Here is a 47,307-nt window from a genome sequence, read left to right on the forward strand (position 1 = left end):
CCGTCAGGTTGGTCTTGAACAACCCGACCCTAGCGGAAAACACTGATGGCCGCCCGCAAAGCCGATCACCCGCTACAGCGCAACGAGAAGCGCGCAGGCACTCGGCTTTGCTATCTCCCGCCAGTTACACCATCTCCTGGGGCACGATCGCTTCACGCCCGTCCAATTCCCGTGCATCCATGACGAGGTAATGGTTGATCCGCGTCCATAAGCCCATTGCTCGCCATTCATAGAAATAACCCTGCACGGTCGTGAAGGGCGGGAAATCCTTTGGCAGCATCCGCCATTGGCAGCCCGCCGAGGCAAGGTAGAGGATCGCGTTCACAACCTCGCGCAAGTTCGTCGTGCGCGGGCGGCCCAGACGTCGTGCTTCAGGCATGAACGGCGCGATCATTCCCCATTCCCGATCCGTCAGGTCGCTTGCATAGCGGGATGATTTACGAACATATTGCCGCCGAGTGGTTTCGGTCCAGGCCATCGTGAACTCCTTCGAATCTTGAACAAATCCGACGGAATCACATCCTACTGAAATCACTCAACTCTTTTTCGGTCAGGCTCTTAGGTCTGATCTTGAACCATTTGCGCCACCGCCGCCTACCTCAGAGCTCTCAATTCTTGGCGAGGACAGACCCCTCCTTCGGCGGACGCTCCCGACTGGCAGCGGTCGCCCACCCACTTTGGTCAAACTTATAGGACCTCAAAAAAGGTTCCTCCTCATGCCATGCGCGAGCGCTGCCCCCCATACCGAGCCTGCGACCCCCGCTATAAGATTAGGTTCCGCTACTTGCGTCCGCATGACGAACTCACGCAAACCAATCGTGACGCCCGCCAGCAAAATACTTCCCACGATCGCAACACCTGTCTTTTGAGACATCATTTTGGCGATGAGGGCGCTTATTGTGGCAAACACTACAAAGCGAACAGCGATCGCCTGAGATCGGCAGGGTCTTTTCACCCGAGACAGCGCAACGGCGTTCATAGTTATCGGTGATCGTCAGGCGAAACGCGCCCTGCCCTAATCTCGGCTTGATCAGCGTCGGATTGCCGAAGCGCTCAGCCATGATCGGCTCTGTATTGCGAATCTCAGGAACCGAGTTCAATCGATCTGTGACTGCGGACCATAGATATTGCCCATCCCCTTCCTTCGCGTTGAATCCCTTACCGGTCACGATGTTTGGCGACCAGCTCTCCGGAACAGGCAGCCAGAGCTCTTTCGGCCAAAAGAACGGCTGGGTCAGTATCCGACAACCGATGACGGGATCCTGTCGATCGTCCAGGGCAATCGGATCGCGGCGATAGCTCGCAATTCGCGCCCGCATTTCAGAGCGACTGGAAACGGCATTCTAAAGGCCAAAGGCTTCCCAGGCCAGAGACAGCGGCGCGATTGACGCGTGACCGAAGATGCCGCCGCCAACGATGAAGTTGTTTGGCGAATGCAGCTTGAAGAGGAATAGTTCGCCGGGCTGAAGCGCCCGAAACTGCGTCGTCCCGCTGGGTTGCCAGAAATTCACTTCGTCATGTGGAACAGAGGCGCTCAACTGATCGAACCAGACCTTGTCCGTAACGCCGACGAAGAGACGGACCATGGTCTAGCCTCTCAGCTCGGCTGTGTTTTGAAGCGCCGACGTTCTGGCAATCCACGTTGTCAGTGCCGCAGCCCGAGAGCCAACTACTGCGGACCATAGCTTACAGATCGTCGTCGTCTTGTTCCTTTTCACTTCGGCGTTCCTCACGCGTCCACCGTGCCTCATGTCGTGAGCACCCGCCTGAGATCAGACAACAGCTTTTCGCGCCGGCCCTCCGAAAGTTTGGCCAAGTTGTCGACCTTCCAGCGCACCGCCGGCAAGTCCGCGGCTCCAGGCACGCCTAGCAAGTCCCAGTCTGGCTCGCCGGCCTTGAAGGAGAGAAGAAAGCGCCGGTGCTCGGCAGGCATCTTGCCAACGACCTCGGCGATTAGAGCTTCACGAGCATCGTACAGCGCCTCCAGGGTCACGGGCTCTTCCGTCATGCCGGCAAACCCCGCATCAAACTCGTGGCGCAAGTCCTTGCGCGTCGGCGCCAAGACCTCGCCCATCGGCCTGTTGTGGCTCAGGATGTAGACTATGAAGGCACGCCGCAGCTCATCGGATATTCCCTCATTCGCGAGCAGATCCCTGACATCGAACAAGTCTCGCGGATGCTGCCGATCCAAAGCGGCGACGATCTTGCCGGCGTAGAGGTCCGGGAAGGACACAACGGGCACCTCGGCATATCCGAAGAGCTCTTCGACCCGGTCGCAAACCGCCCGTGTCTCGGGAGAATAGACGCAGCCACGAATGACAGGCGTCACCTCGATCTTGATCTGCACACCGTCGGAGGTAACCAGCACCTTTGTTGCAGCGCCTTCGCTGTGCAGCGGCACGGCCTGGGTGCGGCTGCGCGGTACATTCTCGGCTATTCGGGCAGCAATCCGTCGTATGGCGGCATCGATATTGGCGAGAGAAGTCGCGCGATCTTCGACCGGCAGATAAGTCAGATCGATATCGACCGACAGACGTGGAAGGTCTCGAACGAAAAGATTGATGGCCGTGCCACCCTTCAATGCAAAGACGTTCTCCTCTGCAACGAGCGGGAGAACTCGAACGAGGAGGCTGACTTGCGCGCGATAGGCTTCAGACGCCGGCATCGAGTGTCTCCGGCACAGTGATCTGATACTTGCTGTCCAGCCGACCGCCGACCACGATCTGGCGCTTGCCACGACCGAGGTCGATACGTTTGAGATCGAGCCGGCCGAACCATGGATGAGCGTGCCGCTCGGCGAACCAGAGGAACAGCCGCTTCACCTTCACGCTGCGGCACGCTTCCAGCACGGCCTGAACCCGCTTCGGGCTTAGAGTGCGAACCGACTCCATTAGGACGTCCGCTTGATGGAAGGTCTCCCGGGATGGGAGCAGGTCGAGAAGCTCGCAAAATGCTCGCTCCGGCGCGGAGACATCAAGCTCCCACCCCCAGTGTCCCCATGCCAGGCGCATCCTTCCAGGTGCCTCGGCATCAAAGAGCCTGTCTGCCTTATGTTCGACGAACTGAGCGTCGGTCGGTATCCGCTCTACCCAGCCAGGCAGACTGCCATAGGCATACAGATGGATTTCTGGCTTGCCCGAAAAGCGGAGGTAGTGCGTCAGGCCTTGTAGCTCGAGGGCACTGCGGCCACCGACGTGCACGGATTTATCCAGAAGTCGTTGGAGCGAGATGATCACGCGCTGCCAGGCTATCGCCTGATCAGCGTTACCGGTTGGCCGCTGATAGACGCCACGAACGACACCTTCGAGCCAGCCCTGCGCCACATACTTTTCGCGCCACTGCCGACGGTAGCCGTGCTTTTCCAGCCAAGCGGTGTCAACCACCAGCCCCTCAGGGAGCAGGCGATGAAGTTGGTTTATCTTTTCGTTCTTTTGACCTACCATTAGTGGGCTAAAATAGCACGAGTCCAAACCGCGAGACAAGTTCGAGAATTCGTATTTTCGACCCATCAATGGTAGGCATAAACGCGCAATATTCAAACCACCAAGACACAACGAACCTGGAGGAGGAAATGGCCAACCTGCCGAAATTCACGCTTACGCATAACGAGAAGAAAGATCGCTGGGATTTGACCAAAGATGGCGCGAGTCGTCCTGCGGCGAGTTTCGACACCAAATCTGATGCGACCAAAGGCGGCGCCCTCGAGAAGGCTGTCGGCAAGGATGGAGGATCGATCAAGATCCAGAAGGTCGACGGTCAATTTCAAGAAGAGCGGACTTATCCGCGTGCTGCCGATCCCAAGAAATCGCCGGGCTAATTCGTATCCACCTCTCGGCACTTCAACGAAAGCAACCCGCATGCCTCGCACGATCGACGAAGTCATGGCCGATCTTCCACCGGCCCAGCAGGAAGAAATCGAGAGGCGATATCACGCGTTGCGTCGAACTCTGCCGTTCCCGCAGCGCGACAAAGCGCCAGACGACCCGCCTGCGGCCAAAAGCATCGGACCTCGCCTGCCGCGCCATCAATAACCTATCGAGACTTCCTCACTCTCGCCAGCCTACCACCGCGAGGGCGTGAAGCCGTGATCGTCATCGTCACCAAATAGGCGCTCCGCCTCGAAGCGATCCTCGATCGCCCGCGGAGACAAGCGAGCCTCGCGCCGCGTCAAGTGCTCTGTGGTCCAAGCCAGAAACGCCGACAATCTGGGGCTCGGTTCGGCCGAAACCTCTTCGGTGAGCATGGCGATGAGACGACGTAGTCGGTCCAGTTCATCAAGTTCGGAGAGAAGCGCGCTCAGTCCGGTGGTGCGGCGATCCTGAATGTGTTTGACGCGCGCAGCTAGTTCGCGGCGACGACGCTCCTCCTCAATCCTCCGCTGCTCTACCTCCCGCCTGAGCCGTTCTTCAGTTTTCGCCGCAGCAAGCACTGCAAGGCCTACAGCGATGTCGCTGGCCATATTCTCCAGCCGCTGAACCTTGGCGTCGCGGAAACTGCGGCGCGGCGCGCCCCCCCCCGGAAAACATACACCTGCTCGAACTCAAACGAGAGCTGGCCGGTCGGATGATGGTCCCATTCCGGAAAGCGAGGCCTGTCGGAGAATAGGTCATCCCAAGAGTTACGCCGTGCCGCACGATCCCTTTTTCGTTCCCAAGCCTCCTCCTTGGCTCGCTCAGCATCCGTCAGAACATGCTTTTCTCGCCTGATCGATTCTGCGATTGAGAAGCCGACAGTCTCAGTTTTGGATTTGAACTTCGCCAAGCCCTCGCCTGCGACGAGCTCAAAGCCCTGGAGTGATGCTGCCCGGATAATCCGCGGCAGCGCGATCGCAAGGCGGTCGATCGACAACGATGCCACCTCACACTTGATGAGCCCAGGCCCGTCAGCAACAACGATACCGATATCGGATGGCTTCGCTTTTCTGAGGCCCGCGAGCGTCCGCTCGATGATCGGGTGCGGCGGGGTTGCCTGGCTATCATCACCTTCAGACGCAAGGATACGCGCCTGTTCGCGCACGCCCGCAAGTGCGGCGGCTTCGCGGCTCAGATCCGCATTGGCAATTGTAATCCCATGGGCACTCCCTGCCTTGGCTTTCGGCAGCGGCGTTTGCTTGACCTTCTTCCCCGCAGCCTTCTTTGCCCACCAGCCAAGAGGTGGATTAGGGATGATCGAAGAGGATCGGGCCGTCATTCATTAAAATCGGCAAAGCGATCCTCTATCCAACTGAGGAGCTGGAGCGCTGGGATCGCTCAAACCTGGTTTCCTGTAGACGCATGTCAATTGCACCCTTCGATAAAACGGAGGATTGAAGTGGACTGAATGAGCAGGGTTGACCTTGAATTGACGGTAGATGCCGCCTGCATGGTATCCGTCAAAGGTCGGGTCAGCCCTGGTTCTGATCTACGCTCGCCTAAAGGCGGAGCTTGACCGTGCGGAATTCGTGCAACAGCATGCGAATCTGGGCTCCTGAAGTATTGCCCGGATTGTACCGGGATTACCACGATTTGGCGCCCGTTACAGATACCAGATACCGGCACCATCTCATCTCGATGATATGGCAACATACTGTAAAACAAGACTTTTTCTGATTGAATAGGTTGATCCACAACCAGCCAGCGCAGGAGTCGACGGGGCCTCCTTCGACTCAGATCGTCGTGCGAATATGCCGTTCGCGTCCATAGAGCGACACGAGGATGACAATGATGAGGCCAAGGGCTGCCTGAACCGCGGCGGGCTGGAAGCCCATGCCGATCAGCAGCGTGTTGATCTCGGTTAGAACAAGCACGCCGGCAATTGTGCCGAGATAACTGCCGCGGCCGCCGACAAGCGCAGCACCGCCGACGACAACAGCAGCAATGGTCTGGAAGAGATAGGGCTGGCCGACATCACCATAGGCAGAGCCGGTAAAGCCGAGCAGAAGCACGCCGGCGACCGCCGCAAAGAAGGCGCTGATCGCAAAAGTGATCACCCACATCCTGACTGGATCGATGAGCGCGAGGGGCGCTGCTCCCGGATTGCTGCCGAGCGCATAGAGCCGACGCCCATAAGGCGATCTCGATAGCACCAGAATGATCACAGCGGCGAGCGCGACAAGCGCCGGGATGAGCCATGGGAAGGGCAGAGGCCCGACGGAGCCGCCGATGGAGACAAAATCGGACACGGCCTGCGGTGCGGAGCCCGAGGGGAAGCCAGCCGTCCAGAGGAGGACCGCGCCCTGCACGATCATCCCGGATCCAAGCGTTACGATGAGCGGATGAATCTCCAGCTTGCGCGAGACGTAGCCGTTGAACGCACCAATCAGCAACGCGATGACCGCCACCAGCAGGCAAACCAGGGCGAAATTCCACTGCTCGCCATAGAGCTGCGCTGCCACGACATTGGCAAAGCCGATGACGAAGGGAATGGAAAGATCGATGCCACCGAGGATGACGACCAGCGTCTGCCCCACGCAGGCGACCGCCAACAGCGAAGCGATGACCAGCATCGCCCGGATCGCGAAGGACGAGGAATAGCCGGGAATGAGGATCGTGCCGACGAGGTGCAGGAGTGCCGCGATGACGAAGGCACCGAAGATGCGTCCGCCGGTGCTGGCGAGGAAACTTTTGAAACGGATCATCACGCCCTCCCCTTAACCGCGCGTTCCTGCACCGCCGTCAGGATGACGGCTGCGACCAGAATGGCGCCGTAGGCAATCTGCAGGACATAGGTCGAGACGTTGAAGGAGGTCAGCACGCTCTGCAGCAGGAAAATATCGATCGCGCCGATCGCCGCACCGATCAGCCCGCCGCGGCCGCCCGCAAGGCTGACGCCGCCAAGCGCGACCGCCGCAATGGCAATCAACGTATAGGTCTGGCCGATATTGGGATCGGCCGAGCCGATGAGCGCCGTCAGCATCAGCCCTGCGACACCGGCAAAGACACCTGTTATCACATAGGCGATGAAACGAACGCGCGTGACATCGACGCCGGCGGTATAGGCGGCGCGGTCGTCGCTGCCGATCGCCATCAGGAGATCGTAATAGGGAAGACGACGGATCAGCCACCAGGCTATGGCAATGACGGCCAGCGGCAAGATCGAATAAGTGCCGGCCATGGCCTTCAGCCAGTCGGGCGCAGGGCCAACCGGAGCGGGAAGGATCGTCAGCGTAACACCTGACAGCACCAGATAGGTGCCGAGCGTCGCGACGATCGGCTGGATGCGGATGACTGTTGTCATGAAGCCGTTGATTGCCCCGATTAGAGCCCCGACGAGAAGCGCTGCCGGAACGAGGACGAAGGGCGAGGAAATGCCGGCGGAGAGAAACAACGCCTCAATGACGATGGCGTTGACGAAGCCCATCAGCGGACCGACCGATATGTCGATGCCGCCGCGACCGCCAAGAATGACCGGCGCGGAGGCGAGCGCTGCCCCGATCAGAGGGGCTGCGAGGCCGATCAGGGTTCCCCAGGCAGACGGCGCGAAGCGCGCCGGATTGAGAAAGAGGTTGATGACCAGAAGCACCACGAGCAGGACAACGGCAAAGCCGGCGCTGCGCAGGATGGCTGACGTTTTAGAAGGTGATGCCATCGTCATGCGGCCCGCCTGAACATGGCTGAAATGACATTGTCCGTGGTCATGGCCTCTCCCGTCATTTCCGCCGTCACTTCGTTTTCGCGGAAGACCAGAACGCGTCCGCAGAGAACCAGGATTTCCTCGATCTCGCTCGACAGGATGACCAGCGCCATTCCCTCCCGCGCCAGTTCGCGGAAGACATCATAAAGAACATGACGCGTCGCGACATCGACGCCGCGTGTCGGGTCGTTGAGCAGGAGGACGTCAGGCTCCAGCGCCAAGGCACGGGCCAAGAGCACCTTTTGCTGGTTGCCGCCCGAAAGCGTGGTGATCGCCGCATCCGGCCTGGGCGCAGAAATGGACAGCTTTTCGCGATAGACATCGTATCGGCGGCGCCGGCTCTTCATGCTGATCAACCCAAGCAAGGAATCGCGGCCGACAGTCGAGATGGCGAAATTGTCGAGCACCGACTGGGTTGGGAAGATCCCCGTCGCGCGTCGGTCGCGCGGCAGGTAGGCGACACCGTTTGCCACTGCCTTGCGAAAGCCGTTGATCTTCGTCTGCCGGCCGGCCTTGTCGAGCATAACCTCACCGGAGACGGGCTCGCGAAGGCCGGCAAGCACTTCAAGGAAGCGCTCCTGCCCATGACCGTCAAGACCGGCCAGCCCGACGATTTCGCCCGGACGGATCATTTGCGAGATCGGCGCAGCCCCCTGCCCGATCACAATGCCTCTGGTTTCGAGCGTCATGGCGTCAGGCATGGAAAAGCTCCGCTGCGGTCTGGGGCGCCATGGCCTTCAGCAGTTCGGCAGGTGTCGAGACGCCGCAATCTTCGGTCTTCACCACCCTGCCGCCGCGCAGGATCGAAATCCGATCGGAAAGGGACATGACCTCATCCATGCGGTGCGTGATGAAAAGCAGCAAAGCGCCCTCGCCGGCCAGCTGACGCATGAGCCGGAAGACGGATTCACGATCCGCATAGTCGAGCGCCGCCGTCACCTCGTCGAGGATGAGAACGCGCGGCCTGCGCACCACGGCGCGGGCAAGCACGATGAGCTGCTGCGCAGCAAGCGGCAGCGAGCCTGCGGGCGCATCGAGCGGAACGTCGGTTATCGCGAAACGACCGAGCGCGGCGGCGGCGGTTTCGCGGCGCTTGTCGCGCCGGATACGGCGCTTGAAAGGACTGTCGAGACCGAGAAGAATATTGTCCGTCACCGTTCGATCGGGCGCAATCAGCACCTCCTGGAACACGGTCGCGAAGCCGACGGCCTGGAAATCGGCCGGCGCCTTGCCACTCAAGGGTTTGCCATCGAGGCGCATGGTGCCGCCATCCGGCTCGACGATGCCCGACAGCAGCTTCACCATCGTGCTTTTTCCCGAGCCGTTTTCGCCGAGGATCGTATGCACCGTCCCCTGGCGAAAAGCGATCGTGGCGTCCGAAAGGGCCACCGTCTCGCCATAGCGCTTGGAGACGTTTTCAATATCCAGCATGTCTCACTCATGAATAAAGGGGATCGCAACCCATCGGCTGCGATCCGGCTTCGTCACTTTATCAGATCACCTGCTACCACATCACTTGGCGCAAGCGTCCGGCGTCTTCGAGTAATCCCAGCCGATGGTCGGCTTGGCGCCCGTGAAATAGGCGTCCAGCAGATCTTCCGGCATCGGATCGGTCGGCGGAACCGGGAAGACAGAGACGGCATCCGGCGTCATGCAGTCCTTGTACCACTTGCCGAGATCGGCTTCATGCACCGCCGGGATCGGGATCATCAGCGTGTTCAGCTTCGGCTTCTGGCCATCGAGCATGCGCGCCGCGACACGGAAGAGCGTCTGGGCGGTCCAGTGCGGCAGCAGCGCATGGCCTTCGAAGCGGTACTTGTCCGGATTGGCCTTCCAGTAGCCGAGCGCATCGCCGGTCAAGGAACCCGTGATCAGCGGTGCCGGGCGACCTGCCTGGGCGAAGGCTTCGGCAATCACGCGGCTTTCGCTGCCCGTCGACCAAACGGCATCGATCTGGGCCGGGTTGGTCGCGATCGCCTGCAGGACGACGGTCTTCGTCACATTGGCCGTCCAGTTGCCGTTGACGCTGCGCGAGACCTTCAGGCCCTTGTCCTCTTTCAGCGCCTTGTCGGCACCCTGGCGCTCCTGGGCGACGATCGGATGGCCGGCAATGCCTTCGACCATCAACACATTGCCGCCTGACGGCAGCGACTTGTTGATGGCGGACATCATGTCGTAGCCCCAGCGGGCATAGTTGCTGTCGACATTGATGGCATCAGGGCTGGTGACCGAGCCTGCGGCCGTGATGAAGGGAATGCCGGCCTTGGCAGCAGCGGCGACAGCATCGTCCAGCGCCGTGGCGGAACCCGGGATCGAGGTGATGATCGAGCACTTCTTGTCGATGAAGGCGCGGATCTGGTTGATCTGCTGGCTCACATCGTTGTTGCTGTCGGAGACTTCGAAGCTGGATACGGTACCGTCGGCGATCAGGCCATCGACGAGGCGCTTCAGCTCCTTGGTGACTGTCACGCGCCAGGGATTGCCCTGGTAGGATTCCGAGTGGCACCATTTCCAGGGCTTCGGTGGCGGGGTCCAGTTGTCCCAGGCCGAGGGCAGGATCTTCTGAGGCGCGCCGTCGTATTGTGCCTTGAGCGGATCCGGCAGGGCGCCGACGACGGAAGCCACATCTGCAGCATGGGCGTGCGCTATCATCGCCAGCACCGCCGTTGCGGCCATCACGCCGCTCATCATTCTCTTCATATCCACTCTCCTCCATATGTTGGCCCGCCTCGCGCGGGCATCTCGGTGCCTGACAAGCGTCGACGAAGTCGACCCCCTGCCATTCCCGATTTCCTCCTACCTCATCTTCTTATGTGAAGAGTATTTTCACATATGGATTATTTTGACAAGTGGGAGCCGAAAGCTGTGGCTTCCTTCATAGGCCGTGATTATATCGCGAAACGTCGTATTTTCGCCGAGGTTCAGGCAGTGCATACGATTTGAATAGCGATTTTTGGAGGAGTGTAATGGGCCTGAAATATCTGGTTTTTGTCGGAACTCTCAACCGTGCGGCGCCATATTTCCAGGGTGCCAACGGCGACGGTCTTTCGGTCTACAGCTTTGACGAGGACACGCTTGCCCTCGAGAGGCTGGCCAATGTTCCCGATATCGAGAATCCGACCTTCCTCTCCGTCGATGCGAGCGGCAATTACGTCTATGCAAATTCCGAAGTCTTCGGCTGGAAGGAAGGTCTCGTAAGCGCCTTCCGTTTCGACCGCGAAGCCGGCACGCTCGACTACATCAATATGCAGCCGTCGCTTGGCAGCATCACCGCCCAGAATGCCGTTACGCGCGACAATCGCAAGCTGCTTGTCGTCAACTACGGCATGGGTTCGGGCGGCCCCGATCAGGCGGCCATCGTCTACGGGCTAAGAGGTGACGGCGGGCTGACGCCACCGATATCGAGCGTTGCCCGCGAGGGAACCGGACCGAATACCGACCGGCAGGAACGAAGCCACGCACACAGCATCACCGAGATTGCCGGCAATATCGTCATCCTCGCCGATCTCGGAACGGACAGCCTCGCCTCCTACCGACTGTCGGCCGACGGCACGCTGGAAGAGCTCGCGGACACCAAGACCGCGCCCGGTGCCGGACCGCGTCATGTGGCCTTGCATCCAAACGGGCAACTCCTCTTTGTCATGAACGAACTGGATTCAACGATTGCCAGTTTCACAATCGATGCGAAGAGTGGCGTGCTGACCGCAGCCGATGCCCAGCCGGCCGTTCCCGAAGAGGCAAGATCGAAAAATCACTGTGCCGATATCCAGATCTCGCCGGACGGGCGTTTTCTCTATGGCTCCAACCGCGGTCACGACAGCATCGTGGTTTTCGAAACAGATCCGGAGAACGGCAAGCTTTCTCACGTCGGTTTCTTTCCCTGTGGCGGCGCGACACCACGCAATCTGGCCCTGACGCCCTCCGGCCGCCATCTGTTCTGCGCGAACCAGAATGCCGACCGGATTTCGATTTTCGAGCGGGATGTCCAGACCGGTGCGCTTGCCGATACCGGCCAGGCAATCGAAGTCGGAACGCCGATGTGCGTGCGCATCGTGCGCTGACCACTGACCGAGCAGCCGGCTCTGCGCTACGACGCGCGAACGGGAAGGATCAGGCTTTGACCATCCCGTTCGCCATCAGCCAGGTGACGGCCTCCTGGACCGCCTGCAGCGAAGTATAGCGCGGCGCATAGCCGAGGAGACGCTGCGCCTTGGCGATCGAGCAGTTCGGGCTGCGGGCGATATGCTCCCATGTCGCCTTTGCGTCCTCCGGCGACTGGCTTTCAGCCCATTTCTCGTAAGGCAGAAATTCAAGGTTTGGCTCCCGCCCGAACCAGCGCGACATCGCCTCGGCATATCCTCTCAAGGTCAGGGCTCCGCTGGAAACCGCATGAAAACTCTCGCCGATCGACGCGCTCCAGTTGGCGATCGCACCCATGAACATGGCCGCGACATCGTCGGCATGAACGTGATGCACTGTCTCGAGACCGAAATTGGGGAGAGCGAGCAGGTCTCCCCGCGCCAGGGTCGAAAACACCGAGTTGTTGAAATTGCCGGCGGGATTGAGAGGCGCCCAGCCGGGACCGACGATATGGCCGGGATGAATGAGGGTCGCCGGAAAGCCCTTGTGTCGCGCCTGTTCAAGGAGATAGGTCTCGATCGCTGCCTTTTGCGTTCCGTACTCACCGAATGGGCGCTTGGGCGCGTCCTCCGGCGTCGGCACGACGGTCGAATGACCATGGGTCCAGATGGTGCCGGTGTGCAGGAAATGGCCGACATGCCCCGACAGGGCTTCCACGAGATTCCGAGCGCTTTCCAGCTTGAAGCAGATCATGTCGACGACGATCTCGGGCTTGAGGGCGCGGATGGCGGGGCCAAACTCGCCAGATTTCTCCATTGTCTCGCGGTCCATCTGCCGCTGCTCGACGGCGGACCAACCCTGATGCGGCAGGTAGGGTTTTGCTTGGCCGCGGCTGACCGTGACGACATCATGTCCCGCCTCGACGAGCCTCGGAACCAGATAGGTGCCCACGTGCCCGGTCGCTCCGATCACCACCACTTTTGCCATGCCATCTCCTCCTCGATATCAGCATAGGTCTTCCAGATAGGCCCAAGCTAGCGCGGGATAGTTTCGCTGCCAGCGCGACCTATTGTTCCAGGGAGGCGTCCCAACGCATATTTTGGGCCCTCAACAACCCAAGAGCGAAAAAACGGCCCATATCCCTGTGGTATTTTTATTCGCGCGAAAACGTGCGATGACGCCATAAAAACACGCAAAAGTAGATGACGGCATGGTTAAACGATTTATTCTGCTGAGGTCGATGGGACTATATTCCCTCCCGCCTCCGACTTTCGTCGGAACCTAAATCACCACAGAAGGTTTTAATAGACTGGCGACCATCTGCAAAAGACTTTCGTCAGTTGGTTGAATTCACAGCCCTCTTAAAATATATTGGTTTTAAGGGCCTAACTTGAGGAGCACGGACTCCGATGAGTTTTTCGCAGCGTAGGGCCGCGCGAGGTAATGTCATGTACGCACCACGCGTTTTTGCAAGCATGATTGGCGCCCTTCTCGCCTTTGCCGTCGCGACCTATTTTCTGACACAATCGCTCCCAAGAACGCTTATTGAGACGATTATCTGCGCCATTTTGCTGCAGGTAGGCTATTTTCTGGGAGTTCTCTATCTCTCCTGGAAAGAAACCAAGGCGCGCAGGGCGCGGCTTGGTGACGGCAAGACGATGGGCGTCGGCCATACCGACGACACGTCCGTGGGCTTGCCGACTTCCAATATGAACCGTTCAGAGCCGCTTAATCGCTGATCCAGCTGCAAGCGGCGGTCTCTTCGGATTTCATTGTCCTCGTAACATCTTGTGAGCCGGTCTGAGGTTGTCCTGTGAGGCATCCTGTCCTAAGTCGTTGACCTGAACGATGGAGGTTGACGTGACAGAGACGGCAGCAAACAACGTATGCGTCATCATCGCGGCCAAGAACGCGGCGGATACGATCGAACTCGCAATTGCCTCCGCATTGCGGGAAACAGAAGTCGCCGAAGTGGTTGTCATCGATGACGGCTCATCGGACAGGACCGCGCAGGCGGCGCGAGACGCCGATGATGGAACGGGTCGGCTTGTCGTCGTTGAATTCGAAAAGAATCGCGGACCTGCCGGCGCGCGCAATCATGCGATCGAGATTTCCAGGTCTCCGCTCATCGCCATTCTTGATGCCGACGACTTCTTCTTTCCCGGTCGCTTCAAGCCGATGCTTCAGGCAGATGATTGGGATTTTGTCGCCGACAATATCGCCTTCGTTGAGGCCGAGACCGTGCCGAGCGCCCACACCAAGCTCGACCATTTCCATCCGCAGCCGCTTTTCCTTGATCTCGTCGCCTTCGTGGAGGGCAACATCACGCGCAAAGGTGTGCGGCGCGGCGAGATCGGCTTCCTGAAGCCGATCATGCGCCGATCCTTCCTCGATGCGCATGGCCTTCGCTACAACGAGAGCCTGAGGCTGGGCGAGGATTACGATCTCTACGTCCGGGCGCTCGCGAGAGGCGCGCGCTACAAGATCATACATAGCTGCGGTTATGGCGCCGTCGTGCGCGGAAACTCGCTGAGCGGCAGCCACAGGACCGAGGATCTGCGCCGGCTTTACGAAGCCGACCGCGCCATCCTTTCAAGCTCACCATTATCGCCGGAAGCCGCCGAAGCGATCCGTCGGCATGAGCGGCACATCCGGGGCCGCTACGAGCTGCGGCACTTCCTCGACCTCAAATCGAAATCCGGGCCGGGCGCGGCACTCGCCTATTCGCTGGCAAATCTCGGCGCCGTGCCGGCGATTGCCGGCGGCATCTTCCAGGACAAGACCGAACGCTTCCGCAAGAACGGAGTGCCCGTGGCGACAGCAGGCCCCAAGGGGCTTCGCTATCTCCTACAGGCACCCGCCGAAGGCTGAGAGCCAGAGCGGGATGCCGAAAAGTGTGTGCGGCTTTCGGTTCACATCCCGCTCTAACTTAGAGACGGTTACGGCGCGTCAGAAATAGTCGCGCCGAACCGTTCCGATGACATCGAGAAGCATCTGCTTGCGGCTTGCCAGCACCGAGTCGGCGCTGAGCTGCGGCTTTGCCTTGCTCGCCTGCCAGAGAGCGAGCGCTGAAGGAGCAGCAAGCGCCTGCTTCGCCATAGACCTCAACGAAGTCTGCTTCGGCTCGGCCACAAGCACGGTCTCGTCGAAGTGACGCTTGTTCGGATCGTCTACAGGCGGATCCGTATGGTCGAAATCCATGCCCCAGAAGCGCGCGCCCTTGATGATCGCTTCCGCACGGGTGGAGACCGGAACGTGTTTCGGCGCATAGGTGACGCCGACGGTCCGCGCCCAGTCGTTCCATTTGAAGCTGTTGATCGAACGCGAAGTGCTGACCGCAATCCACGGCACGCGAAATGCATCGGCAAGGATGGCGCCGTGCATCGATTCAGCGACGATCAGTTCCGATTGCGCTATCTCACGGATGACCGCCTTCGCTTCGCCGCGCGGATCGAGATAGGAAAGGCCGACAGTCTTGCAGATCTCCGGCCAGAGGCCGGCGACAGCAGATTCCCAATGGGGAATGAATGTGCGCCGGCCGTTCTTCGACAGGTTCTGGAATTCCGGCATGTCAGTGACCATCACTGCCGGATCGATGATGCCCTTTTCCGCGGGCAGACCGACCTTCTCCGCCGTGAGCGGCCCGCGCACGCAGCGTATGTCCCATTCGGCCGCGTTGCTCATATCGGGAAGCGCGCCGTAGCCGAAGCCGCTGCCGATCACGAGTTTGTGGATGCCTTCGGGAAGAAGCGCCTTGTTGAGAACAGTGCCGACGCCGACAAGCATGGTGTCGTGACGCACGTCGCGAAGGCCGGGGAGCAGAAAGTCCCAGAGCCAGAGATTGAGATCGTCACCGAAATTACCGTGATCGGATTCCCAGTAGAATGGCTTCATTCATGTCTCCATTGATTTTAAGGGAGGCAAGACGCGGCTTTTGCCGCGTCGGGATTGTGTTTGACCTTCGCCTGCATGCTGCAGGTGCGAAGGCTACCGGGAGAGTTTGCCCACAGCAAGTTGTACGGCGCTCTGCAGGATGCCTGGATCGCGCCATGCCCATTTTGCCAGCAGGCCAAACTGCGGCAGCCTGCGGTGTTTCACCTGCCGCATCTGGCTCCAGAGAGCCTGCCTGCGGGCGGTATCCTTGTAGGAGCGGATCGATGCCACATCGCCGGGCCGCCGGGAGAAGCGCGTCTCAAGTGTATCGAGTGCTATCCAAGTATTGAACTGCTGGCGCACGAATTGCGGAGAATCGTTATCGATGCTGTGAAAGATGTTGATCCCTTCGCCGCGCAGGGCTCCTGCCTCATCGCAAAGAAGGACGCGCTTGGCCGCCATCATGCAATCGCAGAAGAATAGCACATCTTCCGCCGCCAACCGCAATTCGGCCTCGAACCTGATCTTCTCGAAGAGCGGCCTGCCGATCACCATGCAGGAGAGGTGCAGGAAGCTCCAGTTCTTCAGCATGACGCTGGCGATGTTTGGGATCTCCATCAACAGCGGCGCCTGCGACAGGCGGACGACCTCCTCGGACTTGGCAAGCTCGGCCATGCTGAAGTGATAGTAGAATTCCTCGCCGCCATGGATCGATGCCCAATAGCAGTCGCCGTCGAAGCTTGTCAGGCTATCCAGAGCGTTCTGTAGATGCTGCGGCGTCCAGACGTCATCGGAATCGAGGAGCGCGACATACCGCGTATCCGCCGGCACATTGTCGAGCCCGGTATTGCGTGCGCCGCCCGGACCGGCGTTCTTCTGCTTGATGACGGTGATGCGCGCCCGCTCCTCGTTTGTCAGTGCAGCAAGATCCTGGTCGGGAGGTAAGGGAGATTCGTCATCGACGATGATAACGTCGAAATCCTGGAAGGTTTGGCTGGATACGGATGTCAGTGCCCGCTGCAGTATGCCAGCCTGCTTTTGGTAGAAGGGGATGATAATTGTAAACGTCGCCATTTTTTCGCCCCTGCGTGTTTCAAGAAAGAGTTTGCAGTCTCCTAGATGAGGTCGCGGCCGTGCGCTTTCGGCAGTCTCAGTTGCTGGTCCTTTTCTGAGTTGAAGATGGACGACCCGATGCCGTCCCTCACCTAGCGTGAAATCGATTCCGAACAATGCCGGTTGGGAGATTTATCCTTGACCGGCACATTCGGGCTGAAATTTGTCATCGGATCGATTTTAGCCGCCGGATCGCCTGAGCGAAATCCCCGAGCCGGAAGCAACGTCATCGACACAACCAATCTGCCCAGGATGACACCCCGCTAATTCTTCCATGGGTTGCGTTTCTGCCACAATCTGTCCACTTTTGAGCATGCCGACTGCCGCGTCGCGCAAAAAATCTTCATCATCCCAAAAAAACTTGCGCACCTCAAAAGCTTCCGTAAGGACAGTTCATGATTATATTCGATTATGCTTGAACGCATTGCCGCATAAGCATTTTCTCATACTTTCGGGCTATCGACCGTCCGCATTTTGCAATTCCAATAATGATGCATATAGGCGTTCCGAATCGGGATTCGCACCATTTTTTGCTGCAGTGCCATATTTTCTTCCGCCAAAACGCCCTAGCTTAAGCGTGCGGGCTCAAGTCTGCTCTGGTTGAAACGGCTACTAAGGGAGGCGTAGCCCAATAGGGGTGACTGACATCGTGAACGTTGATGAAGACGTTTCGCCAAATTTATTTTTGACGCGTTTAGCGCCGGTCGATGGCACGGCGCCTATCAATTCTTCTTTCGTGCGGGCGGCAAGCTCGCGCGCCAAAGTAGTGCAACCAGAAGACGTCCCCCAGCTTCCAGTGTCGCCGATGGCGGCCATCGTTTCTCCCTTCAGCAAAGGTGACACATGACGACGACCCTCGCCCATGCGCTTAAACTTTGCCTAAGTTCGCTCGCCCTTTCGGGCGCCGTCCTGGCCCCCCTTGCCGCCACTGCGCAGGAAGATCAGGCCAATGGAACGTCATTCGTCGAGAACTTCGACAGGATCAACAACGGCTTCTGGTACGTCTCTGATGGCTGGAACAATGGTCCGCACCAGAACTGCACCTGGTCCAAGAAGCAGGTGGATGTGAAGGATGGAATCCTGGAGCTGCATTTCGCCGAAGGCAAGACCGGAGAGCGCAACTATGCCTGCGGCGAGATCCAGACGACCAAGCGTTACGGCTACGGCACCTATGAGGCGCGGATCAAGACCGCGACTGGTTCCGGCCTGAATTCCGCTTTCTTCAGCTATATCGGCCCAACCGACAAGAAGCCCCACGACGAGATCGATTTCGAAACGCTGGGCAAGAACCCGAACCAGGTGCAGGTCAACCAGTATATCGGCGGCAAGGGCGGCAACGAAAAGCTGGTTCCCGTTGCCGGCGGTGCGAACCAGGGCTTCAACGACTATGCCTTCGTATGGGAGAAGGACCGGCTGCGCTACTACCTGAACGGCAAGCTCGTACAGGAAGTCACGGACCCGTCGAAGATCCCAAGCCACGCACAAAAGATTTTCCTGAGCCTCTGGGGCACGGACACGCTGAGCGACTGGATGGGCAAGTTCGCCTACACAGAACCGACCATGATGCAAATCGATCGCATCGCCTTCACCGCGATGGGCGACAAATGCCAGTTCGCTGAATCCATAGCCTGCGCTTTAAATTGACGCCTTGCTTCGAACGCGGGGGAATCCCGCGGTCAAATGGAATTTGTTGACGCAATTTCATCGAGTTCACGCCCAGGCCCCGGCCTGTACGAAAACGGAAGCTTTGATGCTGCATGTACTTTATTTCGTCCACGATCTAGCCGACCCGGCAGTGCGCCGCCGGGTTCTGACGTTGCAAATGGGTGGTGCACGAGTGACGCTTGCCGGCTTTCGTCGTGATCAGAACGAGCTCGCTGCCGTCCAGGGCATCATGCCGATCGAGCTTGGCCGCACGCATGACGGCCGTTTCGGCCAGAGAATGAGCGCAATCGCGAAGTCGCTTTTTCGGCTGGGCGCAACGCTTGCATCCGTCGATCGGCCCGACGTCATCATCGCCCGCAATCTCGAAATGCTGGCGGTCGCAAACCGTGCGGCCTCACAATTCGGCGGCAATATCCCGATTGCCTACGAATGCCTCGACATTCACCGTCTGCTGCTGCGCAAGGATGCGGCCGGTAAGACAATTCGGGCAGTGGAACGATATCTCGGCGCCAATGCGCGTCTGCTTCTGACAAGCTCGCCTGCTTTCGTCGAGCATTACTTCCGTCGCCTGTCCGGCCTCGAACTGCCGATCATGCTGCTTGAAAACAAGGTCCTGGCACTTGGCGAAGACAGCGAAGGCGACATGCCTCGGAGCCGAGCGCCAGAAGCTGGCAAGCCCTGGAAAATCGGCTGGTTCGGCGCCCTGCGCTGCCGCAAATCGCTGGCACTCCTTTCGGAATTTTCGCGGCGGATGGAAGGGCGCTTCGAAATCGTCCTGCGCGGACGTCCGGCGCGCTCGGAATTCGACGATTTCGATGGCTTTGTCTCCAACGAACCACACATGACCTTCCACGGTCCCTACAGGAATCCCGAGGAACTCGCGCAGATCTACAACGAGGTCCAGTTTTCCTGGGCGATCGATTTCTTCGAGGAAGGCCAGAATTCGAACTGGCTGTTGCCGAACCGGCTCTACGAAGGTTGTCTTTACGGCGCCGTGCCGATCGCCATGAGCGGCACCGAAACCGCGCGCTTCCTCGCCACCCGCAAGATCGGCCTGCCGCTCAAGACGGCGACCGCAGACCATCTTGCCGAGGTCATGGGTGGCATGACCGAACAAGATTATCTCGACCTGTTTGCAGCCGTTGCAGCCCAGGATCGCAGCAACTGGATTACCGACCGTTCGGAATGCCTGGCGCTGGTGCAGCGCCTGAGTTCACTCACCCCAGCAACCCGGCCCTCAATCCTCCCCGAGGCCGTCTCCCAACCGCATGGCAACAAAGGCGGACTGCTATGAAGACCGATGCTCGTTCAGACGTGCGCAGCTTGATCATCATTCCATGCCTCAACGAGGCAAAGCATATCGAGCCGCTGATTGCGAAGCTTGAACAGGCCCTTCGCGACCTCGACGCGCAGATCGTCGTCGTCGATGGCGGAAGCACCGATGGGATGCGTGAGATCGTGCGGGAAATCGCTGCTGCCGATCCGCGGGTCATGCTGCTCGACAATCCGAAGCGGCTGCAGAGTGCCGCCGTCAATCTTGCGGTCAAGGAACTCGGCCAGGGCTACGACTATCTCATCCGTATCGACGCGCATGGCGACTATCCGCTGGATTACTGCCAGAACCTGGTTGAGGAAGCCCTCGAAACCGAGGCGGATTCCGTGGTCGTCGCCATGCATACGATGGGTTTCAGCCTGTTCCAGAAGGCGACCGCGGTCGCGCAGAACTCCAAGTTGGGGAATGGCGGCTCGAAACACCGGGAGGGCGCCAAGGGGCATTGGGCCAATCATGGCCACCATGCCCTGATGCGCGTCTCCGCCTTCGAAGCTGTGGGCGGCTATGACGAGACCTTCAGCCATAACGAAGACGCCGAGCTCGACTATCGCCTGAAGAAGGCCGGCTACGGCATCTGGCTGACCGACAAGACGGCGATGACCTATTATCCCCGTTCAAGCGTCAGCACGCTCTTCAAGCAGTATGTCGGATATGGCCGCGGCCGCGCGCGCAACATCCTCAAGCATCGCAGCATGCCGAGCATCCGCCAGATGCTGCCGCTTGCCGTCGTTCCGCTCTTCGTCGGTGCGTTTCTGGCGATCCTCAACTGGATTGCCGTGATCCCCGTCGGGCTCTGGGCATTTGCCTGCGTCGGCTACGGCTTCTGGATCGCGCTTGGACAGAGAAATCCTTACGGCCCGCTCGCCGCCGTGTCTGCGATGGTCATGCATTTTGCGTGGTCGGCAGGTTTCTGGCTTGAACTCCTGAACTTCCGCAACAGAAGGATCGCCTCGTGACGCAGTCGGCACAGACATCCGGCCGAAAGCCGATCAAGGTCGATATTGCCGTCTGCACCTATCGGCGCAGCGAGCTGGACCAGACCCTGCTATCGCTGGCGATGCTTTCGATCCCCATGGGCGTTGCCATCAGGATCATCGTGGCCGACAACGACGTGACGCCCAGCGCGCGCGAACGCGTGGAGGCAATGCGTTCGGCGATCCCGTTCGAGATCGTCTATGTCCATTGCCCGGCCTCGAACATTTCGATCGCCCGCAATGCCTGCCTCGACAATGCCAGCGGCCACTTCGTCGCCTTCATCGATGACGATGAGACCGCGTCCGAGGACTGGCTTGCAGAACTGCTTGCCACCGCCGATGAAACAGGCGCCGACGCCGTGCTTGGCCCGGTGCGTGCAGTTTACCCGAATACGGCGCCTGGCTGGATGCGGAGCGGAGATTTTCATTCCACCAGACCCGTGTGGGTCGGCGGGCGCATCGTCACCGGCTATACCTGCAATGTGCTCCTGCGACGCAATGCACTGTCGCTGCTCGGACGTAGGTTCAATCTGGCCCTTGGCCGCAGTGGCGGCGAAGACACCGAATTCTTCACGCACATGGAACAGGCCGGCGGACGTATCGCCTTTGCCCGTGATGCCTGGGTTCTGGAGCCGGTGCCGGAAAAGCGCGCGCAATTGGGCTGGCTTGCCAAGCGCCGTTTCCGCTTCGGGCAGACGCATGGCAGGCTTCTTCAGGAACAGTCGTCGGCGCGAATGAAAAAGGTCGCGGTGGCTGCCTCCAAGGCCGCCTATTGTTTCGCCGCTGCCGGCGCCTGCGCCTTCATGCCCATCCAGCGTTACCGCTATGGCCTGCGCGGCATCATGCATGCCGGTGTGGTCAGCGGGCTGATGGGCGTACGCGAGATCGAACAATACGGCACGCTGGAGACGACGGCGCAATGAGCGAATTCATACCCGACGTCAGCTTTATCATCGCTGCCTACAATGCCGAGGACACGCTGGAACGCGCCATCGACAGCGCGCTCGGCCAGGGCGGCGTCAGCATGGAAGTCATCGTCGTCGACGATTGCTCGACGGACGGAACGCGCTCGCTCGCTGAGAACCATGGCGATCCGCGCGTGCGAGTGGTCGCCCTTCCCCGGAACGGCGGACCGAGTGCCGCCCGTAACGCGGGTCTCGACGTGGCGACCGGGCGGTGGGTTGCCGTGCTTGATTCCGATGACGCCATGCGGCCGGATCGACTGGCCCGCATGATCGCCAGAGCAGAAAAAGCGGAAGCGAAGATAGCGGTCGACAACCTCGACGTCGTCCGCGAGAACGCCGATGAATACTATACGATGTTTCCGGACGACAAGCTGGCCCGCCTGCCGGAAATGTCGCTCGCGGACTTCATCACCTCTAACGTGATCTTCCGTTCCGAGCATAATTTCGGATACATGAAGCCGATCTTCGAGCGCGCCTTCATCGAGAGCCATGGGCTACGTTTCGACGAAAATCTGAAGATCGGTGAGGATTACATCTTTCTCGCCTCGGCATTGGCCGATGGCGGCCGGTGCGTCGTCGAGCCGATGGCCGGCTACATCTATTACATCCGCAAGGGCTCGATCTCCCGCGTGCTGGAAATCCACCATGTCGACGCGATGATCGAGGCCGATAAGCGTTTTCTTGGCTCGCACACACTGGATGCAGAGGCTCTGGCCGCACAGCGGCGGCGCGCCCGAAGCCTTCGGGAGGCAAGGTCGTTTCTCAATCTTGTCCAGAGCATCAAGAGCAAATCCCCTGTCGGCGTGCTCAAGAACGCCTTCAGCAATCCCCGCGCGGTCAGGCATCTGAGCATGCCGATCGTCGCGCGCCTGAAACGTTTTGCGGCGTTTTTCCGGCGCAGAAACGAAGCCGCTGCCGCTTCCTCGGCAGCACTCCCCAGCATGGGCAAAGGCCCTCACTCTAACAAAGGATAGAGCCATGGACCGTACCAACAAAGTCAGAAAAGCCGTCATCCCGGTCGCAGGCAACGGAACGCGTTTCCTGCCCGCCACAAAGGCGATGCCGAAGGAAATGCTGACGATCGTCGACCGCCCGGTCGTGCAATATGCTGTCGATGAGGCCATCGAGGCCGGCATCGAGCACATCGTCTTCGTGACGAGCCGCAACAAGTCGGCCATCGAAGACCATTTCGACGACACTCCGGAACTGATCTCCAATCTTCACCGCGCCGGCAAGACCGTGCAGGTTTCCGAGCTGGAGCGTATTCTGCCGACGGCCGGCTCCATCAGCTTCACCCGCCAGCAATCGCCGCTTGGTCTCGGCCATGCCGTCTGGTGCGCGCGCGACCTGATCGGCAACGAGCCGTTCGCCCTGCTCCTGCCCGACATGGTCTGCTACGGCGCACGCGGCTGCATGACCGGCCTGATGGATCTGTACAGTGAAGTCGGCGGCAACATTGTTGCGGTCGAGGAATGCGACCCCGAAGAAACGTCGAAATACGGCATCGTTGGCAAGGGCGCACCCGTTTCCCATGGCTTTGCCGTCACCCAGATGGTCGAAAAGCCGCAGCCGTCGCAGGCACCGTCGAATTTCTACCTCAATGGGCGCTATATTCTGCAGCCCGAGATCTTCGACATCCTGGCAAACCAGGAGCGCGGCGCCGGCAACGAGATCCAGTTGACCGACGGCATGTTGCGCCTGTCGCAGGCCCAAGCTTTCCACGCGCAGGCCTATGAAGGCAGGACGTTCGATTGCGGCTCGAAGCAGGGCTTCATCGAAGCCAATGTCGCCTTCGCCTTGGCAAGGGCAGATATCGGCGACCTCGTCTACGACTCGATCAAGCACATGGTGTTGACACACGAGCCCCAAGTCAGGGCCGCGTAAAGCCATTCATGCCGAGGTCGGGCGATCGCAGCGATTGCCCGGCCTCGGGATCTGATTCCGAAGATCAACCAAGACTTCTCCGGACAAGGCGGCAGTCATGAACCAGAAAAATTTCACCTTTCACACCGCCCTCCCAAAGGCGGAAGGATCGGATGCTTTCATCGACCTCGACAAGTTGATGGCGGTGCTGATCCGGCGCGCCCGGACAATCATCGCCGGTGTTGTCATCTTCGTGGTCCTTGCTGCCGTCTACCTGCTGTTCGCCACGTCGGTTTACACATCGGCAACGCAAATCCTGCTCGACGAAAATATGTCGAAATACGCGGAGGATCAGCCATCGCCGGCCGCCAGCGCCCAGCAGGCGGACATGGAAATATCGAGCGCGGTCGAAATCCTGAAGTCCAACGAAATGGCGCTTCGCGTGACCGATACCATCGGCCTTAGCGACAACGATACCATCCTCAACCCGCCAGCCTCGCCGATGGCGCTGTTCAAATCGGGCATAAAGCTGATGACAAGTGCCTTCACTGCGGGTGGTCCGCCGGTATCGGAGGCTGATGCCCGTGAAGGTCGTCGCCAGAAGGCGGCCTCGGTTCTGCAGGACAATCTCGCGGTAGAGCGTGTTGCCCGAAGCTCGGTCATCTCAGTCTCCTTCCGTTCGACCGATCCGCAGCTTGCTGCGAAAATCACGCGTGCCTATTCCGACGCCTATCTGACGGACCAGCTGAACGCCAATTTCGATGCGACGGAACGTGCTTCCGTCTGGCTGCAGGAGCGACTGAACGATCTGCGCCAGCGCTCGCAGCAGGCCTCTCTCGAGGTTGAAAAATACAAGGCTGACAACGGCCTGACGTCAACCGGCGGCGAGCTGATGTCCGAACAGCAGCTTGCCGATCTCAACAAGCAGCTGATCATCGCCCAAGCGGATACGGCCAGTGCCTCGGCCCGCTACAACCAGTTCAAGAGCATCATCGATCAAGGACCGGACAACGCCGTCAACAACGCGACGATCTCTTCCAGCCAGACCGACAATTCGGTCCTCCAGGACCTGAGGACCAAGTATCTCTCGGTTCAGAAGCGCGAGCAGGACGTAACGCAGAATTTCGGCGCCGATCACCCGCAGGCGGTCGCCCTGAGGGCGGAACGCCAGGACATCACGCGCCAGATCTATCAGGAACTGCAGCAGCTGACCGCGAGCTACAAGAACGAATACGACGTTGCACGCTCACGGGAATCCTCGCTGCACGACAACATCGACAAGGTCGTCGGCAAGAATTCCGAGGCCAACAAGTCGGTCGTTCATCTCAACGAGCTGAACCAGAAGGCGACGGCACTGAAGACGCTCTATGAATCCTATCTCGGCCGCTTCGAAGAGGCGACGCAGCAGCGGTCCTTCCCGATCGCCAAGGCGCGCGTGATTTCCGAAGCAGGTGTCCCGACTGCGCCGTCGAGCCCGAAAAAGACAATGGTGCTTGCGCTTTCGGCCGTGCTTGGCCTGATGGCGGGCGGCGCCTTTGCCGGCTTCCAGGAGTTCCGCGATCGGTTCTTCCGCGTGGAGGCCGACGTCAGGACCAATCTCAGCCTCAAATTCCTCGGCTATCTGCCGCTGCTCGGACGCCCGATCAATCGCAAGGCCGGCCTGTGGACGTGGAGGCGAAAGCCAACCGGCCCTGCCCTTGCAACCTCACCTGAGCCGGAGGGCGTGGCCTTCCAGCGGATCATGCGGATCGCCGTCGAGGCGCCGCGCTCGATCTTTGCCGAAACGCTCCGCAACGCAAAGCTCGCCAGCGACGTCATGCTGCAGGGCCGCTCGGACCGGGTGATCGGCGTTGTCTCGACGCTGCCGGGCGAAGGCAAGTCGACAACCGCCGCGAACTTTGCGGCGCTGCTTGCCTCCAGCGGCAAGCGCACGCTGCTGATCGACGCCGACTTGCGCAATCCGGGTCTGACACGAATGCTGAAATCGCCGCCGCAGGTGGGTCTGGTCGAGGCAGCCCTCGGCGAGGTTCCATGGGCGAGCGCCGTGAAGGTCGATCCGCACACAAAGCTTGCGATCCTTCCCGTCGTCTTGCGCGATCACCTGCTGCACACGAGCGAACTGCTCTCCTCTCCCGGCATGCTCTCCCTGATGGAGAACGCCCGCAAGATGTTCGATTACATCGTCGTCGACCTGGCGCCGCTTGCGCCTGTTATCGATGCCAAGGCATTCGCGCCGCAGATCGACGCCTTCATCTTCGTCGCCGAATGGGGTGGCACGCCGATCGGCATGGTCAAGGACCTCCTCGAGCAGGAGCCGCAGATCAACTCGAAGATCCTCGGCGTGATCCTCAACAAGACGGATATGTCCGAGCTGACCCGCTACAGCGATTTCGGCGGCACGGAACGCTATCGCCAGAAATATGTCAGCTACTACACCCATGAAACGCTGCCGCCCAAGGCCGAAACCAAGGTCGATGCCTGACCGGAATCGACCGGCTGCGGCCGGAAAATCAGCGTGAATGAACGAAGGAATTGGGTGAGCCATTGGTATTGTTACGAGAAGAACGCGTGCCTCCGACGGACGACATCGTCTTCGAACATCTCAGTGAGAACCGGTCGCGGGCTGCTCTGCGAGGCGCCTTCTGGTCTGCATTGGACACGTTGATACCGACGGCCTTGAACAGCCTCGTCTTCATTGTCACCTCGCGCTATCTGCAGCCGCAGGATTTCGGTCTCGTGGCGCTCGCCTACAGCATCGTCAGCTTTGCCTCCGGTTTCGGCCCGACGGCCTTCGGCGAAGCGCTGATCCAGCAGCAGAGCATTCGCCGCAGCCATCTGGACACGGTGTTTTGGCTTTCCTTCGTCTCGGCAGCCTTGCTCTACGGCGTCCTGTTTCTCGGATCGTCTTTCCTCGCCCACGCTGTCGGCCATGCCGAAATAGCAGCCATCCTGATGATCCTGGCGCTCAGGATCTTCTTCGACATGATGAGTATCGTTCCCAATGCTCTCATCGGCCGGACGATGTCCTTTCATCTTGCGGCGGTTCGAACGGGAATTGCGACCTGCGTTTCGGCGGTCATCTGCCTTGCCCTGATCATGGCCGGTTTCGGCCTTTGGGCATTGGCGATCGCGCAGATTGCGGCACCGGCGGCCGGCTGCGTCGCGGCCTTCTGGGGCGCGCGCTGGCTGCCGGGTTTCCGCGTTAAATATTCAAGCCTTCGCGAGCTTCTGCACTATGGCGTGTTTGCGTCGGGCAATCGCTTTCTGCAGACCATGAACCTCGATCAGTTGATCATCGGTACGCTGGTCAGCCCGGCAGCGCTCGGCATCTACAATTTCTCCCGCCGCCTCTTCGAAATGATCAACAATGTCGTTGCCGGCGGCCTCACCTCCGTGTCCCACGCCCTGCTGTCTTCGCTGCAGAATGATCAGGCCAAGGTCAGGGAAGCATTCCTGATGGCCACATTCGGCTGCTCGCTCGTCTCGTTCCCCGCGTTCATGGGGCTGGCGGCCGTTGCCGACGACGCTATACCGCTGATCTTCGGGCAGCATTGGGTTTCGGCCATATGGCCGGTGAGATTCTTCTGCGTCATCGGGCTGATGAGCGGCATCGGCATCGTTCAGGCGTCGCTGATCACCAGCCAGGGCAAATCCGATTGGTGGTTCTACTACCAGCTGGCGCGCAACATCGTAACGATTGCCACGGTGTTCCTGCTCTATCCCTATGGCGTCACGACAATCGTCATGGCGCTCATGATCGAAGTTCTTATGCTCTGGCCGGTGACCCTATGGATGGTATCGCGGCTGATTTCGCTCAGTGTCGGCGAATATTTCGGGCAGTTCCTCAGACCGACAGCGTCCTATCTGGGCATGCTCGTCGTCGTTCTCGGCCTCTCCACGCTTCTGTCCGACTGGCCGTCGGCCTGGCGGCTTGCTGTCGAGGTCCTGGCAGGAGCAATCGCCTATACGGGGCTGATTGCCTGCCTTTGCCGGGAGCGGGCTTTCTTCCTCGTGCAAACAGTTCTTGCGGGGCGGCGAAGACCAACGCCGCAAGCCGCGTGACATGCCGGCAGCGAAGATTCCAGCATGGCCCAGACAGTGGCAAATTCGACAGAAGGCAAGTTCCAACCATTTGGAGAGACCGATATGGCTCTGGTTACGTTCATAATTCCGGTTCGGCATCAGGCGAACGCCAGCGACTGGGGCGCCCTGAAAGCACGGCTGTCGCAGACCATGGCCTCGATTGCCGGGCAGTCCAACGGAGACTGGCGCGGTATCGTCGTTGCAAACGAAGGTGCGGACCTGCCGCCGCTACCACCGCAGTTTTCAGTCGAGCGCGTGACCTTTCCGCCGAACCAGTTGCATGACATGGCAAGTGCCGATCGCGAACTGGTCTACGACGCATTCCGTTTGGACAAGGGTCGTCGGGTTCTGAACGGCATGCTTGCCGCGCGCAACTCGCGCTTCTTCATGATCGTGGACGACGACGATTTCGTCAGCTCGAATATCGTCGACTACGTGTCACGGCATTCCGACGCGAACGGCTGGAAGATCGACCTCGGTTTTCTCTGGAGCGAGGGTGCACGCTTCCTCCTGCAGACCAACGAGTTCGCGAAGCTTTGCGGCACGTCCCTGATCGTGCGCTCGGATCTATACCGCCTGCCCGAAACCTTCGCGGATGCCGAAGAGACCTTCATCAAATCCATGCTCGGCAGCCATGTCCGCATCGCCAACATCCTCGCAGAGGCGGGCACTCCGCTGGGTTCGCTGCCCTTCCGGGGCGCAATCTATCGTGTTGGCCACAGCGGTGCGCACAGCAAATCGTCGGATCTGCTCAGAACGCACTTTCTGAACAAATCGGTCATTCGCCACCCTCGCCGTCTGATCCGCGACCTGATGCGGGTTCACATGCTGGGAGATGGGCTTCGCCGAGAGTTCTTCGGCAAGCCGATCGACAGTGCCGTCGCCGCTCGCGCATCCCATCCCGTCGAGCAATTCAATCGCCAGCAGGAAATCGGCTGAGGATTTTTCAGCGCAAGCTCAAGGACGGAAGGGGATTTGCCCGATGAATGCCACTCTGGTCTCGGCGGAGCATGATCGGACGATGGTCGTTCGGGAACGAAGCCATCGCTATGCCGCGCTGGACGCGATGCGTGGCCTGGCCGCCTTCGCAGTCGTCATCTATCATCTCGACCGTCCCTATGCGCCATCAGCCTATGTCGCGGTCGATTTCTTCTATGTTCTCAGCGGTTTCGTCATTGCCAGGGCCTATGGCGAGAAAATCCTCGATGGCATGACCGTCACGGCTTTCATGAAGGCGCGATATCGCCGTCTCTATCCGCTGTTTCTCCTCGGCAGCATATACGGGCTCGGCCAGTTTCTATTCTTCTGGAAATCCAACAGTTTCGGCGTTGCGGACTTTATTGCCAACATTGCAACGACGCTTGCAATGTTGCCGTCCCCGACCTTCCTGACCAGACCGATCGACCAATTGCTTCCTTTATACCCGCTCAACGGGCCGGCCTGGTCGCTCTTCTGGGAACTTCTTGTCAATCTCCTCTTTGCAATGCTGCTGGTTCGCCTGAGAATGCGACATCTCCTTGCAGTCGTTGCGTGTTCGCTCGGCTTGCTTGTTGCCTCGGTGTTTTTTCACAGATCGCTCGATCTTGGATGGGAATGGAAATCGGTGGACGGCGGCCTGTTCCGCGTCCTCTTCTCCTTCACCATGGGCATCGTGATCTACCGGATGCATGCCTCCACCAGGCCGCATTTTTCCTACCTTGCATTTCTGCCCGTGGCATTCCTCTGCGCAATGCTACTTGCGCCGACCCAGTCCCTAAGATTTGCGCTGGGCTTCTGTATCCTGCTGTCACCCTTGATCGTCATCGCAGGTGCGCGTCTCGAAGTGCCGAGAAAGTTTCAGCCGATCTGTATCTTCCTCGGCTATCTTTCCTATCCGATCTATGTGTGCCATCGCGGGTTTACGGAGATTTATGATCATTTTGCGGGGAGCTTTCCGCTCTCGCCGCCCCTCTACATATTCCTCTATCTCGCTTTCATAACCGCGGTCTCGCTTTTGTCGGCCCAGGCGATCAGCTATCTGACGGAAATGCGGCGGCCAGCTCGGGCCCCCGTGGAGAGCCGCTGAGATAGACATTGTAAGATCGAGCCTGACGGAATTCGATGCGGACAAAGCTCCCGGTCAATGCTTGGTCCGCGATCAGCGGGCGGCTGATCAGCCACCGGCGCGGCTGCATCCCGTCTGGATGTCCACGAGGATCTTATCGTGAGCGACGGTTAGCTCGATCTCGATTGAACCACGCTTTTCTTTATAGACGAGACTGGTTGATGGATAGGTTTGCGACGATCTTCTGGTTAGTTGCCGCGGTCGGGTTGGCGCTGCCTCGTTAACTGCGACCGCCTGCCGAGAGAGAGCGATATCACTGGTGCCATCAGCGCTGCAAAGAAGACCGCAAAGCCAGGTATCTGGAGGGAGAAGTCGATAGCAGAATGCAAGCCGACAAGAACCAGCATGGCGAAGCCGAGGGCTGGATAATGCCGCATCCTCTTACGGGTCCTCAATCCTTCGCGCAGGAAGATAAAGAGGGCGACAAGGGCAACGATTAGCAAGATCGGGAAGACGATGCCGAACGCAAGGCTGCCTTCAAGGTAGACGTCATGGGCGCGGTCCCACACGCCCAAGATACCACAGCCGGGGTCCCGATAGGCGGGGAACATCCATCGAAAGGTCGCAGGGCCGGTCCCGATCCAATAGTGGTCGGAAAGCATCTTGAGTATATTGGGCAGAACGCAGAACCGGCCGTCGTCAGTTCCCCTGACTTGCGCGCGCAACAGCACCTGCCCAGCAAAGATGAAAAAGGCGATAAGCACTACCGCGATAGCGACCGCTCGGCTCAACAGCTTCTGCCAGCCAGGCGTGGTTGATCGGCCGAAATCTGTAGCCCGCTGCCGCGTCCAGTTGGCGGCTAAGAATGGTACCAGAAAAAGCAGCGCGACGAAGGTACTCGCAACACCGGCGCGAGACTTTGTCAGCAGAAGGGCGGTAACCGACGCTCCCAGCAGGATCAGATAGATAATCGCGCGGCCCATTCCACCGCCACGTGGCGAGCGCCAATCCTGCATCTGCACGATGGCGCGCCGAACGTTAACGCTTTGCAACTTCTCCCAGGTAAGGACCAAGATGATGAGAACGGTCGCACCGAGAAAGGTTGCCGCCGTGTTGCGGTTAACGAAGACGCCGGTTAGGCTGTCGAGATAGAATTCCTTGTCTACAACAACCAGAGTTGCGGGCGACATAATGAACTGCAGCAGCCCGAAGAGACTGACAAAACCGCCGATCAGCCCGAGGCCGACAAGCATAGTGCGTGATCGGTCATCTGACGAGCAAAGCAGCAGGGCGTTAATGAAGGTCACCAACGGCATGGCTATCCTCAGCAAAGCCTCCAGCGTATCGGCTGGGGATGCCGAGATGCTGACGTTCTGCGTTCCGACCAGCCCTCGCGCATTCCGCCAGACCGTGTCCGAAGGCAGTAACGACGACAAATTCAGCGTCTGGACAAAGGTCCAGAGCGCCAAGACCAGAAGGATGAAAAGGGCTAGGTTGAATGGTGCCCGCGTATGGCGCGGCTCGCCGAAAACGAAGGCATTCGGCAGGCTGAGTGCAAACATCAGACTGGAGACAACGGAAAATGGTGCCGTGCCAACGGATCCGAAGAACAGAAGCGTCAAGACGATTATAAAAAGAAAGGCTCCAGCGAGAAAAGCGGCCAACCGATCTTCATCCAATAGCTTGCTGAAAAAGCTGGAACGACGGCCATGCCCGATCAATGCGTGCTTCCTTGTGCCCACAGCAGAAATACAGATGTAACTGGCCTATACATAACCAAAGTGAATGACCTCAAACACCGACTGACATTAACATAATTCGCGTTCGGGCAGCGACCCTTTGACGTTTACGAAATAGCCAGAGCGGCGCTCTCACTGGAATGTGTCCATTTTACTCGGGGTCAGGTCTGGAAACGTCATAGAGTTTCTTCCTCCGGGGCGCAAGCAACACGCATTACCGGCGTATTGTCGGCGAGGTCACGAGAGGCGAAATTCGCTATCAATTCCTAACTTTTCGAGTTCACCGTCACGTATAGCGCGCCTAATCAAGTAATATCTGGGAAATTGATTTAGATAAACCGCATAAACATATATTATCGAGATAAACATCCATTTATTTATCCTGTAGAGTAACGGTGAAGATTTTTGCATATTCACATTGATCCAAACGTGATTTCTAAATGTATAATACAGCCGAAAATCCGCACCCTTTGTCAGGCTTTGTTTAAATATGCTCTCCCGGCGCCCTCCCTCAAACCAGGATTGCTCCAAATCGTCTATCGGTGCGTTTGTGACAACCGATATTATTCCTCCTGATCTTGTAAAACGCAGGGTGTACTCCCAATCGTCCGCATACAGTACAAAATCCTTTTTAGGCAAACCATTCTTTTCAAAAACCTCCCGCCCGGCGAGAAGCCCACCATATGGTGCATATGGTACCTGTATGGTTTCGCTAGGCGGATCTGAGACTTTGGATTTGGAGTCAAAGTAGCGCAATATCTTATAAGGGAGATCTTTGATATGAAATCCCATGAAATTTGAATGAGCTGGAAATGCCGCTCTACCGCGCTTAAGGTGAGTCGAGCGGCCCGCGCGGAAGCCCGAGACAGCTGCACTGCAGTTGCCTACTTCGCTTCTTAAGCGGATAAGTTCCCGAAAGAGGATAAAGGTCGATCCTTCGGCAGGCGCATTGTCATCGTCCATCAATAGTAAAAAGCGAGCGTCAGTCTTTAACGCCGCTTCAATTCCGGCCCCATATCCGGCCGCAGAGCCTGTGTTCCCTCCCATTTTCACAAATTTTATTCTGTTGCCCCATTCAGCTTCGAGGAGCGATAAATCCGATCGAGAGCCGTTGTCGACAATAATAGCGTTCTCAATGCCTTCGGTGTTGAAAGCTCTGTTCAGCAAACTAGACAGGAACACTAATCTATCGCCATAAGTGACGGTAACCAGCGTTATACCACCAAGATTTTCTTCCATAGATATTAAGCCACTTAGTATTTTGTAGATGGTAGGGAGTTGATAAAGCGCTCGTCAATCCATGCGGCGCAGTCATTGGGGGAAAATAATATATCTAGCTAATAGTCCCGTCTAAACTCTTAGACGACTTCCAATCGGCATGCATAGAAAACTCCTTTTGCCCAAACAATTGCACGCCTCTTATAGACACCTTTTAAACGATTGTGATGACCTTTAATAGGGCCGCTCGCGACCCGAGAGCTTTTCTCTCTGCCCATTGTTGAAGTGATCTTCGATTAATGGCATCCGATCTGCTTAAGGTCAGCGTTCTTGGCCAAACGTCTGCGTTATGCCCATTGCGAGATGACACCGCTCCGTTCCGGAACGCCCTTTGGTCTTATCTCGTGTCTGAGCACCAAGGCGTTCCAGTGCGCCTTCCTCCCGGCGGCTGTCGGGCCATGCCGTGAAGATGTTGTGCAAACCTTGAAACCGGTATGCCAGGAGATAGTCTATCTGAAGACGATAAGGGTGGATCAGGGCACAGAATTGGTGTCACGCGATCTTAACCTTTGGGCCTGTTGCAGGGGCGTCACCTTGGACTTCTCACATTCAGGCAGGCGGCGGACAATGTTTTTATTCACGCATTCTACGCTGGCAGCGGCCGACTCCTCGGTCTTAAAAACTCTTGCAGATACTTGCGTGATGGTCTCTCAAAAAAGCGAAAGCTGGCTTCTGCGACGCCGATCGAGAGCAATATGCCCATTGTCTGACCCACTAAACCATTCCCTGCAAATCGTACTGTTGCGGCCAGAACTGTCGCGTGAAGGAGATATAACGAATAAGAAATGTCCCCTAGATGTTCAAGCAATGGGATTCGTGGCCAAACACCGGCCCGCTCCAAAGCCGTAGAGCCGAGCATCAGGAGCGCAAACGGAAAACCGAAGGTAATAACACGTGCTATGCCGATGTTGTTTTCGTTCTCACCGACAGAAAACCCGATGATCAAAAAGAGTATTCCGAGGGCGGTGACGGCTAATGCGACTTTTATCCTGTCGCCAAATCGAATTTGCGAAATAAGAAGTCCCAATAGGAATTCGATCATCAGCGGGGCAGTCCACAATTGAAGGGGGGCTGCGAGCGGCGAAAACACATACCCCAGAATACAGAGCGACGTGATTGCCGTGAAGCAAACAATCAACGGCTTCTTGAACGACAACCCGATCGCAAATGTTACGTAAAAAAACATCTCAAAATTAAGGGTCCAACCCGGACGAATGATTGGCTGGATCAAGCCGTTATAACCAACAAAGGGGAAAAACAGAAGCGACCTCAGCAGGTCGTCCCAATGAAATTTGTAGGTGTTGAAGGCGGTGGTCGTCAAAGCCAGAAGCGCAATCGCCATCGTTGCAGCCCAATATAATGGAACAATTCTTATAAGGCGCTTCGACAGAAATTCTCGCGGCTGTTCCTTCAAGCCTACCGTTCCCATAATCAGGCCGGATACGACAAAAAACATGTCAACACCGACCCATCCGAGCGGAAGAACACGAGGGTTCAGGTGGAATACAACTACGGCGGACGCAGCCAACGCGCGATAAATCTGAATAGAATATAGCATAGATAGCTTTTCTGAAGAATAACGGTGAACGTTTTGAACGCAGCTGGCCAAAGAAACAAACCAGATGAAGTGCATCTCGCACGACGACTTCTTTATTCTATGGCACATCCCTCCAGATCAGGCTGTGGAACACTATTATACCACTATACTGGATGAACCAGCCGTGGCTGCACAGCTTAAGCCCTGTCCCTCAACAACCCTCTTAGATAGGCTCCGTAGGCACTTTTCCCGTAATTCGCGGCGAGTCTTTCAAGATTCTGACAATCAATGAAGCCCTTTGCGAAGGCGATTTCCTCGGGGCAGCTAATCTTGACTTCCTGGCGCCGTTCAAGCGTTGCTACAAATTCAGCGGCGCCCAGCAGGCTGTCAGGTGTGCCAGTATCGAACCACGCATATCCCCGACCAAGTATCTCAACGTTCAGCCTGCCGCGATCGAGATATTGCTTATTGACATCGGTTATCTCCAGTTCGCCACGAGCCGATGGCTTGAGATTTGCAGCGATATCGACCACGTTATGGTCGTAGAAATAGAGTCCGGTGACAGCATAGTGTGACTTGGGCTTGATCGGCTTTTCTTCAATAGAAATGGCCTTCATCTTGTCATCGAACTCCACGACGCCGTAGCGCTCTGGATCGGCCACCCGATATGCAAAGACTGTTGCTCCATCGAGGTTGCTAATCGCGTGTTCGAACGTTTCAGTGATCCCGTGACCGTAGTAGATGTTGTCGCCTAGAATAAGACAGGAAGGCTGCCCGTCAATGAAGTCGGCGCCGATGATATAGGCTTGCGCCAACCCATCCGGACTGGGCTGCTCAGCATAAGAAAGGTTGATACCCCACTGCGAACCGTCTCCCATTAATTTTCTGAAATTAGGAAGATCGTGCGGCGTCGAAATAATCAGGATGTCTTGGATACCCGCCAGCATTAGCGTCGATAGCGGATAGTAAATCATTGGCTTGTCATATATCGGCATCAGCTGCTTTGACATTACCAGCGTCATGGGATGCAGTCGTGTACCGCTGCCGCCCGCTAGAATAATTCCCTTCATCACAAACCCCACACTTTCGTCTGAAAAACTATACGAGTTGTATGTCCGGTAATTACGGACACTTTGATAGAAGCTTTGCTACCACTTTTGCAGTTGATGCTTGCCAAGCGGGTAGGCGAACGCCATGCGCGGCTGCGAGCTTGTCACAATCGAGCTGCGAATTGGCGGGCCGCTTGGTCGGTGTGGGGTAGGCGGAAGATGGAATGGGTAAGACTTCAGCAAAAGGCGCGCCGAGCGCTCTGGCATTTGCGAAGATCTCGGCGGCAAACTCTGCCCAACTGGCGTTGCCCGCGCCCGCTATGTGGAATGTGCCACGCAAGGCCTCATCCGACCGCTCAAGCAAATTGCCGGCGACCGTGAGAAGGCCATCGGCAATATCCTCTGCCGATGTCGGATTGCCGATCTGGTCAGCCACGACATTGATAGTATCGCGTGTCTCCGCCAGCCGCAGCATCGTCTTCAGAAAGTTCTTGCCGTAAGGACTATAGACCCAGGCGGTGCGCAGGATAGCATGATTGTACGTCGCTGCAGCAACTGCCTCTTCACCAGAAAGCTTTGAGCGGCCGTAGACGCCAAGCGGCGCGACCGGATCCGTCTCGACATACGGCCCATCCTTGTTGCCGTCGAAGACATAGTCTGTCGACAGATGGATGATCGGCACATTCAATTCTGCAGCTGATTTGGCCAGTTTGCCGGCGGCGGTGCCGTTGATCTGTTGTGCCAGCGCAGGCTCAGCCTCGGCTTGATCGACGGCGGTGTAAGCGGCAGCAGAAATTAGGACATCAGGTGTTGATGCCTCGATAGCACGAAAAATAGTTTCGGGCTGCGAAAGGTCGAGGCAAGGACGGCCAAGCGCGATGACCTCGAACATGCCGCTCAAAGTACCACGATCCGCCAGGCATCGAACAACCTGGCCTTGGAGGCCGGTAACGACGAGTCTTTTGCGGATACCGACGCCCATCAACTTGTCGCCTGCTTTGCCGACAGAAGGCCGAGTCGCCCGCCGTCATAGCCCTTACGCAGCGGAGCCCACCACCATTCATTGTCCAGATACCAATGAACAGTCTTCTCAATCCCGCTATCGAAATTTTCCTGCGCCTTCCAGCCAAGCTCGCTCTCCAGCTTGGTGGCATCAATCGCATAGCGCGCATCGTGACCCGGACGATCCGCCACATAGGTGATCAGCTGTCTATAGTCGTCGACCCGAGGCCGGATCTCGTTCATCAGCGTGCAAATTCGGGTAACCACATCTATGTTACGCCGTTCATTGCGGCCACCCACATTGTAGGTCTCGCCGACCAGGCCACGCTCCGCTATCACATCGAGTGCGCGAGCATGATCCTCGACATAGAGCCAATCGCGTATGTTGGAGCCATTCCCATACACGGGCAGGGGCCTGCCCTCCAGGAGATTCAGAATCATTAGCGGGATAAGCTTTTCTGGGAAATGATACGGGCCATAATTGTTTGAGCAATTTGACACCACAACAGGCATGCCGTACGTGCGTGCCCAAGCTTTCGCAAGGTGATCGGAAGCGGCCTTCGAAGCCGAATAAGGAGAGCTAGGATCGTAGGGCGTCTCCTCTGTAAAAAGCCCTTCTGACCCGAGTGACCCATACACCTCGTCCGTAGATACATGTAGGAAACGAAAGTTGGCTTTGCGTTGTTCAGGCTGGGCCGACCAGTAATGCCGCGCGCATTCCAACATTGTAAAGCTGCCGAGAACGTTTGTTTCGACAAAATCCCTGGCGCCGGTAATTGAGCGATCGACGTGACTTTCAGCAGCTAAATGCATGACGCGATCCGGTTGGAAAGCTTCAAAGGCGGATTCAATCGCAATACGATCAACTATGTCTGCCCGCAGAAAGTGATAATTGGGTTTGTTATCGACAGCCGTGAGCGACGTTAGCGTGCCAGCATAGGTCAGTTTGTCGATATTCAGGACCTCGTACCCTTTATCAAGAACGAGATGGCGAACAACAGCCGACCCGATGAAGCCGGCGCCTCCTGTCACAATAACTCTCATGAGACCCACTTATCCAAAGATGAATATATTGCATGTAGTCGAGTAGTCAGGGATCTATCAATGGTAAAAAAAGCAATCCCCCAGCGCGGACAAAGAAGGCTGCTCTGCGTCCTTAGTTGAAAGCACGGCATCTTCCGATTTTACTGGCCAATCTATCGCAATGATTGGGTCATCCCAACGCAAGCCCCGGTCATTCTCCGGACTGTAGTAATTCGTTACCTTATAGCTGATTTCAGTGTTTGCCACTAAAGTGCAGAAGCCGTGCGCAAACCCCGGCGGCACCCATAGTTGCAAACCGTTATCGCAGGTCAGCTCTGCAGACACCCACTTGCCGTACGTCGGTGAGCCTTTGCGGATATCGACTGCAACGTCAAGCAGCGCCCCGGCTATGCAGCGCACAAGCTTGCCCTGTGACATAGGGTCCAGTTGGAAGTGAAGCCCGCGAACTGTGCCGGCCTCCACAGACTTTGACTGATTGTCCTGCAAGAACGTCATTGGACCGATCTGCTCAGCAAATAGATCCTGCCGATACGTTTCCATAAAGTATCCCCTCGTATCCCCGAATTTACTCGGTTTGATCAAGACAACGTCGGGGATGGAAAGCCTTTCGAATTTCATAGAGAGATCCATTATCGTTTTGGTCGCAGTGCGCTTAAATACATCTTACTGAGATTGCCAAATCTAATCCATCCGCAACCTTAACAAGCATGAATTGAGCAACTCCTTAGCTTATTGCGCAAGAACAAGCAACAGCGATCAAGGAAACATTGAATCAACACGCGGCGGGAGGCGAGATACTCCAATCGAATTGAGGTATCATCTCACTGTAGCAAAATTTTAGTTATGGAAATCGTGCGATTTGCGCCAACATCAACTCCAGATGAAAATGATACCGGGGGAACGGGGAGTAGCAAGCTCGCGACGATTCCGAACCAATAATTGTGCGGCATTCATCTACCGCGCTTATCCTAATATTTGATGACAGCAACCAGGCAACTAGAATGTGATCTCGAGACGTTGTCCCTTAATTCACAATCGTATAAGTAACCCGTCTATCCGTCGGCAAAGCATTTGATTGCCCATTGATCCGAGAGCAGTGATCGAAGCATCTCTTATCTAAATTTTCGATGTGAATCACCAAATTGCTAGAGCATCACCTAAAATAAGGTCAGGTATGAATAAAAAACTCGCGGCTGTAATGGTAACATTTCGTGCGGATACTGGTGTCGTGGCGAGAATTGAGAATCTTTGCCGCATTTTTGATGAAACAATTGTCGTTGATAACGGCAGTAGCAGTGAATTTTTTGAAGCTTTGTCAAGGCTCGCCGGGCCGTTAGCAATCATTGCGAATGGAGAAAACAAAGGGATTGCCGCCGCACTCAATGCCGGCATCGTGGCTGCCAAGACAAAGAACGCAGACTGGATTGCCTGCTTTGACCAAGACAGCATTCTGTTCAATACGTACCGGGGGGCGGTTGAGGCTGCCATTGATGTAGTTCCCGAGAGCGCCGGTATATTGGCGTGCAATTATTACCTTGAGAACAAAAATGATCCGAGGCATTCAATGGGTGACGCAAGCATCGGATCTGTACAGAAGGTTAGCGAGGCTATTACCTCGGGCAGTGTTTATAAGAGTAGCATATTTAGCAAATTGGGATATTTTAAGGAGAATTATTTTATTGATGCAGTTGATAAAGAATATTGCTGGCGGGCAGCCCGTCACAATATTGATATATTCTTTATACTGGAGCCGCAGATGAGGCATAGTATAGGGACACCTATTTCAAGATATTTCCTAGGGAAAAAAATTACCAGCCAAAATCATCCTCCAATGAGAAAATACTATATAGCGAGAAATAACCTATTTTTGATAAGAGAGTATTGGAGATTTAGGCCGCGGGATTGTTTAATGCAGCTAGTTTACATAGCAAGGATCGCGTTGTTGATTTTCTTAATCGACGAGAACAAATCGGATAAAATCAAGAGTTTCTCCTTAGGTATATTTCACGGCTTCATCAAACGATTTTAGATTAACCTGACTAAAGGAAGTGGCGGTGAGAGTTGGTAAATTCGTAATTGGTGATGCAATTAGGGTAAATATCGCATTTAACATGGTGGCCCAGTTCTATGTAATGGGCGTCGGTTTTTTGATGGCACCTGTTTACTTGCAATATATGGGAAAAGAAGCCTATGGGCTAGTCGGCTTTTTCACGATGTTGACCGCTTGGTTCGTTCTCTTGGACGTGGGGATGACCCCTACCGTCATGCGAGAAATTGCGATATTTCGGGGGGGGGAGGGTTCAGCTACGGGACTCCGGAACTACCTAAGTGCGTGCGAGATCATATTTTGGGGAGTTGCTTCCGTTGCAGCTATCGTCCTCTTATGGGGCGCTGGATGGGCGGCGACCGACTGGCTAAAGGCAGAAACTCTGCCAAGCTATGAAGTTATAAGCTCTCTTCAATTGATGGCGATTATCATACCCATAAGGTGGACATCTGGTTATTATAAAGCGATTGTGAATGGGTATGAAAAGCAAACAGTTCTCGCGTTGCTCAACATAGCATTTTCCAGTGCCCGCTTTTTGGCGATAATTCTTATACTGCGCTATATAAGCAATTCCCCGGTGTCTTTCTTTGTGTATCAGCTCGTTGTCTCGCTGGTGGAAATTTTCACCTTGGTTGCAATCTCACGGCGTCTGATGCCGAGGGCGCAAGGAGAGCGAAAAATTCATTGGCGATCGGTTGGAGATAAGCTGGGTGCGACGCTTGCAATTGGCATATCTGGAACGATATGGGTTTTTTTGACACAATTTGACAAGCTCTTAATGTCTTCAACGCTTACGTTGAAGGAATATGGAGCATACTCACTCGCTGTTACAGCCGCCAGCGCCTTGGGCGCAATAAATGCGCCGTTTAATCAAGCAATCCTTCCACGGATGACGAAATTGTTTGCGGCTGGTGACAAGCATGCCGGCGAAAAATTATACGTTACCGCATCACACATTTTGGCCGTTATCTCAATACCGGTAATCGCTATGATGACTTTATTTGGGACTGATCTGCTCTCAGTCTGGACACATGGAAACTCTTCAATTTTCTGGGCCGCGCCCATAATGGCGTTGTATTCTGTTGGCAACTTTTTCGTTTCGGTACATTCTTTCTCTTACTATCTACAATATGCTAGCGGAAATCTGAAAATCCACTTTTTTGCGCATGTGGCAATGCTGACGGCGATAATTCCATGCTATCTCATTGCGGCGCACTACGGCAGTCCTGTAACTGCGGCAGGTACCTGGGCGTGCGCTAATGCCCTGTATTTCTTGATAATTTGTCCTTGGGTTTATGATAGGATTTTTGGAAATCCATTTCGTATGATGGGGGGACTGATCACACTTGGTGTGATTGCAATTATCTGCGGGCTATTGATCGCTAGGATCGTGGAGTATTTCGCGGTGGTCGTCAATTTACCTGTTATTTTTATAGTTTATTTCATTCTTCTACTGGCGTGCGGTTTGAGTTCGTTCGTTGTTAGAGAAAGAATAATTTTCCCAACTCTTCAACACGCGTTCGGGCGGATTTCGCAAAGGTAACTGATCGTCAACGACACTCCTCCAGACGTGGTCGGAGATCTCGATTCTTCATGGGAGTACCTAGAATGAAACTTGCTTTCGGTGTGATGCTTTCGCGGCGAAAGCTTATTCTGGCAACCCTGCTGGCGTCGGCAGCCAAATGGTCTAACGCCAGCCGCGCTGCGCCGATCGAATCATCGGGATCTAGACAAACGCAGCGGATAAATGCGGGCGGCAAATTGCGACCCCAACGTTTTCCCTCCTCATCAAGAGTCATCAACGTCAAGGACTATGGAGCAAAAGGCGATGGAAAAACGGATGATACTGCTGCTATTCTACGTGCTGTCGGCAAAGTCTACCCTTTCACCCGAGAACATCCATGGCTTTCGCGCATTATATACTTTCCGGCGGGCATTTACATAGTTACGGATACGATCGTTCGAAGAGATTCTGCAGGAAATTATCAACCGCATTTATGTTTGTTTGGCGATGGAACTGGCAAAACGACGATCCGCGTCCCGGACGCTTGCGCGGGCTTTGGCAGCCCCGAGGCGCCTAAGCCGGTGATCCAAACTTCTTCTGGTTTAGTTTTTACCCGAACCGGTCCGACTGAAGGTGGGCGAGACTACCGCGGTGCCGGTGAGGGAAATGAAGCCTTTGGAAATTTCGTTCAAGATCTGACCATTAGTATCGGCGGTAATAACAAGGGCGCGGTTGGAATCGATTTTTTGGGTAATAACCTTGCGGCGGTGAGAAACGTATCCCTTGAATGTGACGACGAGGGTCATTTTGGCATCACTATGGATCGAAAGTGGTGCGGACCTGGTCTTATCAAGAATGTTCAAATTCTGAATTTTCGAGGGGGCATAAGCATATCAAATACGCAATATTCGATGACCTTCGTCGGCGTTGACATTCGGGGGGTTAAGGAGGTCGGAATTCTCAACAAGGGCAATGTGCTCTCGTTGGATAGTGTTTCGATTACAAGTTTATCCGGGGTCGGTATTGTGAACGCATTGTCCGGCGGGATGATTGCAGGCTTGATGTGCCGAATCGCAGGAACGGGCCGGAAGGCGGTCGAGAATGCTGGCACATTTGCCGTGCACAAGCTTGCCGTTGAGGGATCGTGGGAGGTGGTCAATAGCGACGGAATTGGTGACAAATCGACCGACGGGGTCATTGGTAAAGAATGGTTCGAAGGCGCGACCGATTTTGCCGATCCACCCGAGACAGACGAGCAGACGTGGACATCTATCGCTGAGTTTGGCGCAAAGTCGGACCTCAGCTTTGATTCAACAGACGCATTTAGAAAGGCCTTTCAATCTGGAAACCGGTTTATATTTATCCCGAGTGGCACGTACCGCGTATCCGAGACAATCGACATTGGTGACGATGTCGACATCATAGATGGCTTATTCTCGGTTGTTCATACTTCTGTATCGCTATCGTCGATTTTCACTACACAAACCACTCGCAGAAAGCCGCTTTGGATTATGAGGCTTGCCATCGAGACGGAGGGCAGTGTGCCATTCATGGTTGACCATGCCTCGCCCGATCGACTGTACCTATCTGACATAGCAGGAGGTGCCGGATTGTTTAGGCGACAGGAATTTGGTGGTGCCGTTGTCAGTGAAAATACTGCAGCTCAGCGTATAGAATTGTCTGGCAAGGCCCCCGTGACACTTAGACAGTTTAATACTGAAGGCAAGGGGATTAGAATTGTAAATAACGGCTCACCTTTATATATCCAGGGAATCAAGACGGAAGATATCAACAGCGTCTTGTTAAACATAAATGGCGCGAATACCGAAGTTCTTGGCGGGCTATTGTATCGAGTACGGAGAGGCCAGTTTCAGGTGCCTGCATTCATAAATTGTGATTCGGCATTAAGACTCATTTACGCGGAAGAAGCGTTTTCTCTCGATGCTGCGTATGAAGTACATGTACTGTCTCAGACAAAGAATGGGATTGAGACCGTCACGCGTGAAGGATTACGCACAAGAAATGACTATGGCGTGATCGTGGCGATTGATATTCAGTAATGGGAATGTCCCAGCGATCGTCATTTATTGACACCCCCATCTCAAGACTTATTCGCATCAATACAAGTCAGAAACTCGCATTGAGCGCTGCCGCCCGACGAGTTAAAGTATGTAATACCTTTAGAAATTATAGAGAGGCAGTCAAAATCTGATGTGTATCAATGTCGTAATTGTGAACTACAAGACACCACAGCTCACCCAGAAGTGCGTGGCGTCCCTTCTTGAGCACGGTGTTTGTGATGCGCGCTCGATCGTGGTTGTCGACAACTTCTCTCAGGATGCATCAGAAGCGATTATCAGGGGGGCTTTTCCTGACATTACCTTTATCGCGCTGAAATCCAACCGGGGCTATAGCGCGGGAGTTAATGCTGGGGTAGACCGATGTGTGCATCAGTATGTTGTTGTCTTGAATCCGGATACATATTTCTACGATAATCCAATACCCCAGGTTATCGACTACTTGAATAAACACGAACGCGTCGGTCTCGTAGGACTGGACTTGCTCAATCCCGATTTGACAAGGCAATACCCTTCACGTCGCTTCTACACTATATCTGACATTCTCATTCGGAGGTCACCCACTCTTGCGAGAATGTATCCCGAAATCCTGCGCAAGCATTTGATGACAGATTTCTGGGAAAATTCTCACGCCTTCGAGGCCGACTGGGTTATGGGAACAGGAATGGTGATCCGCAAGGCCTCATTTGAGCACATCGGCAAGATGGACGAAGGATACTTCCTTTATATGGAAGATGTGGACCTTTGTGCTAGGCTCTGGGCATCCGGCTACGCGGTTGTCTGCATACCAGGTGCGGCTATCGTGCATGACCATCAGCGCTCAAGCGCGCGCAGCATGTTCGGAAAATCCGCTAGAATGCATTTTAAGAGCCTAATTCGCTACTATCGAAAATTTCCGTTGCCGCTCTTCGCAACGCCAAGTATTTCCAAAATGAAATCCAAATTTATAAAATCGCCATTGTCAGTATAAACGGTGTCGTGGCGACAAAACACGAGAGATACGAAACTGATGAGTTTGCGGCGGTATGCATTGGGGGTATATTGGCTTATTCGGTGTCTATAACCAAGTAGAATTACGAATTATTTCCGTCGCATGTCCATATTAGGCGCGTTGCGCGGTTTTTAAACAGAGTGTAACGGGAAGTTCCGGAAGCGTTTTCGGGGTTATATTCAGAGGCCGCCAGCGCCGGCGTGGAAAATTGTGTTCCGTCGGCCTTAGCGGGAGGCGCCCGACACAGCTGTCTGAAAAAGATTATTTCGTGGTTCCGGATGACATGTTCCCGTATTTGCTTCTGGCCTCAGATATGCTTAGAGTGATCGTAATGCTGGATTATTGGAGTTTTCGGCATCTTGTTTATGAATATACGTCGAAAGCGGAACTCTATTACCCGATATCGATTTATTAAATCCGGCGAGGAATCTTTGGAGAATGTGACGAGAAGCTCTCCGAATAGTACTAGCAGGACTATTGTTGGCCAACGCAGCATAATCGAGGTTAAATTTGAGTCGAATTATTCTGACAGATCCGAGATGGCCAAGCAATACCGGCATCGGCCAGGTTTACACGGAGCATCTGAAACGGAAGCCCTCAGAAATCGCGTACTCAGAGCTGTCGATAAAAGGCTCTGTTGCAGACCCTCTGGCCCCTTGGCACATAGGAAACAGCATCAATAAATTTCGTGGTCAGGACGTTGTGTTCTGGAACCCCGGATTTGTTCCCCCGGTTCGAGCGATCGGTAAATGCGTTGTCACAGTGCACGATCTGTCGCATCTCCATCACTACGGAAGACTGAAGAAATTGTACTATGAAGAAATCCTAAAGCGGCTTTATCCACATTGTGCTTCCATCATCTGCGTGTCCCGGACAGCTCGCGACGAATTTGTCGAATGGTCCGGTGTCGATGAACGCAAAGTAAATGTCATCTACAATGGAGTCGATGCTCGCTTTAGTCCCAATGGAAGTCGGCTGGCCGACGCCCCACCGTACGTACTTTATCCTGGGAATCATCGAAACTATAAAAATCTTGGTCGGTTAGTGGCTGCATATGGCAAATCACGTTTGCCAGCTCTCGGCGTTGAATTATGGTTGACTGGATCCTCCAATGTCGACCTTACCTCAATTGCTGCTACATATAACGCGTCGGAAAAATTGCGCTTTCTGGGGCGCGTTCCGGACGAGTCGATGCCCGAGTTATATAGGAGCGCTTATGCGGTAGCTTTTGTTTCCTTGTATGAGGGATTTGGCCTGCCGTTGCTTGAAGGCATGGCATCGAACGTGCCAGTTCTAACGTCGAATCTATCCTGCATGCCGGAAATTGCCAACGGCGCTGCGCTACTCGTGAATCCGCTCAACGAGGACGAGATCGCAGATGGATTGAATAGAATCGTGCACGATGAAGCGCTTAGACGTCGTTTAATTATTGCAGGGGCAATTAGAGCTGAGGAAATGAGCTGGGACCGATCTTCTTTACAGCTCTGGGAACTCTTATCAGGTGTTGACGCTGAGTGAACTCAGACCAAGCTCAAATTATGCATAACATACCTGGATTTAAAGATGCGGATTCTTACTATTGTTTCTATCTTCTTCCCACACACTTTCGGCGGCGCTGAGGTTTCGTCGCTTAATTCTGTTCGATGGTTACGCGATCAAGGACACGTAGTTTCTGTTGTGACGGCATGCGCCGCCGAAGAAGAGGAGTTATTTGGGGAGGTTATAGACGGGATAACAATATATCGTATGAGGTTTCCTCGTCCACATACGCTCAACAAGCAAAGCGCGGCAAATAAAATTAGAAAAGTTCAATGGCAGTTACAAGATCACCTCGATCCCAGAAATAAAATCAACATGGCCCGCGCGCTCGACCATTTCAAGCCTGACATTGTTTTTGCGCGTGTTGTGCCGGGAATTGGTTATAACTGTTTCGATGAGATTTCTTCCAGAGATATTCCCAGTATCGTCTTTATTCATGATTTTAACATGATTTGCGCGCGATCCGATATGTATCGCGACGGGAAGAGCTGTGAAAGGCTTTGCATGCCTTGCAGGGTTGTGGGCGGCTTTCGTCAAAGAAAAATCTCAAGCGTGAAGCGACTTAGTCTGTGTGCCCCGTCGCAGTACGCTTTAGACACTGTAGTCCAATTTTCGTCTCATAATTTTCCAAGCCGCAAGTCGATAATGAATGCTAATAAGTATCCGACGCCAACGGTCTCACGAACTTCAAGTAACGTTTTGCGGATTTTGTATGTAGGACGCATGCATCGAACGAAGGGCGTTGATACTCTATTGAAAGCTGTTTCTACACTTCACTCCAAGTATGATGTCCATCTGACCTTACTCGGCGAAGGACCGGAAGAGGGTATCTATCGGGACCAGTATGGTGGCTTCGCGTGGTGTAGCTTTAAGGGAAAGGTGACACAGCAGGAGGTGGCGGATTCTATGGTCGGTAGTGATGTGCTCTGCATACCATCCGAATGGCGAGAAAACTCCCCCGGCGTTGTTATTCATGCGATCACTCTCGGCCTGCCTGTAATTGGTTCAAAGACAGGAGGAATTCCTGAGTACGTCAAAGATGGATATAATGGACTTCTGTACCCACCCGGCGATGTTGAAGCATTGGTAGAGGCGCTAGGTAAAGTAATTTCAGAGTTAGGCCTTCTAGATCGGTTTCGGGAAAACGCTGAAAAGATGAGCAGTCGATTTCAACAAGACGCAATTGGACAAGAGATAATAGATTTGGCAATTTCGACAATCAAACTGCAGCAACCAACCTAATGTCCTTCGCTGCCTATTTCCGCTGAAAAATGGCCCTGGTGCGCGGTTACTGAAGCGAAACTCCTAAAGGTCGTGCCGCTTGATCGGGCCCCGGAAGGTCCGGTTTGTGTGTCCGTACATCCGTTGCTTGACCGTTTGATGGTCACCGCAGGGCAGCAAAGCGCCCAGATTGTCCCGCTAGGCCGTGGCAGTTCAAACACGCTCTGGAGGAAATCGCATACCGTCCGCTGACTTGCAGTGCGGCGATGAAGTCCGCGATGAGGTGATCTATTTTGCCGGCGTTGGCGGTCTGGCCGACGGGCCGACGTGGGTCGGCAGGCTGCCGCCTGTCGGCGGGGCCCGACCGCCATGACTGAGTCTTTGATACTTTACTTTGGCACTGCGACGCCGTCGGGAGACGGCATCCACTCCGTTACGTCTCATTGAAAGCAACAGTTAGCAGGTCTGGCTAGAGGAGAACTGCCGGCTCTAGTTTTCCAGCAATCAGTATATCTAGGTTTGCGAGTGTGATCACGCTTCGTGGTAGTATGACGTGTATCGCGAGTAATAGTATTCACCTGAGCCATAGGTCCGGTACAGCTTCATCTTTTCGGTATCGACCTTGTTGAGGATGATACCAGCACATTTGTCGACGAGATCCGGCTCGGTCAAAA

General features: G+C 55.9%; 43 protein-coding genes and 2 pseudogenes. 22 read left to right on the top strand and 23 right to left on the bottom strand.

Features of this window, described 5'->3' with window-relative positions:
* Positions 1–148: 148 nt before the first annotated feature.
* The 5 genes and pseudogenes from EV561_RS32445 to EV561_RS32460 all read right to left on the bottom strand — a co-directional run.
* Positions 149–478: pseudogene (locus tag EV561_RS32445) on the bottom strand (transposase); the annotation flags it as partial.
* 325 nt (positions 479–803) lie between these two features.
* Positions 804–1,319, bottom strand: coding sequence for a hypothetical protein (locus tag EV561_RS37690; RefSeq protein WP_207910635.1), 516 nt, complete (start codon positions 1,317–1,319; stop codon positions 804–806).
* Positions 1,320–1,343: 24 nt separating this feature from the next.
* Positions 1,344–1,586, bottom strand: coding sequence for a hypothetical protein (locus EV561_RS37695; RefSeq protein WP_207910636.1), 243 nt, complete (start codon positions 1,584–1,586; stop codon positions 1,344–1,346).
* A gap of 161 nt (positions 1,587–1,747) precedes the next feature.
* Positions 1,748–2,665, bottom strand: a complete 918-nt coding sequence (locus EV561_RS32455; protein WP_132528020.1) for a nucleotidyl transferase AbiEii/AbiGii toxin family protein — start codon at positions 2,663–2,665, stop codon at positions 1,748–1,750.
* Entirely contained in the window at positions 2,652–3,443 is a 792-nt protein-coding gene (locus EV561_RS32460; RefSeq protein WP_132528021.1) for a type IV toxin-antitoxin system AbiEi family antitoxin, read from the bottom strand. The genes EV561_RS32455 and EV561_RS32460 overlap by 14 nt, the downstream gene beginning before the upstream one ends.
* Before the next feature lie 128 nt (positions 3,444–3,571).
* Here EV561_RS32460 and EV561_RS32465 point away from each other — a divergent pair, with 128 nt between their 5' ends.
* Positions 3,572–3,817: a DUF2188 domain-containing protein gene (locus EV561_RS32465; protein WP_132528022.1), complete on the top strand. Its 246-nt coding sequence runs from the start codon at positions 3,572–3,574 to the stop codon at positions 3,815–3,817.
* Positions 3,818–4,060: 243 nt separating this feature from the next.
* Here the strand turns inward: EV561_RS32465 and EV561_RS37700 are convergent, their stop codons facing one another.
* The 7 genes from EV561_RS37700 to EV561_RS32500 all read right to left on the bottom strand — a co-directional run bounded on the left by EV561_RS37700 (position 4,061) and on the right by EV561_RS32500 (position 10,311).
* Positions 4,061–4,459, bottom strand: coding sequence for a hypothetical protein (locus EV561_RS37700; protein WP_207910637.1), 399 nt, complete (start codon positions 4,457–4,459; stop codon positions 4,061–4,063).
* A complete protein-coding gene (locus EV561_RS37705; RefSeq protein WP_207910638.1) occupies positions 4,438–5,190 on the bottom strand; it encodes a hypothetical protein in 753 nt (250 codons plus the stop codon). Before EV561_RS37705 ends, EV561_RS37700 begins: the two co-directional genes overlap by 22 nt.
* 454 nt (positions 5,191–5,644) lie before the next feature.
* Positions 5,645–6,616 (bottom strand): ABC transporter permease, encoded by a 972-nt coding sequence (locus EV561_RS32480; protein WP_132528023.1) that lies wholly within the window; start codon positions 6,614–6,616, stop codon positions 5,645–5,647.
* Complete coding sequence (locus tag EV561_RS32485; protein ID WP_132528056.1) at positions 6,616–7,566, bottom strand: ABC transporter permease; 951 nt, start codon at positions 7,564–7,566, stop codon at positions 6,616–6,618. Before EV561_RS32485 ends, EV561_RS32480 begins: the two co-directional genes overlap by 1 nt.
* Before the next feature lie 2 nt (positions 7,567–7,568).
* The gene (locus tag EV561_RS32490; protein ID WP_132528024.1) at positions 7,569–8,312 is read right to left on the bottom strand and encodes an ATP-binding cassette domain-containing protein; all 744 of its coding nucleotides are present in this window, start codon (positions 8,310–8,312) and stop codon (positions 7,569–7,571) included.
* Positions 8,305–9,042, bottom strand: coding sequence for an ATP-binding cassette domain-containing protein (locus EV561_RS32495; RefSeq protein WP_132528025.1), 738 nt, complete (start codon positions 9,040–9,042; stop codon positions 8,305–8,307). The genes EV561_RS32490 and EV561_RS32495 overlap by 8 nt, the downstream gene beginning before the upstream one ends.
* A gap of 81 nt (positions 9,043–9,123) precedes the next feature.
* The gene (locus tag EV561_RS32500; protein WP_132528026.1) at positions 9,124–10,311 is read right to left on the bottom strand and encodes an ABC transporter substrate-binding protein; all 1,188 of its coding nucleotides are present in this window, start codon (positions 10,309–10,311) and stop codon (positions 9,124–9,126) included.
* 266 nt (positions 10,312–10,577) lie between these two features.
* On the opposite strand from EV561_RS32500, the gene EV561_RS32505 reads away from it, so the two are divergent.
* Positions 10,578–11,672 (top strand): lactonase family protein, encoded by a 1,095-nt coding sequence (locus tag EV561_RS32505; RefSeq protein ID WP_132528027.1) that lies wholly within the window; start codon positions 10,578–10,580, stop codon positions 11,670–11,672.
* A gap of 49 nt (positions 11,673–11,721) precedes the next feature.
* On the opposite strand, the gene EV561_RS32510 is transcribed toward EV561_RS32505, so the two are convergent.
* Complete coding sequence (locus tag EV561_RS32510) at positions 11,722–12,678, bottom strand: NAD(P)-dependent oxidoreductase (RefSeq protein ID WP_132528028.1); 957 nt, start codon at positions 12,676–12,678, stop codon at positions 11,722–11,724.
* A gap of 461 nt (positions 12,679–13,139) precedes the next feature.
* On the opposite strand from EV561_RS32510, the gene EV561_RS32515 reads away from it, so the two are divergent.
* The gene (locus EV561_RS32515; protein ID WP_132528029.1) at positions 13,140–13,430 is read left to right on the top strand and encodes an exopolysaccharide production repressor protein; all 291 of its coding nucleotides are present in this window, start codon (positions 13,140–13,142) and stop codon (positions 13,428–13,430) included.
* Positions 13,431–13,551: 121 nt separating this feature from the next.
* A complete protein-coding gene (locus tag EV561_RS32520) occupies positions 13,552–14,562 on the top strand; it encodes a glycosyltransferase family 2 protein (RefSeq protein WP_132528030.1) in 1,011 nt (336 codons plus the stop codon).
* 78 nt (positions 14,563–14,640) lie between these two features.
* Here the strand turns inward: EV561_RS32520 and EV561_RS32525 are convergent, their stop codons facing one another.
* The 3 genes from EV561_RS32525 to EV561_RS32535 all read right to left on the bottom strand — a co-directional run bounded on the left by EV561_RS32525 (position 14,641) and on the right by EV561_RS32535 (position 17,046).
* Positions 14,641–15,585 (bottom strand): polysaccharide pyruvyl transferase family protein, encoded by a 945-nt coding sequence (locus EV561_RS32525; RefSeq protein ID WP_132528031.1) that lies wholly within the window; start codon positions 15,583–15,585, stop codon positions 14,641–14,643.
* A 93-nt stretch (positions 15,586–15,678) separates the two neighbouring features.
* A complete protein-coding gene (locus tag EV561_RS32530) occupies positions 15,679–16,638 on the bottom strand; it encodes a glycosyltransferase family 2 protein (RefSeq protein WP_132528032.1) in 960 nt (319 codons plus the stop codon).
* Between the two features lie 219 nt (positions 16,639–16,857).
* A complete protein-coding gene (locus EV561_RS32535; protein ID WP_132528033.1) occupies positions 16,858–17,046 on the bottom strand; it encodes a hypothetical protein in 189 nt (62 codons plus the stop codon).
* A 280-nt stretch (positions 17,047–17,326) separates the two neighbouring features.
* Here EV561_RS32535 and EV561_RS32540 point away from each other — a divergent pair, with 280 nt between their 5' ends.
* From EV561_RS32540 to EV561_RS32590, 11 genes are all read left to right on the top strand, one after another.
* A complete protein-coding gene (locus EV561_RS32540) occupies positions 17,327–17,524 on the top strand; it encodes a hypothetical protein (protein WP_132528034.1) in 198 nt (65 codons plus the stop codon).
* The gene (locus tag EV561_RS32545; protein ID WP_132528035.1) at positions 17,521–18,321 is read left to right on the top strand and encodes a glycoside hydrolase family 16 protein; all 801 of its coding nucleotides are present in this window, start codon (positions 17,521–17,523) and stop codon (positions 18,319–18,321) included. Before EV561_RS32540 ends, EV561_RS32545 begins: the two co-directional genes overlap by 4 nt.
* Positions 18,322–18,427: 106 nt before the next feature.
* Entirely contained in the window at positions 18,428–19,636 is a 1,209-nt protein-coding gene (locus tag EV561_RS32550; protein ID WP_132528036.1) for a glycosyltransferase, read from the top strand.
* A complete protein-coding gene (locus tag EV561_RS32555) occupies positions 19,633–20,631 on the top strand; it encodes a glycosyltransferase family 2 protein (RefSeq protein ID WP_132528037.1) in 999 nt (332 codons plus the stop codon). The genes EV561_RS32550 and EV561_RS32555 overlap by 4 nt, the downstream gene beginning before the upstream one ends.
* Complete coding sequence (locus tag EV561_RS32560; RefSeq protein WP_132528038.1) at positions 20,628–21,572, top strand: glycosyltransferase; 945 nt, start codon at positions 20,628–20,630, stop codon at positions 21,570–21,572. Before EV561_RS32555 ends, EV561_RS32560 begins: the two co-directional genes overlap by 4 nt.
* Positions 21,569–22,588, top strand: a complete 1,020-nt coding sequence (locus EV561_RS32565) for a glycosyltransferase family 2 protein (protein WP_132528039.1) — start codon at positions 21,569–21,571, stop codon at positions 22,586–22,588. Before EV561_RS32560 ends, EV561_RS32565 begins: the two co-directional genes overlap by 4 nt.
* Before the next feature lie 4 nt (positions 22,589–22,592).
* Positions 22,593–23,498 (top strand): UTP--glucose-1-phosphate uridylyltransferase GalU, encoded by a 906-nt coding sequence (gene galU, locus EV561_RS32570; protein WP_132528040.1) that lies wholly within the window; start codon positions 22,593–22,595, stop codon positions 23,496–23,498.
* A 97-nt stretch (positions 23,499–23,595) separates the two neighbouring features.
* A complete protein-coding gene (locus tag EV561_RS32575) occupies positions 23,596–25,959 on the top strand; it encodes a polysaccharide biosynthesis tyrosine autokinase (protein WP_132528041.1) in 2,364 nt (787 codons plus the stop codon).
* An 86-nt stretch (positions 25,960–26,045) separates the two neighbouring features.
* Entirely contained in the window at positions 26,046–27,539 is a 1,494-nt protein-coding gene (locus tag EV561_RS32580) for a lipopolysaccharide biosynthesis protein (protein WP_132528042.1), read from the top strand.
* An 84-nt stretch (positions 27,540–27,623) separates the two neighbouring features.
* On the top strand, positions 27,624–28,499 hold the full coding sequence (locus EV561_RS32585; protein ID WP_245513141.1) for a galactosyl transferase: 876 nt from the start codon (positions 27,624–27,626) through the stop codon (positions 28,497–28,499).
* Between the two features lie 43 nt (positions 28,500–28,542).
* A complete protein-coding gene (locus EV561_RS32590; protein ID WP_245513143.1) occupies positions 28,543–29,625 on the top strand; it encodes an acyltransferase in 1,083 nt (360 codons plus the stop codon).
* Between the two features lie 227 nt (positions 29,626–29,852).
* Here EV561_RS32590 and EV561_RS32595 read toward each other — a convergent pair whose 3' ends face one another.
* Complete coding sequence (locus EV561_RS32595) at positions 29,853–31,268, bottom strand: O-antigen ligase family protein (RefSeq protein WP_132528043.1); 1,416 nt, start codon at positions 31,266–31,268, stop codon at positions 29,853–29,855.
* A 312-nt stretch (positions 31,269–31,580) separates the two neighbouring features.
* A complete protein-coding gene (locus tag EV561_RS32600) occupies positions 31,581–32,582 on the bottom strand; it encodes a glycosyltransferase (RefSeq protein WP_132528044.1) in 1,002 nt (333 codons plus the stop codon).
* Between the two features lie 444 nt (positions 32,583–33,026).
* Between EV561_RS32600 and EV561_RS32605 the strand changes: the two are divergent.
* Positions 33,027–33,208, top strand: a pseudogene (locus EV561_RS32605) (IS3 family transposase); the annotation flags it as partial.
* On the opposite strand, the gene EV561_RS32610 reads toward EV561_RS32605, so the two are convergent.
* The 5 genes from EV561_RS32610 to rfbC all read right to left on the bottom strand — a co-directional run bounded on the left by EV561_RS32610 (position 33,208) and on the right by rfbC (position 37,871).
* On the bottom strand, positions 33,208–34,254 hold the full coding sequence (locus tag EV561_RS32610; protein ID WP_165928003.1) for an acyltransferase: 1,047 nt from the start codon (positions 34,252–34,254) through the stop codon (positions 33,208–33,210). The pseudogene EV561_RS32605 and the gene EV561_RS32610 overlap by 1 nt on opposite strands.
* Positions 34,255–34,355: 101 nt before the next feature.
* On the bottom strand, positions 34,356–35,228 hold the full coding sequence (rfbA, locus tag EV561_RS32615; protein WP_132528046.1) for a glucose-1-phosphate thymidylyltransferase RfbA: 873 nt from the start codon (positions 35,226–35,228) through the stop codon (positions 34,356–34,358).
* 52 nt (positions 35,229–35,280) lie between these two features.
* Entirely contained in the window at positions 35,281–36,189 is a 909-nt protein-coding gene (rfbD, locus tag EV561_RS32620) for a dTDP-4-dehydrorhamnose reductase (RefSeq protein WP_132528047.1), read from the bottom strand.
* Complete coding sequence (gene rfbB, locus EV561_RS32625; RefSeq protein ID WP_132528048.1) at positions 36,189–37,253, bottom strand: dTDP-glucose 4,6-dehydratase; 1,065 nt, start codon at positions 37,251–37,253, stop codon at positions 36,189–36,191. Before rfbB ends, rfbD begins: the two co-directional genes overlap by 1 nt.
* 57 nt (positions 37,254–37,310) lie before the next feature.
* Positions 37,311–37,871, bottom strand: a complete 561-nt coding sequence (gene rfbC / locus EV561_RS32630; RefSeq protein WP_132528049.1) for a dTDP-4-dehydrorhamnose 3,5-epimerase — start codon at positions 37,869–37,871, stop codon at positions 37,311–37,313.
* 556 nt (positions 37,872–38,427) lie between these two features.
* Between rfbC and EV561_RS32635 the strand changes: the two genes are divergently transcribed.
* The 6 genes from EV561_RS32635 (at position 38,428) to EV561_RS32660 (ending at position 46,654) form a co-directional block, all read left to right on the top strand.
* The gene (locus EV561_RS32635; RefSeq protein ID WP_132528050.1) at positions 38,428–39,282 is read left to right on the top strand and encodes a glycosyltransferase; all 855 of its coding nucleotides are present in this window, start codon (positions 38,428–38,430) and stop codon (positions 39,280–39,282) included.
* Positions 39,283–39,307: 25 nt separating this feature from the next.
* Positions 39,308–40,843 carry an oligosaccharide flippase family protein gene (locus EV561_RS32640; protein WP_132528051.1) on the top strand — a complete coding sequence of 512 codons (1,536 nt, stop codon included), beginning with the start codon at positions 39,308–39,310 and terminating at the stop codon, positions 40,841–40,843.
* 65 nt (positions 40,844–40,908) lie between these two features.
* Positions 40,909–42,864, top strand: coding sequence for a glycosyl hydrolase family 28-related protein (locus EV561_RS32645; protein ID WP_165928004.1), 1,956 nt, complete (start codon positions 40,909–40,911; stop codon positions 42,862–42,864).
* A 151-nt stretch (positions 42,865–43,015) separates the two neighbouring features.
* Positions 43,016–43,852, top strand: a complete 837-nt coding sequence (locus EV561_RS32650; protein WP_132528053.1) for a glycosyltransferase family 2 protein — start codon at positions 43,016–43,018, stop codon at positions 43,850–43,852.
* A 531-nt stretch (positions 43,853–44,383) separates the two neighbouring features.
* On the top strand, positions 44,384–45,391 hold the full coding sequence (locus EV561_RS32655; protein ID WP_132528054.1) for a glycosyltransferase family 1 protein: 1,008 nt from the start codon (positions 44,384–44,386) through the stop codon (positions 45,389–45,391).
* Positions 45,392–45,436: 45 nt separating this feature from the next.
* Positions 45,437–46,654 (top strand): glycosyltransferase, encoded by a 1,218-nt coding sequence (locus tag EV561_RS32660; protein WP_132528055.1) that lies wholly within the window; start codon positions 45,437–45,439, stop codon positions 46,652–46,654.
* The last annotated feature ends 653 nt before the right edge of the window (positions 46,655–47,307 follow it).

Origin of the sequence: Rhizobium sp. BK376 (assembly GCF_004341625.1) — a bacterium.
Lineage (GTDB): Bacteria > Pseudomonadota > Alphaproteobacteria > Rhizobiales > Rhizobiaceae > Rhizobium.

Bases quoted from the DNA above. Each gene is read 5' to 3' on its own strand.
- EV561_RS32645 (WP_165928004.1), top strand. From the start codon at position 40,909: ATGAAACTTGCTTTCGGTGTGATGCTTTCGCGGCGAAAGCTTATTCTG.
- EV561_RS32660 (WP_132528055.1), top strand. From the start codon at position 45,437: ATGCGGATTCTTACTATTGTTTCTATCTTCTTCCCACACACTTTCGGC.
- EV561_RS32575 (WP_132528041.1), top strand. From the start codon at position 23,596: ATGAACCAGAAAAATTTCACCTTTCACACCGCCCTCCCAAAGGCGGAA.
- EV561_RS32495 (WP_132528025.1), bottom strand. From the start codon at position 9,042: ATGCTGGATATTGAAAACGTCTCCAAGCGCTATGGCGAGACGGTGGCC.
- EV561_RS32525 (WP_132528031.1), bottom strand. From the start codon at position 15,585: ATGAAGCCATTCTACTGGGAATCCGATCACGGTAATTTCGGTGACGAT.
- EV561_RS32650 (WP_132528053.1), top strand. From the start codon at position 43,016: ATGTGTATCAATGTCGTAATTGTGAACTACAAGACACCACAGCTCACC.
- EV561_RS32565 (WP_132528039.1), top strand. From the start codon at position 21,569: ATGAGCGAATTCATACCCGACGTCAGCTTTATCATCGCTGCCTACAAT.
- EV561_RS32500 (WP_132528026.1), bottom strand. From the start codon at position 10,311: ATGAAGAGAATGATGAGCGGCGTGATGGCCGCAACGGCGGTGCTGGCG.
- EV561_RS32585 (WP_245513141.1), top strand. From the start codon at position 27,624: ATGGCTCTGGTTACGTTCATAATTCCGGTTCGGCATCAGGCGAACGCC.
- EV561_RS32490 (WP_132528024.1), bottom strand. From the start codon at position 8,312: ATGCCTGACGCCATGACGCTCGAAACCAGAGGCATTGTGATCGGGCAG.
- EV561_RS32485 (WP_132528056.1), bottom strand. From the start codon at position 7,566: ATGGCATCACCTTCTAAAACGTCAGCCATCCTGCGCAGCGCCGGCTTT.
- EV561_RS32635 (WP_132528050.1), top strand. From the start codon at position 38,428: ATGAATAAAAAACTCGCGGCTGTAATGGTAACATTTCGTGCGGATACT.
- EV561_RS32505 (WP_132528027.1), top strand. From the start codon at position 10,578: ATGGGCCTGAAATATCTGGTTTTTGTCGGAACTCTCAACCGTGCGGCG.
- EV561_RS32600 (WP_132528044.1), bottom strand. From the start codon at position 32,582: ATGGAAGAAAATCTTGGTGGTATAACGCTGGTTACCGTCACTTATGGC.
- EV561_RS32530 (WP_132528032.1), bottom strand. From the start codon at position 16,638: ATGGCGACGTTTACAATTATCATCCCCTTCTACCAAAAGCAGGCTGGC.
- rfbC (WP_132528049.1), bottom strand. From the start codon at position 37,871: ATGAAATTCGAAAGGCTTTCCATCCCCGACGTTGTCTTGATCAAACCG.
- EV561_RS32590 (WP_245513143.1), top strand. From the start codon at position 28,543: ATGAATGCCACTCTGGTCTCGGCGGAGCATGATCGGACGATGGTCGTT.
- EV561_RS37695 (WP_207910636.1), bottom strand. From the start codon at position 1,586: ATGGTCCGTCTCTTCGTCGGCGTTACGGACAAGGTCTGGTTCGATCAG.
- EV561_RS32460 (WP_132528021.1), bottom strand. From the start codon at position 3,443: ATGGTAGGTCAAAAGAACGAAAAGATAAACCAACTTCATCGCCTGCTC.
- EV561_RS32555 (WP_132528037.1), top strand. From the start codon at position 19,633: ATGAAGACCGATGCTCGTTCAGACGTGCGCAGCTTGATCATCATTCCA.
- EV561_RS37690 (WP_207910635.1), bottom strand. From the start codon at position 1,319: ATGCGGGCGCGAATTGCGAGCTATCGCCGCGATCCGATTGCCCTGGAC.
- rfbD (WP_132528047.1), bottom strand. From the start codon at position 36,189: ATGGGCGTCGGTATCCGCAAAAGACTCGTCGTTACCGGCCTCCAAGGC.
- EV561_RS32550 (WP_132528036.1), top strand. From the start codon at position 18,428: ATGCTGCATGTACTTTATTTCGTCCACGATCTAGCCGACCCGGCAGTG.
- EV561_RS32465 (WP_132528022.1), top strand. From the start codon at position 3,572: ATGGCCAACCTGCCGAAATTCACGCTTACGCATAACGAGAAGAAAGAT.
- EV561_RS32480 (WP_132528023.1), bottom strand. From the start codon at position 6,616: ATGATCCGTTTCAAAAGTTTCCTCGCCAGCACCGGCGGACGCATCTTC.
- EV561_RS32515 (WP_132528029.1), top strand. From the start codon at position 13,140: ATGTACGCACCACGCGTTTTTGCAAGCATGATTGGCGCCCTTCTCGCC.
- EV561_RS32455 (WP_132528020.1), bottom strand. From the start codon at position 2,665: ATGCCGGCGTCTGAAGCCTATCGCGCGCAAGTCAGCCTCCTCGTTCGA.
- EV561_RS37705 (WP_207910638.1), bottom strand. From the start codon at position 5,190: ATGACGGCCCGATCCTCTTCGATCATCCCTAATCCACCTCTTGGCTGG.
- EV561_RS32610 (WP_165928003.1), bottom strand. From the start codon at position 34,254: ATGCACTTCATCTGGTTTGTTTCTTTGGCCAGCTGCGTTCAAAACGTT.
- EV561_RS37700 (WP_207910637.1), bottom strand. From the start codon at position 4,459: ATGGCCAGCGACATCGCTGTAGGCCTTGCAGTGCTTGCTGCGGCGAAA.
- rfbA (WP_132528046.1), bottom strand. From the start codon at position 35,228: ATGAAGGGAATTATTCTAGCGGGCGGCAGCGGTACACGACTGCATCCC.
- rfbB (WP_132528048.1), bottom strand. From the start codon at position 37,253: ATGAGAGTTATTGTGACAGGAGGCGCCGGCTTCATCGGGTCGGCTGTT.
- galU (WP_132528040.1), top strand. From the start codon at position 22,593: ATGGACCGTACCAACAAAGTCAGAAAAGCCGTCATCCCGGTCGCAGGC.
- EV561_RS32545 (WP_132528035.1), top strand. From the start codon at position 17,521: ATGACGACGACCCTCGCCCATGCGCTTAAACTTTGCCTAAGTTCGCTC.
- EV561_RS32510 (WP_132528028.1), bottom strand. From the start codon at position 12,678: ATGGCAAAAGTGGTGGTGATCGGAGCGACCGGGCACGTGGGCACCTAT.